This window comes from Pseudonocardia ammonioxydans (genome assembly GCF_900115005.1).
Lineage (GTDB): Bacteria > Actinomycetota > Actinomycetes > Mycobacteriales > Pseudonocardiaceae > Pseudonocardia > Pseudonocardia ammonioxydans.
Genome location: NZ_FOUY01000001.1, coordinates 400,121 through 455,576, shown reverse-complemented (window position 1 = coordinate 455,576; position 55,456 = coordinate 400,121). Strand labels below are relative to the sequence as shown.

The 55,456-nt window shown below is 74.1% G+C and carries 58 protein-coding genes, 1 pseudogene and 1 riboswitch (2 of these 60 cut by a window edge); of the genes and pseudogenes, 31 read left to right on the top strand and 28 right to left on the bottom strand.

All coding sequences use genetic code 11. The features are described 5' to 3' along the window. The 3 genes from BM093_RS02115 to BM093_RS02105 all read right to left on the bottom strand — a co-directional run. Positions 1-793, bottom strand: the 5' portion of a protein-coding gene (locus BM093_RS02115) for an aldo/keto reductase (protein ID WP_093336254.1). 152 nt of this gene lie to the left of the window's left edge; the window shows 793 of its 945 coding nt (coding positions 1-793); it begins with the start codon at positions 791-793; its stop codon lies off the left edge, out of view. 162 nt (positions 794-955) lie between these two features. Then, the gene (locus tag BM093_RS02110; protein ID WP_177238219.1) at positions 956-1,396 is read right to left on the bottom strand and encodes a CBS domain-containing protein; all 441 of its coding nucleotides are present in this window, start codon (positions 1,394-1,396) and stop codon (positions 956-958) included. Positions 1,397-1,501: 105 nt separating this feature from the next. Next, positions 1,502-2,113 (bottom strand): carboxymuconolactone decarboxylase family protein, encoded by a 612-nt coding sequence (locus BM093_RS02105; RefSeq protein ID WP_245773239.1) that lies wholly within the window; start codon positions 2,111-2,113, stop codon positions 1,502-1,504. 25 nt (positions 2,114-2,138) lie between these two features. On the opposite strand from BM093_RS02105, the gene BM093_RS02100 reads away from it, so the two are divergent. The 6 genes from BM093_RS02100 (at position 2,139) to hppD (ending at position 9,063) form a co-directional block, all read left to right on the top strand. Next, the gene (locus tag BM093_RS02100; RefSeq protein WP_245773238.1) at positions 2,139-2,675 is read left to right on the top strand and encodes a MarR family winged helix-turn-helix transcriptional regulator; all 537 of its coding nucleotides are present in this window, start codon (positions 2,139-2,141) and stop codon (positions 2,673-2,675) included. A gap of 250 nt (positions 2,676-2,925) precedes the next feature. Further along, complete coding sequence (locus tag BM093_RS02095) at positions 2,926-3,831, top strand: MBL fold metallo-hydrolase (RefSeq protein ID WP_093336624.1); 906 nt, start codon at positions 2,926-2,928, stop codon at positions 3,829-3,831. Position 3,832: 1 nt separating this feature from the next. After that, the gene (locus tag BM093_RS02090) at positions 3,833-5,431 is read left to right on the top strand and encodes an FAD-dependent monooxygenase (protein WP_245773237.1); all 1,599 of its coding nucleotides are present in this window, start codon (positions 3,833-3,835) and stop codon (positions 5,429-5,431) included. After that, positions 5,406-6,605 (top strand): homogentisate 1,2-dioxygenase, encoded by a 1,200-nt coding sequence (locus BM093_RS02085; RefSeq protein WP_093336245.1) that lies wholly within the window; start codon positions 5,406-5,408, stop codon positions 6,603-6,605. The genes BM093_RS02090 and BM093_RS02085 overlap by 26 nt, the downstream gene beginning before the upstream one ends. 188 nt (positions 6,606-6,793) lie before the next feature. After that, positions 6,794-7,870, top strand: a complete 1,077-nt coding sequence (locus BM093_RS02080; RefSeq protein WP_093336243.1) for a Glu/Leu/Phe/Val dehydrogenase family protein — start codon at positions 6,794-6,796, stop codon at positions 7,868-7,870. Further along, positions 7,867-9,063, top strand: coding sequence for a 4-hydroxyphenylpyruvate dioxygenase (hppD, locus tag BM093_RS02075; RefSeq protein WP_093336241.1), 1,197 nt, complete (start codon positions 7,867-7,869; stop codon positions 9,061-9,063). Before BM093_RS02080 ends, hppD begins: the two co-directional genes overlap by 4 nt. Before the next feature lie 26 nt (positions 9,064-9,089). Here hppD and BM093_RS02070 read toward each other — a convergent pair whose 3' ends face one another. Beyond that, positions 9,090-9,425: a DUF6114 domain-containing protein gene (locus BM093_RS02070; RefSeq protein WP_093336238.1), complete on the bottom strand. Its 336-nt coding sequence runs from the start codon at positions 9,423-9,425 to the stop codon at positions 9,090-9,092. Next, the gene (locus BM093_RS02065) at positions 9,422-9,985 is read right to left on the bottom strand and encodes a DUF6230 family protein (protein WP_143105221.1); all 564 of its coding nucleotides are present in this window, start codon (positions 9,983-9,985) and stop codon (positions 9,422-9,424) included. The genes BM093_RS02070 and BM093_RS02065 overlap by 4 nt, the downstream gene beginning before the upstream one ends. Before the next feature lie 147 nt (positions 9,986-10,132). Between BM093_RS02065 and BM093_RS36500 the strand changes: the two genes are divergently transcribed. Next, entirely contained in the window at positions 10,133-10,915 is a 783-nt protein-coding gene (locus BM093_RS36500; protein WP_093336232.1) for a MerR family transcriptional regulator, read from the top strand. A 24-nt stretch (positions 10,916-10,939) separates the two neighbouring features. Here the strand turns inward: BM093_RS36500 and BM093_RS02055 are convergent, their stop codons facing one another. Then, complete coding sequence (locus BM093_RS02055) at positions 10,940-12,397, bottom strand: amidase (RefSeq protein ID WP_093336229.1); 1,458 nt, start codon at positions 12,395-12,397, stop codon at positions 10,940-10,942. A gap of 34 nt (positions 12,398-12,431) precedes the next feature. Further along, entirely contained in the window at positions 12,432-13,286 is an 855-nt protein-coding gene (locus BM093_RS02050) for a LuxR C-terminal-related transcriptional regulator (protein WP_218162623.1), read from the bottom strand. Between the two features lie 219 nt (positions 13,287-13,505). Here BM093_RS02050 and BM093_RS02045 point away from each other — a divergent pair, with 219 nt between their 5' ends. The 5 genes from BM093_RS02045 to BM093_RS02025 all read left to right on the top strand — a co-directional run bounded on the left by BM093_RS02045 (position 13,506) and on the right by BM093_RS02025 (position 19,608). Continuing rightward, complete coding sequence (locus BM093_RS02045) at positions 13,506-14,864, top strand: MFS transporter (protein ID WP_093336226.1); 1,359 nt, start codon at positions 13,506-13,508, stop codon at positions 14,862-14,864. Further along, complete coding sequence (locus BM093_RS02040; RefSeq protein WP_093336218.1) at positions 14,861-16,558, top strand: AMP-binding protein; 1,698 nt, start codon at positions 14,861-14,863, stop codon at positions 16,556-16,558. The genes BM093_RS02045 and BM093_RS02040 overlap by 4 nt, the downstream gene beginning before the upstream one ends. A gap of 59 nt (positions 16,559-16,617) precedes the next feature. Continuing rightward, positions 16,618-17,559, top strand: a complete 942-nt coding sequence (locus BM093_RS02035) for an AAA family ATPase (protein WP_093336215.1) — start codon at positions 16,618-16,620, stop codon at positions 17,557-17,559. 62 nt (positions 17,560-17,621) lie between these two features. Beyond that, positions 17,622-18,494, top strand: coding sequence for a vWA domain-containing protein (locus tag BM093_RS02030; protein WP_245773236.1), 873 nt, complete (start codon positions 17,622-17,624; stop codon positions 18,492-18,494). Between the two features lie 34 nt (positions 18,495-18,528). Then, entirely contained in the window at positions 18,529-19,608 is a 1,080-nt protein-coding gene (locus tag BM093_RS02025) for an alpha/beta hydrolase (protein ID WP_093336211.1), read from the top strand. Positions 19,609-19,629: 21 nt separating this feature from the next. Here the strand turns inward: BM093_RS02025 and BM093_RS02020 are convergent, their stop codons facing one another. Next, positions 19,630-20,250 carry a DedA family protein gene (locus BM093_RS02020; protein ID WP_093336208.1) on the bottom strand — a complete coding sequence of 207 codons (621 nt, stop codon included), beginning with the start codon at positions 20,248-20,250 and terminating at the stop codon, positions 19,630-19,632. Positions 20,251-20,531: 281 nt separating this feature from the next. Between BM093_RS02020 and BM093_RS35715 the strand changes: the two genes are divergently transcribed. After that, a complete protein-coding gene (locus BM093_RS35715; protein ID WP_177238218.1) occupies positions 20,532-20,672 on the top strand; it encodes a hypothetical protein in 141 nt (46 codons plus the stop codon). 7 nt (positions 20,673-20,679) lie between these two features. On the opposite strand, the gene BM093_RS02015 is transcribed toward BM093_RS35715, so the two are convergent. After that, complete coding sequence (locus BM093_RS02015; RefSeq protein WP_093336205.1) at positions 20,680-21,132, bottom strand: MarR family winged helix-turn-helix transcriptional regulator; 453 nt, start codon at positions 21,130-21,132, stop codon at positions 20,680-20,682. Positions 21,133-21,216: 84 nt separating this feature from the next. On the opposite strand from BM093_RS02015, the gene BM093_RS02010 reads away from it, so the two are divergent. Genes BM093_RS02010 through BM093_RS02000 form a run of 3 tightly spaced genes read left to right on the top strand, consistent with a single transcriptional unit; the run spans position 21,217 to position 23,524 of the window. Beyond that, entirely contained in the window at positions 21,217-22,350 is a 1,134-nt protein-coding gene (locus tag BM093_RS02010; RefSeq protein WP_093336202.1) for an LLM class flavin-dependent oxidoreductase, read from the top strand. Continuing rightward, positions 22,350-22,958: an FMN reductase gene (locus tag BM093_RS02005; protein ID WP_093336199.1), complete on the top strand. Its 609-nt coding sequence runs from the start codon at positions 22,350-22,352 to the stop codon at positions 22,956-22,958. Before BM093_RS02010 ends, BM093_RS02005 begins: the two co-directional genes overlap by 1 nt. Positions 22,959-22,963: 5 nt before the next feature. Further along, complete coding sequence (locus tag BM093_RS02000; RefSeq protein WP_245773235.1) at positions 22,964-23,524, top strand: VOC family protein; 561 nt, start codon at positions 22,964-22,966, stop codon at positions 23,522-23,524. 32 nt (positions 23,525-23,556) lie between these two features. Here the strand turns inward: BM093_RS02000 and BM093_RS01995 are convergent, their stop codons facing one another. From BM093_RS01995 to BM093_RS01985, 3 genes are all read right to left on the bottom strand, one after another. Continuing rightward, positions 23,557-24,171 (bottom strand): VldE C-terminal domain-containing protein, encoded by a 615-nt coding sequence (locus BM093_RS01995; RefSeq protein ID WP_093336196.1) that lies wholly within the window; start codon positions 24,169-24,171, stop codon positions 23,557-23,559. Between the two features lie 386 nt (positions 24,172-24,557). Beyond that, entirely contained in the window at positions 24,558-25,751 is a 1,194-nt protein-coding gene (locus tag BM093_RS01990; RefSeq protein WP_093336193.1) for a hypothetical protein, read from the bottom strand. A 133-nt stretch (positions 25,752-25,884) separates the two neighbouring features. After that, positions 25,885-26,844 carry an NAD-dependent epimerase/dehydratase family protein gene (locus BM093_RS01985; protein ID WP_245773234.1) on the bottom strand — a complete coding sequence of 320 codons (960 nt, stop codon included), beginning with the start codon at positions 26,842-26,844 and terminating at the stop codon, positions 25,885-25,887. A gap of 141 nt (positions 26,845-26,985) precedes the next feature. Between BM093_RS01985 and tatA the strand changes: the two genes are divergently transcribed. Together tatA and BM093_RS01975 are read left to right on the top strand one after the other, a co-directional pair. Beyond that, positions 26,986-27,225 carry a Sec-independent protein translocase subunit TatA gene (tatA, locus tag BM093_RS01980; protein ID WP_218162622.1) on the top strand — a complete coding sequence of 80 codons (240 nt, stop codon included), beginning with the start codon at positions 26,986-26,988 and terminating at the stop codon, positions 27,223-27,225. 7 nt (positions 27,226-27,232) lie between these two features. After that, complete coding sequence (locus tag BM093_RS01975; RefSeq protein WP_093336187.1) at positions 27,233-27,973, top strand: SDR family oxidoreductase; 741 nt, start codon at positions 27,233-27,235, stop codon at positions 27,971-27,973. 18 nt (positions 27,974-27,991) lie between these two features. On the opposite strand, the gene BM093_RS01970 is transcribed toward BM093_RS01975, so the two are convergent. Further along, positions 27,992-28,342, bottom strand: a complete 351-nt coding sequence (locus tag BM093_RS01970; protein WP_093336183.1) for a hypothetical protein — start codon at positions 28,340-28,342, stop codon at positions 27,992-27,994. Positions 28,343-28,668: 326 nt separating this feature from the next. Here BM093_RS01970 and ectA point away from each other — a divergent pair, with 326 nt between their 5' ends. From ectA to thpD, 4 genes are all read left to right on the top strand, one after another. Continuing rightward, on the top strand, positions 28,669-29,292 hold the full coding sequence (gene ectA / locus BM093_RS01965) for a diaminobutyrate acetyltransferase (protein WP_093336179.1): 624 nt from the start codon (positions 28,669-28,671) through the stop codon (positions 29,290-29,292). After that, positions 29,289-30,542, top strand: a complete 1,254-nt coding sequence (gene ectB / locus BM093_RS01960) for a diaminobutyrate--2-oxoglutarate transaminase (RefSeq protein WP_093336176.1) — start codon at positions 29,289-29,291, stop codon at positions 30,540-30,542. Before ectA ends, ectB begins: the two co-directional genes overlap by 4 nt. A 7-nt stretch (positions 30,543-30,549) precedes the next feature. After that, a complete protein-coding gene (locus BM093_RS01955) occupies positions 30,550-30,945 on the top strand; it encodes an ectoine synthase (protein ID WP_093336174.1) in 396 nt (131 codons plus the stop codon). 142 nt (positions 30,946-31,087) lie between these two features. Continuing rightward, entirely contained in the window at positions 31,088-32,014 is a 927-nt protein-coding gene (gene thpD / locus BM093_RS01950) for an ectoine hydroxylase (protein ID WP_093336172.1), read from the top strand. Between the two features lie 123 nt (positions 32,015-32,137). Here the strand turns inward: thpD and BM093_RS01945 are convergent, their stop codons facing one another. Beyond that, the gene (locus BM093_RS01945) at positions 32,138-32,908 is read right to left on the bottom strand and encodes an SGNH/GDSL hydrolase family protein (protein WP_093336169.1); all 771 of its coding nucleotides are present in this window, start codon (positions 32,906-32,908) and stop codon (positions 32,138-32,140) included. Positions 32,909-33,074: 166 nt separating this feature from the next. Between BM093_RS01945 and BM093_RS01940 the strand changes: the two genes are divergently transcribed. Then, positions 33,075-33,743: a DUF3159 domain-containing protein gene (locus BM093_RS01940; RefSeq protein WP_093336167.1), complete on the top strand. Its 669-nt coding sequence runs from the start codon at positions 33,075-33,077 to the stop codon at positions 33,741-33,743. A gap of 438 nt (positions 33,744-34,181) precedes the next feature. Continuing rightward, the gene (locus BM093_RS01935; protein WP_093336164.1) at positions 34,182-35,240 is read left to right on the top strand and encodes a hypothetical protein; all 1,059 of its coding nucleotides are present in this window, start codon (positions 34,182-34,184) and stop codon (positions 35,238-35,240) included. A gap of 61 nt (positions 35,241-35,301) precedes the next feature. On the opposite strand, the gene thiE is transcribed toward BM093_RS01935, so the two are convergent. Further along, positions 35,302-36,021, bottom strand: a complete 720-nt coding sequence (gene thiE, locus BM093_RS01930; RefSeq protein WP_177238217.1) for a thiamine phosphate synthase — start codon at positions 36,019-36,021, stop codon at positions 35,302-35,304. Between the two features lie 23 nt (positions 36,022-36,044). Further along, positions 36,045-36,155: riboswitch (TPP riboswitch) on the top strand. Between thiE and thiO the strand changes: the two genes are divergently transcribed. The 3 genes from thiO to thiG all read left to right on the top strand — a co-directional run bounded on the left by thiO (position 36,153) and on the right by thiG (position 38,334). Then, complete coding sequence (gene thiO / locus BM093_RS01925; RefSeq protein WP_093336158.1) at positions 36,153-37,379, top strand: glycine oxidase ThiO; 1,227 nt, start codon at positions 36,153-36,155, stop codon at positions 37,377-37,379. It overlaps the preceding riboswitch by 3 nt. A gap of 2 nt (positions 37,380-37,381) precedes the next feature. Next, entirely contained in the window at positions 37,382-37,573 is a 192-nt protein-coding gene (gene thiS / locus BM093_RS01920) for a sulfur carrier protein ThiS (RefSeq protein ID WP_342742956.1), read from the top strand. Between the two features lie 2 nt (positions 37,574-37,575). Further along, a complete protein-coding gene (thiG, locus tag BM093_RS01915) occupies positions 37,576-38,334 on the top strand; it encodes a thiazole synthase (protein ID WP_177238216.1) in 759 nt (252 codons plus the stop codon). A 21-nt stretch (positions 38,335-38,355) separates the two neighbouring features. Here thiG and BM093_RS01910 read toward each other — a convergent pair whose 3' ends face one another. Beyond that, positions 38,356-38,880 (bottom strand): gamma carbonic anhydrase family protein, encoded by a 525-nt coding sequence (locus tag BM093_RS01910; RefSeq protein WP_093336149.1) that lies wholly within the window; start codon positions 38,878-38,880, stop codon positions 38,356-38,358. Between the two features lie 21 nt (positions 38,881-38,901). Further along, the gene (locus tag BM093_RS01905) at positions 38,902-39,513 is read right to left on the bottom strand and encodes a hypothetical protein (RefSeq protein WP_177238198.1); all 612 of its coding nucleotides are present in this window, start codon (positions 39,511-39,513) and stop codon (positions 38,902-38,904) included. 178 nt (positions 39,514-39,691) lie between these two features. Between BM093_RS01905 and BM093_RS01900 the strand changes: the two genes are divergently transcribed. Beyond that, entirely contained in the window at positions 39,692-40,525 is an 834-nt protein-coding gene (locus BM093_RS01900; protein ID WP_245773233.1) for an alpha/beta fold hydrolase, read from the top strand. 246 nt (positions 40,526-40,771) lie between these two features. On the opposite strand, the gene BM093_RS34955 is transcribed toward BM093_RS01900, so the two are convergent. The 7 genes from BM093_RS34955 to BM093_RS01860 form a co-directional block, all read right to left on the bottom strand. Next, entirely contained in the window at positions 40,772-42,541 is a 1,770-nt protein-coding gene (locus BM093_RS34955) for an HNH endonuclease signature motif containing protein (RefSeq protein ID WP_143105219.1), read from the bottom strand. A 479-nt stretch (positions 42,542-43,020) separates the two neighbouring features. Beyond that, positions 43,021-43,734: a MadR family response regulator transcription factor gene (locus BM093_RS01885; RefSeq protein WP_425439091.1), complete on the bottom strand. Its 714-nt coding sequence runs from the start codon at positions 43,732-43,734 to the stop codon at positions 43,021-43,023. Then, entirely contained in the window at positions 43,731-45,143 is a 1,413-nt protein-coding gene (locus tag BM093_RS01880; RefSeq protein WP_093336133.1) for a MadS family sensor histidine kinase, read from the bottom strand. The genes BM093_RS01885 and BM093_RS01880 overlap by 4 nt, the downstream gene beginning before the upstream one ends. A 10-nt stretch (positions 45,144-45,153) precedes the next feature. Then, entirely contained in the window at positions 45,154-46,446 is a 1,293-nt protein-coding gene (locus BM093_RS01875) for an iron-containing alcohol dehydrogenase (protein ID WP_425439090.1), read from the bottom strand. 177 nt (positions 46,447-46,623) lie between these two features. After that, complete coding sequence (locus BM093_RS01870) at positions 46,624-47,739, bottom strand: XdhC family protein (RefSeq protein ID WP_093336130.1); 1,116 nt, start codon at positions 47,737-47,739, stop codon at positions 46,624-46,626. Beyond that, complete coding sequence (locus tag BM093_RS01865) at positions 47,732-48,868, bottom strand: vWA domain-containing protein (RefSeq protein ID WP_093336127.1); 1,137 nt, start codon at positions 48,866-48,868, stop codon at positions 47,732-47,734. Before BM093_RS01865 ends, BM093_RS01870 begins: the two co-directional genes overlap by 8 nt. Positions 48,869-48,900: 32 nt before the next feature. Further along, positions 48,901-49,830, bottom strand: a complete 930-nt coding sequence (locus BM093_RS01860; RefSeq protein ID WP_218162620.1) for an AAA family ATPase — start codon at positions 49,828-49,830, stop codon at positions 48,901-48,903. Positions 49,831-50,369: 539 nt separating this feature from the next. On the opposite strand from BM093_RS01860, the gene BM093_RS01855 reads away from it, so the two are divergent. Then, positions 50,370-50,930: a LysM peptidoglycan-binding domain-containing protein gene (locus BM093_RS01855; RefSeq protein ID WP_093336124.1), complete on the top strand. Its 561-nt coding sequence runs from the start codon at positions 50,370-50,372 to the stop codon at positions 50,928-50,930. 140 nt (positions 50,931-51,070) lie between these two features. Here BM093_RS01855 and BM093_RS37800 read toward each other — a convergent pair. Beyond that, a pseudogene (locus BM093_RS37800) lies at positions 51,071-52,008 on the bottom strand (molybdenum cofactor biosynthesis protein MoaE). Beyond that, the gene (gene moaC / locus BM093_RS01840) at positions 52,005-52,502 is read right to left on the bottom strand and encodes a cyclic pyranopterin monophosphate synthase MoaC (protein WP_093336600.1); all 498 of its coding nucleotides are present in this window, start codon (positions 52,500-52,502) and stop codon (positions 52,005-52,007) included. The pseudogene BM093_RS37800 and the gene moaC overlap by 4 nt, the downstream one beginning before the upstream one ends. 440 nt (positions 52,503-52,942) lie before the next feature. Between moaC and BM093_RS01835 the strand changes: the two genes are divergently transcribed. Then, on the top strand, positions 52,943-53,545 hold the full coding sequence (locus BM093_RS01835) for a LysM peptidoglycan-binding domain-containing protein (protein WP_177238215.1): 603 nt from the start codon (positions 52,943-52,945) through the stop codon (positions 53,543-53,545). A gap of 71 nt (positions 53,546-53,616) precedes the next feature. Here BM093_RS01835 and BM093_RS01830 read toward each other — a convergent pair whose 3' ends face one another. Together BM093_RS01830 and BM093_RS01825 are read right to left on the bottom strand one after the other, a co-directional pair. Beyond that, complete coding sequence (locus BM093_RS01830) at positions 53,617-54,219, bottom strand: nucleotidyltransferase family protein (protein ID WP_093336114.1); 603 nt, start codon at positions 54,217-54,219, stop codon at positions 53,617-53,619. Positions 54,220-54,221: 2 nt separating this feature from the next. Further along, the gene (locus tag BM093_RS01825; RefSeq protein WP_093336111.1) at positions 54,222-54,404 is read right to left on the bottom strand and encodes a hypothetical protein; all 183 of its coding nucleotides are present in this window, start codon (positions 54,402-54,404) and stop codon (positions 54,222-54,224) included. Between the two features lie 105 nt (positions 54,405-54,509). Between BM093_RS01825 and BM093_RS01820 the strand changes: the two genes are divergently transcribed. Next, on the top strand, positions 54,510-55,456 hold the 5' portion of the coding sequence (locus tag BM093_RS01820) for a helicase-associated domain-containing protein (protein ID WP_245773232.1). It continues 1,402 nt past the right edge of the window; 947 of the gene's 2,349 nt are visible here — the first part of the coding sequence; its start codon is at positions 54,510-54,512; its stop codon lies off the right edge, out of view.

The window sequence follows — 55,456 nt, the reverse complement described above, 5'->3', positions numbered from 1 at the left end:
ACTTCGGCACCGCGACCGTGCCCTGCTGCAGGTGCCAGCGCAGGACCACGCGGGCCGGGGTGACCCCGTGCCGCTGTGCGATCGCGTGCAGCACCGGTTCGTCGAGCACGGCCCCGCGGCCGAGCGGGCTCCACGCGCCGGTGGCGATGCCGAGCGCGGCGTGCACGTCGCGCAGCTCGCGCTGCTGGTGGTGCGGGTGCAGCTCGACCTGGTTCAGTGCAGGCACGGTGCCGCCGAGCCCGCGCAGCCGCCGCAGGTGCGACGGGCGGAAGTTCGACACCCCGACCGCGCGGGTCAGCCCGTCGGCGAGCAGCTGCTCCATCGCCTCCCAGGTCCGCAGGCAGGGCTCCAGGTCGTCGTTCGGCCAGTGCACGAGCAGCAGGTCGACGTGGTCGAGCCCGAGCCGGTCCAGGCTCTCCTGCGCGGACCGGAGCGCGTCGCCGCGGTCCCGGCCGACGTTCCACACCTTGGTCGTGACGAACACCTCGGCGCGGGCCAGGCCGGACCCGGCGAGTGCCGCGCCGACCTCGGTCTCGTTGTCGTAGACGGCGGCGGTGTCGATGCTGCGGTAGCCCCGGGCGAGGGCCTCGGTGACCGCGGCGCGGGTGTCCCGCGAGCCGGAGACGCCGAAACCGAGGCGGGGCACGGTGACGTCCCCGTGCCGGGTGCCGTTGCGCAGGGCCAGCACGCCGTCGGGGTGCTGGGCGTCGTCGGGGTGCCGGGCGTCGTCGGGATGCAGGGTGTCGTCGGGACGCAGCGTGTCGGAGGAGTGGAGCGTGTCGCCGGGGTGCATCGGCGGGTCCTCCCGTCGTCGGGACCGGGCCGGCGACTCCGGCGTCGCGTGCGGCTGTGGATCGGAGGTGCTGCCCCGTTCAGCGTCCGCACCCGGTCCGGGGATTCCGCGGGTGGGTGGGCTCACGACACAGCGGGTGGGCCCACGGCACAGCGGGTGGGTTCACGGCCGGGCGGCGGCACGCTCGTCGATCCGGGCCTGGATCCCGGCGTCCGAGCAGAATCCGCGCCCGGAGCGCTTCAGGCACAGCAGGCCGACCAGCCGGCCGGCGTCGTCGGCGACGGCGACCCGGCGCCGCCCGGCGGCGGCCATCGCGTCCCAGGTGGCGCGCAGGTCGTCGGCGGGGGCGACGACCCGGTCGCCCAGCGCCCCGGCGGGGGCGGCCGGGGCCCGCTCGTCGCACCCGGCCAGGTCAGCACGCTCGACGACCGCGACGAGCACGCCCTTGTCGACCACCAGCAGGGCGTGCACCTTCGGGTTGCCGAAGAAGGCCCGGGCGTCGGCGACGGTCGTCGCCGGCCCGCAGGTCTTGGGGAAGGTGTGCATCGCACCGGCGACCGAGCGGTCCACGGCGGTGTCCGTCTGGTTGATGACCGTGTCCATCGCCGCCTCCTTCCACGCACCGGGCTGCCGCTCCAGCATCCGCGACGATCGGGGAACGGGCAACGCCGTGCGGGCGCGGGCGGCTGCGCGGCCTGCGCAGGCTGCTCAGCCCGGGCGGAAGACGGCCAGCGCGGTCGCGAGCATCCCGTAGTAGCCGGTCAGCCAGACCAGCGCGGCGAGGGTGTCCCGGCCGAGCGCGGCCAGCGCGGCGGCGTACCGGTCGTCGTCGAGGTCGTGGCCGCTCAGCAGGGCCCGGACGGTGTCGAGGGCGACCCGTTCGGCGTCGTCGAGCCCGTCGGGGACCGCGCCGTCGAGCAGTGCCTGCAGCTGCGGGCCGGACAGGCCGCACTCGCGGGCCAGGTCCTCGTGCGCCGTCCACTCGAACGCGCTGCGGTGGTGCGCGGCGACGGCGAGCACCGCCAGCTCGCGCAGCCGGGGCGGGAGGTCGTCGTCGACGCGCAGGGCCGCCCCGACCTGCTGCACGGCGTCCCCGATCCGCGGCGAGAACAGCATCACGCCGAACGGGCCGAGGAGGCGGTCGCCGTCGTCGACCAGCGGGACCCGGGCCTGGGCCTTCCGCGGGCCGGTGGCGATGCGGGCGTGCAGGGCGGCGCGCTCGTCGTCCAGCCCGGCCGGGTCGAGCGGGACGGTCCGTGGTGGTCCGGACGGCTGCGGGCGGCCGCGCAGCGCCGGCGCGGTCGGGTCGTCGGTCGTCACACCGGCGGAGCCTACGATCGGCGGTGTGTCCACGAGCCCCGATCCCGTGCCGGAGGGGTTCCTGTCGTTCACCGAGGTCGCCCTCGACCGGGCCGGGGAGCGCCTGCCCGGTATCGACCGCTCCGCGATGGCGATGGTGCTGTTGCTGCACCGGGTCGCGTCGGCGATCGTCTACGACCTGGAGTCGACCGTGCACCGCCCGGCCGGCTGGAGCTGGTCGGCGTTCCGGATGCTGTTCACGCTGTGGATCTGCGGCCCGCAGGAGGCGGGCCGGTGCGCGGAGCTGGCCGGGATGAGCCGGGCCGCCGTGTCCAGCTTGGCCAAGACGCTCGAGGCGGCCGGGCTGGTGCAGCGCACCGACGACCCGCGGGACCGGCGCACCGTGGTGCTGAGCCTGACCGCGGACGGGTCGGACCGGCTGGCGGAGACGTTCGGCACGCACAACCGGCGGGAGCGGGACTGGGCGGGCCTGCTCACCGCCGAGGAGGTGGCGACGCTCAACGGGATCCTGGGCAAGCTCGCCGGGGCGGCGCAGGAGCAGGACTGGGTCCGGCGGCGCTGAGCGGAGCTTGCGGAGCGAACATCGACGCCGCCTTCTTCCGGCCCCTGGCGTTCATCGGGTCCGCGTCGTACCGTCCGACTGGTCAAAGGTTTGATCGTCAGGTGTGGTCGTCAGGTGTGGTCGTCTCCGTGGGGAGCCGTCCCCACCGGACGTCCGACCGACCATCTCCGACAGCGTCGTCCGGGAGGGCCCCGTGACCAAGCCGTTCGCCTCGTCCGCCGACACCGTGGCGAAGGAACAGACCCTGGAGATGCTCGCCGACGGCGTCTACGCGCTGACGGCCGAGGGCGACCCGAACATCGGCGCGATCGAGGGCGAGGACTTCCTGGTCTGCTTCGAGGCGCTCGCCACCCCGATCGCCGCCGAGCGGTGGCTGGCGCGGTTGCGCGAGTACACCGACAAGCCGATCCGCTACCTGGTGCTGTCGCACTACCACGCCGTCCGGGTGCTGGGGGCCAGCGCGTTCGGCGCGGAGACGATCGTCGCGCACGAGTCCACCGCGGCCCTGATCGCGGAGCGCGGCCTGCAGGACTGGGCGAGCGAGTTCGCCCGGATGCCCCGCCTGGCCGAGTCCGCCGACTCCGTCCCCGGGCTGACCTGGCCGACCCTGACCTTCGCCGACCGGCTCACCATCGAGCTCGGCGGCGACCGCGGCGAGCTCGTCCTCGCCCACCACGGCCGCGGGCATACCGAGGGCGACATCACGGCCTGGCTGCCCCGCCACCGCATCCTGTTCGCCGGTGACCTGGTCGAGGCGCAGGCCGCGCTCTACACCGGCGACGCGTTCCACCGCGAGTGGGCCACCGACACCCTCGACGCGGTGTCGCAGCTGCGGGCGGAGCAGCTCGTCGGCGGGCGCGGCGCGGTCAGCCGCGGCCGGGCCGGGGTCGAGGCCGCGATCGCCCAGACCCGCACCTTCCTGCAGGTCATGCTCGCCGAGGTCGGTGCGGTGCAGCAGCGCGGCGGCACGCTCGCGGAGGCGTTCGCGGCCACGCACGCCGCCCTGGTCGACGACTACGGGCACTGGCCGATCTTCGAGCACTGCCTGCCGTTCGACGTCTCCCGGCTCTGGGACGAGCTGTCCGGGATCGACCGGCCGGTGATCTGGACGGCCGAACGCGACCAGGAGGTCTGGGCCCAGCTGCAGGGAGCCTGACGTGTGGCCGCACGATCCCGTCGTCGTGATCGGTGCGGGCCCGGTCGGCCAGACGACGGCGTTGCTGCTGGCCCGCTGGGGTGTCCCGTCGGTCGTGCTGGACCGGCGCCCCGAGCGCGACGCCGTGGGGTCGAAGGCGATCTGCCAGCACCGCGACGTGCTCGACGTGTGGGAGGCGGTCGGCGCGGGCCGGCGCATCGCGGAGGAGGGCGTCACCTGGACGACGGCACGGACCTACCACCGCGGGGCGGAGCTGTTCGCGCACACGCTGCCTGCCGCCGGACCCTCGCCGTTCCCGCCGTTCGTCAACATCTCGCAGTGCCGCACCGAGCAGGTGCTCGACGAGTGCATCGCCGCGCAGCCACTGGTCGACCTGCGGTGGGGGCACGAGGTGACCGCGCTGGCTCGGGACGATCAGGGGGTCACCGTCCGGGCGGGCGGCGAGGAGCTGCGTGGCTCGTTCGCCGTGGTCTGCACCGGTGCCCGCAGCGACGTGCTGCGCCGGCTGCTCGGGGTCACCTTCGCCGGGCACAGCTTCGACGACCGCTTCCTGATCTGCGACGTCCGCGCCGATCTCCCGCACTGGGCGACCGAGCGCCGCTTCCACTTCGACCCGGAGTGGAACCCGGGCCGCCAGGTGCTCGTGCACCCCTGCCCGGACTCGACGTTCCGGATCGACTGGCAGGTCCCGTCCGGCTACGACCTCGACGCCGAGACCGCCTCGGGCGCGCTCGACACCCGGATCCGGCGCGTCATCGGCGACGTGCCGTACGAGCTCGTGTGGTCCTCGGTCTACCGCTTCCACTCGCGCGTGGCGGACCGGATGCGGTGCGGGCGGGTGCTGCTGGCCGGGGACGCCGCGCACCTGGTCGCCCCGTTCGGGGCGCGCGGGCTGAACTCCGGCGTCGCCGACGCCGAGAACGCCGCCTGGAAGATCGCCTGGGTCGGGTACGGGCGTGCGCCCGAGTCGTTGCTGGAGAGCTACCACGACGAGCGGCACGCCGCCGCGGTGGAGAACCTCGAGGTCACGACGGCGACGATGAACTTCCTCGTCCCGCCCGACGAGGCCAGGGCCCGCCACCGGGCCGCGGTGCTGGAGCGGGCCGCGACCGACCCCGACGCCCGGGCACTGGTCGACTCCGGGCGGCTGAGCGAGCCGTTCTGGTACGTCGACTCGCCGCTGACCACCCCCGACCCGGAGCGCCCGTTCGCCGGGCGCCCGCCGCGGGGGCAGGCGCCCGCACCCGGACCGGGCGTGCTCGTCCCGGACGGCCCGGTCACCCTGCCCGACGGCACCCGCACCCGGGTCCGCGCCCTCGCCCGGGACGGGTTCCTGCTGCTGGCCGGCGCCGAGGCCGACCTCGACCCGGTGCGGGCCGTCGCCGCCGAGTGGCGCTGCGCGCTCGTGAGTGGTTACCGGGGCCCTGAGCGCGATAACCACTCACGAGCCATGTGGCTCCTCCGGCCGGACGCCCACGTCGCCGCCGTCCTGGCGCGACCGACGCGTGAGAGCCTCGCGAACGCACTGGCCCGCGCCACCGCGCAGGCCGTCCCACCCAGGAGGAGAACCGGAGATGGCGTACTACCGGCGCACCGGTGACGTCCCGCCGAAGCGGCACACCCAGCACCGCCGTCCGGACGGGGCGCTCTACTACGAGGAGCTGATGGGTGAGGAGGGGTTCTCCTCGGACTCGTCGCTGCTCTATCACCGCGGGGTGCCGTCGGCGATCGTGGACGCCTCGCCGTGGGAGCTGCCCGACCAGTCGTTGACCGAGAACCGGCCGTTGGTGCCGCGGCACCTGCGCCTGCACGCGCTGGGTGCGGCGGACTGGAAGGCCGTGGATCCGGTGACCGGTAGGCGGCTGGTGCTGGGCAACGCCGACGTGCGGATCTCCTACGTGGTGGCGGGGGAGTCGAGTCCGCTGTACCGCAACGCGGTCGGGGACGAGGTCGTCTACGTCGAGTCCGGGGCGGCGACGGTGGAGACGGTGTTCGGGGTGCTGGCCGCGCGGCAGGGCGACTACGTGGTGCTGCCGCGCTCGACCACCCACCGGTGGGTGCCGGCCGGGTCGGAGCCGTTGCGGGCGTATGCGATCGAGGCGTCCTCGCACGTCGCCCCGCCCGGGCGTTACCTGTCGCGGTACGGGCAGCTGCTCGAGCACGCCCCGTACTGCGAGCGCGACCTGCACGGGCCGGACGAGCCGCTGCTGGTCGAGGGGACCGACGTCGAGCTGCTGGTCCGTCACCGCGGTGGCGAGCACGGGGTGACCGGCACGCGTTACGTCGTGCCGACGCACCCGTTCGACGTGGTCGGCTGGGACGGCTGCCTGTACCCGTACACGTTCAACGTGGCCGACTTCGAGCCGGTCACCGGCCGGGTGCACCAGCCGCCGCCGGTGCACCAGGTCTTCGCCGGGGAGGGGTTCGTGATCTGCAACTTCGTCCCGCGCAAGGTCGACTACCACCCGCTGGCGGTGCCGGTTCCCTACTACCACTCCAATGTGGACTCGGACGAGGTGATGTTCTACTGCGGCGGGGACTACGAGGCCCGCAAGGGGTCCGGGATCGGGCAGGGGTCGATCAGCCTGCACCCGGGCGGGCACTCGCACGGCCCGCAGCCGGGTGCGGTGGAGCGGGCGCTGGGTGCCGAGTTCTTCGACGAGCTCGCGGTCATGGTCGACACCTTCCGCCCGCTGGCGCTCGGCGAGGGCGGCCTGGCCGCCGAGGACCCCGGGTACGCCTGGACCTGGTCCGGCCGGGGTCCCACGGGGTGACCGCGCTCTCCTGGACAATGTGACCGGATGGACCGGGTCGATCCCGGGCCGGTCTGGGCGCGTGGGCCAGTTCGTGCTGGGCCGGTTGCGCAGGTGAGTCCTGCAGGAGTGTCCTCGTTGTGCATCAGCGGTTCGTCGATCGGCGACGTGCGCAGTGGCACGACGAGAGGCACGACGAGAGGCACGGTATGGCTCTGCCCGAGTGGGACGGTGAACTGACCTCGGTCCGGCACGACCCGGACACCGGGGCGTGGTTCGTGATCGGGGTGCACTCGACGCGGCTCGGGCCCGCGTCCGGCGGCACCCGCGCGATGGTCTACGACGGTGTGGCCGACGCCGTCGCCGACGCCCGCCGCCTGGCCGGGGCGATGACGTCGAAGATGGCCGCGGCCGGCCTGCCCATGGGCGGCGGCAAGTCGGTGATCGCGCTGCCCGCCCCGCGTGCGGAGCTGGACGACGCCACCTGGCACCGGATCCTGCACCGGCACGCCGCGAACCTGAACCTGCTCGGCGGCAACTACACCACCGGCCCGGACGTGGGCACCTCCGCCGCCGACATGGACGTGCTCGCGACCCTGACCCCGCACGTCTTCGGACGTTCCGCCGCGGCGGGCGGGCCCGGCTCGAGCGCCCCGATGACCGCGCTCGGGGTGTTCGCCGCGATCGAGGTCGGCGTCGCCGAGGCGGGTCTCGACGGCGTGGAGGGCCTGCGCGTGCTCGTGCAGGGCCTGGGCGCGGTCGGTGCCGACGTCGCCCGGCTCGCCGCGCGGGCCGGCGGGAAGCTCATCGTCACCGACGTCGACCCGGCCCGCTGCACCGCCGCCGCGGACGAGCTCGGCGCCGAGGTGATCGACACCGGCGACGTGCTCTCCCGCGCGTGCGACGTGCTCGTCCCGTGCGCCACCGGCGGCCTGCTGTCCCCGGCAACGGCCGCGACGGTGCCCTGCACGGTGATCGCCGGGGCGGCGAACAACCTGCTCACCGACGACGCGGCGGCCGAGGTCCTGCGCCGCCGTGGGATCACCTACGCACCGGACTTCGTGGCCAACGCCGGTGGCGCCATCCACCTGGTCGGCCGCGAGGTGCTCGGCTGGGACGCCGCCGAGGTCACCGCCCGCACCCGCGCCGTCGGCGACACCCTCGCCGGGATCTTCGCCGACGCCCGCGCGCACGACATCAGCACCGTCGCGGCCGCCGGACGGGCCGCCGCCCGCACCCTGGCCGACGGCCCCCGCCCGACGAGCACAGCAGGAGCGCAGCGATGAACATCCTCACCGATTCCGAGCGGCTCGCCGAGCTCGATGCCGAGCAGCTGCACCGCCTGGTCGGGCTCGTCGAGCACGACGACGCCCGCGACCCGTTCCCGGTCACCGGCTGGGACGCGGTGGTGTGGGCCGTCGGCAACGCCACCCAGGCCGCGCTGGTGTTCCAGGCCGTGTACGGCATGGAGCTGATCGCCTACTCCGGCCCGGAGACCGGCAACCGCGACCACCAGGCCTACGTGCTGCGCTCGGGCGCGGTCCGGTTCGAGCTGCGCGGCGCGGTCGACCCGGACAGCCCGGTCGCCGACCACCACCGCGCGCACGGCGACGGCGTCGTCGACATCGCCCTCGAGGTACCCGACGTCGACCGCTGCATTGCGCACGCCCGCGCCCAGGGCGCCACCGTGCTCGTGGAGCCGCACGACGAGTCCGACGAGCACGGCACGCTGCGGTCCGCGGCGATCGCCACCTACGGCGAGACCCGGCACACCCTGGTCGACCGGTCCCGCTACACCGGCCCGTACCGGCCCGGCTACGTCGCCCGCAGCTCGACGGTCGTGCGGCCCGAGGCGGCGCCCGTGCGGCTGTTCCAGGCGCTCGACCACGTCGTCGGCAACGTCGAGCTGGGCCGGATGGACGAGTGGGTGGACTTCTACCACCGGATCATGGGCTTCTCGAACATGGCCGAGTTCGTCGGCGACGACATCGCCACCGAGTACTCGGCGCTGATGAGCAAGGTCGTGGCCTCCGGCAACCACCGGGTGAAGTTCCCGCTCAACGAGCCGTCCCCGGGCCGGCGCAAGTCGCAGATCGACGAGTTCCTCGAGTTCCACCGCGGCCCCGGTGCCCAGCACCTGGCGCTGGCCACCGGCGACATCCTCACCACGGTCGACGTGCTGCGCGCCCGCGGCGTGCAGTTCCTCGAGACCCCGGCGGCGTACTACGAGGACCCGGAGCTGCGGGCCCGCATCGGCGAGGTCCGGGTACCGGTCTCCGAGCTGCAGTCGCGCGGGATCCTGGTCGACCGCGACGAGGACGGCTACCTGCTGCAGATCTTCACCAAGCCGCTCGGGGACCGGCCGACGGTGTTCTTCGAGTTCATCGAGCGGCACGGGTCGCTGGGCTTCGGCAAGGGCAACTTCAAGGCCCTGTTCGAGGCCATCGAGCGCGAGCAGGAGCGCCGCGGCAACGTCTGACCGGCCGCCACTCAGCACCCTGCCACTCAGATCGGTGTCCAGGCCAGCGCGAGCGCTCCGCCGACCAACCCCAGCAGCATCCCGATCAGCATCCCGCCGAGGTTCGGGGTGAGGAACGAGGCGAGCGCGAGCAGGATGCCCGCGGTGCCGCAGACCGTGCGCTGGTCGGGTGCCAGCGCGAGCACGATCCCGGCGCCGATCATGAGTGCGCCGATCAGCAGCCCGGTCGCGCCACCGGCGCCGGGGGCGGTGACGACGGTGAGGCTGCTCGACGGGAGCAGCAGCATCGCGACCCCGGAGGCCGCCAGGCAGCCGGCCGCGCCCAGGGGGCGGCCGGTGCGGGTCCGGTCCGGCGCGGTCATGCGAAGCACTCCGGCACGTCGTCACCGATCGTCAGGTCGAGCCCGGACAGGGCGAGGTCGGCCACGCTCGCCCAGCGGACGGTGGCACTGAGGTCGAGCTGGAGCCCCTCGGCCAGCAGCGGCAGCTCGCCGGGCGCGGCCACGTCGACCGGAATCCCGTCGGGGCCGGTCTCCTGGCGGTTCACCAGGAGCCGCTGTCCCGCGGCGCCGAGGCCGTCGACGCTGTCGATCGCGAACTGCACGTCCCCGGCGCGGATCTGCTCCCCGTCCGGTGGGGTGTCCAGCCGGAGCACCCAGGTGCCGACCGGGGTCGGAACGGCCCCGGAGGCACACAGCCCGCGTACCCGGACATCGCCCAGCCCGACGACGACCACCGGGCGCCGGGCCCCGTCGGCGTCCTGGACGAACTGCGGGAAGACGCCGGTCGCCACCGCGCCGAACTCGGCGGCGGTGACCTTGACGTGCTGCCGGCCGTCGGTGGCCAGCGCGACCGGGACCAGGCCCGTGGCGGCGGCACCCACCATGCCCGCGGCCGCGAGGAGGACTGCCAGGAGGATCACGCCGAAGCGGCCCCAGCGTGTCCGGCCGCAGTGTGTCCGGCCCCAGCGTGTCCGGCCGCCGGCGGCCGCGCGGTGGCGGCCCGGACGGTGCAGCGAGTCCATACCATCTCTAACTGTGCCAGTCGTCGATGGTAACGTTTCATAGCGATGAGACACGATCGTGTTCCCCTGCGCGAGAGCCCCGGCCCGGCGGAGCGGTACAGGGTCGACGAGCTCGCGGCGCGGGCGGGCATGACGGTCCGCAACGTGCGTGCCTACCAGGAACGCGGCCTGCTCCCGCCGCCCCGGCGGGAGGGCCGGGTGGCGGTCTACGACCACGCACATCTCGCCCGGCTGCGCATCATCGGCCGGCTGCTCGAGCGTGGGTACAGCGTCGCCAACATCGCCGAGCTGCTGGCGGAGTGGGAGAACGGCCGCGATCTCGCCTCGGTCCTGGGGCTCGAGTCCGCGGTGAGCAGGCTGTGGCCGGAGCGGGTGCCCGAGACGACGACCCCGGCCGAGCTGGGGCGCCTGTTCGGTGACGACCGGGTCGGCGAGCTGGTCGACGACCTCACCGGGGCGGGACTCGTGGCCGGGACCGGGACCCGCCTGAGCACGCCGAACCCCGACATCCTCACCGCGATCGCCACGCTCGTCCGGGCCGGGGTGCCGCGCGACGCAGCCCTCGAGCTGGTCGGACGCGCGACCACGGTGCTCGACGGGCTGGCCGAGTCCCTGCTCACCCTGATCGGCACCCACGTGGTCGACACCGGTGCCACGAGCCGGCCGGGCCTGCCCGACGACGACGCGGTCACGCGGATCGCCACCGCCGCGCACGGGCTGGCACCCGTCGTCGGTACGGGGCTGGCCGAGCTGTTCGCCGCGATGCTCGAGCGCCACAGCATCGCGGCGTTCGGCGAGCGGGCCCGCCCACCGGCGCCTCCCTCCTAGCGAGCGCCCACCCGCCCGGGCGGCCTACCCCGTTCCCGCAGTGTCCCCGTCGGTGATCCGCCGCCACGGCCGGTCGGCCTCCAGCGCGAACGCCAGCTCCAGCAGGGTCCGCTCGTCCCCGACCGGGGTCGACAGGTGCACCCCGACCGGCAGCCCGTTGCCGGCGGCCCCGGCGGGCAGGGTGATCGCCGGGGAACCGGCGACGTTGCACAGCGGGGTGAAGGCGACGTAGTCGAGCAGCCGGGCCCGCAGCTCGTCGAACGGCACCCGCGGGCTCAGCCACCCGATCTCCGGCGGGGTGTGCGCCAGCACCGGGGAGAGCAGCACGTCGTGCCGGGTGAACAGCTCGGCGTAGGTCTGGGCGACCCGGCGCAGCCGGTGCAGGAACACCGGGGTGCGGGCCAGTGCCCGCCGGTAGTGGTCGGCGAGGCCGTGGGTGAGCGCGTCGAGCCGGGCCGGGTCGAACGTGCGGCCGTGCAGCCACCGGCCGCCGGTGACCACGGAGAACGCCAGCAAGCCCCAGTAGTCGAGGAAGTCGTCGACGAACCGGGCGTCCACACCGGACGACGCCGGGGACACGTCGTGGCCCTGCTTGCCCAGCAGCTCGGCCACGTCGACGACGGCGGCCCGGGTGTCGGCGTCGACGGCCGCGCCGGTCGGGGAGTCCAGCACCAGGCCGACCCGCAGCCGGCGCCGGGCCGGGCCCTCGACGAGCCCGACCGGTGGGAGCGCGGGGTTGCGCCGCCCGCGGTCCGCGGCGGCCAGGAACGTGGCGGTGTCGCGCACCGAGCGGGTGACGACACCGTCGGTGACCAGGTCGATCGGCATCCGGGCCCCGGTGGCGTTCGGCGCCGTCCGGCCGCGGGACGGCTTGAGCCCGACCAGCCCGCAGGCCGCGGCCGGGATCCGGATGGAACCGCCGCCGTCGTTCGCGTGCGCGATCGGCACCACCCCGGCCGCGACCAGGGCCGCCGCCCCGCCGGAGGACGCCCCGGCGGAGAAGCGCGGGTCCCACGGGTTGCGGGTCGGCTCGGCGTCGGCGAACTCGGTGGAGGCGTTGAGGCCGTACTCGGGCATCCGGCTCGTCCCGACGACGTCGAGTCCGGTGCCGAGCAGCTGCCGGGTCACCTCGGCGTGGTCGCGGGCCGGGGCCGGTGTGTAGGCGGTCGTCCCGTTGGTGGTCGGCCAGCCACGGACCTCGGTGTTGTCCTTGACCAGGGTCGGGACGCCGGCGAACGGCCCGGCGGGGTCGCCGCCGACCGGCTCGTCGGTCCGGTCCAGCACGAGCCCGCGCAGCTGCGGATCCACCCGCGCCGCCCTCGCGGCCACCGCGGACCGGACCTCGGCGGCGGACACCTCGCCGCGCCGGATCCGGTCGGCCAGCCCGACGGCGTCATCCGCACCCAGGGCGTCCGCCCCCAGGGCGGCCCCCGGGTCGTCCGCACCCGGGGCCCGGTCGAAGGCGTGTACCCGGCGGCTCATACCCCCGGATCATGCACTCCGGCGGGAAGCGGGATCAGAGCAGGCCCGCCGCCGTCGCCGCGAGGACGGCCTTGGTGCGGTTGTGCACGCCGAGCTTGCGCATCGCGCTGCGCAGGTAGGTCTTGACCGTGTCCAGCGCCAGCCCCATGTCGGCGGCGATCTCGGCGTTGCTGGCGCCCACCGCGACCAGTCGCAGCGCCTCGGCTTCGCGCGGGGCCAGCAGCGTCCCGGCCGGGGCCTGCGGTGGCGTGCGCGGCCCGGCCAGCGCGCGGTGGATCCGGTCGAGCTGCTCGCGGAGCGAGGGGTCGGTCGCGGAACGGGCGAGCGCCGCGAGCTCGTCGAGCGCGCCCTCGCGGCCCGCGCCGTCCCGCCCGGCCGCCGGTGGCTCGATCAGCGCGCCCGCCTCCCGGGCCACCTGGGTCGCGACCGCGCCGGTGCGGCGCACCGCGACGTCGCCGATCGGCCGGTCCTCGCGGACCGCGCCGTAGACCATCCCGCGCACGGCGCCGCCCACCATGATCGGGTAGGCGAGGATGGAGGTCAGCTTCTCCTGCCCGACGACGAACTGGTCGTAGTCGTGGGTGATGCCGCTGGTGGAGGCGTAGTCGTTCACCCGGCACGGCCGCTTCCGCACCATCGCCGCGCCGCCCAGGCCCCGCCCGGCGTGCACGTCGAGCTCGCGCAGCGAGTCGCCGAGGGTCCCGATCAGCTTGCTGATCGTCAGCTTCTGCCCGATCGTGCTGTCGCGGGTCACGCCACCGAAGACCACCGGGAGGCCGGTCGCCCGACGCAGGTCACCGAGCCGGCGGGACAGGATGGTGTCGAGCGCCTGCTGCACGGCATCGTCCGCGGCCGCATCTGCGTGCCACGGCGTGTCGCCCTCGACCACGCGTCCTCCTCGGTGCGCGAGTGCGTCGGCACTCGCTTCTGCGAGGTGGGTTGTCGCACGTGGCCGGGACCCCGTCAAGCCGGGACCGGACGAACCCCCCACTTCGGTGGGTACCGCCTACTTCGGTGGGTAGCGCCGGTGCTCGTCGCTCGACGACCCTCCCGTCCACCTTCCGCGCCCCACCGGCGACGGAACCCGCTCGACGAGGAGCACCTGACGATGACCACATCCCCACCGCCCGGGCAGTCGCCCCCCGTGCCGCTGCGCCGGGTCGCCGCCGCCAGCTGCGCCGGCACGACGATCGAGTTCTACGACTTCTTCATCTACGGCACCGCGGCCGCCCTGGTGTTCCCGACGGTGTTCTTCCCGGCGCTGGGGGAGACCGCGGGTGTCGTGGCCTCGTTCGCGACGTTCGCGGTGGCGTTCTTCGCCCGGCCGGTCGGCGCGGTCATCTTCGGGCACTACGGCGACCGGATCGGCCGCAAGCGCACGCTGATCTCGACGCTGCTGCTGATGGGCATCGCGACCGTGCTGATCGGGTTACTGCCCGGCGCGGAGACGATCGGTGTCGCGGCGCCGCTGATCCTGGTGTTCCTGCGGTTCTGCCAGGGCTTCGCGGTCGGTGGCGAGTGGGCGGGCGCCACGCTGCTCACCGCCGAGTACGCCCCCAAGGAGAAGCGCGGCCTCTACGGCGTCTTCCCCCAGCTCGGCCCGGCGATCGCGTTCGCACTGTCGTCGGCCACGTTCCTGATCACCGGCTGGATCATGGGCGACACCGACGAGGCGTTCCTGAGCTACGGCTGGCGGATCCCGTTCATCCTGTCGATCGTGCTGGTCGGTGTCGGCCTCTGGGTGCGGCTCTCGATCGAGGAGACCCCCGCGTTCAAGCAGGTCCAGGCCCGGGCGCAGGCCGAGGCCGCCGACCCGGCCCGCTCGGCGCGGGTGCCGTTCCTGGAGGCCGTGCGCGCCCAGCCGCGCGAGGTCCTGCTCTCCGCCGGCGCGCTGACCATGCTCTTCGCGTTCTTCTACATGGGCACCGCGTACCTGACCTCCTACGGCACCGATCCCGACGGTGCGGCGCTGTCCCGCCCGACGGTCCTGGGCCTCGGCATCCTCTCCGCGGTGATCTTCGGCGCGGCGATCGTGGTGTCCGGGGTCCTGTCCGACCGCTACGGGCGGCGCACCGTCATCCGGGTCTCCTGCATCGCCGGGATCGTCTGGGCGCTGATCCTGTTCCCGCTGCTCGACACCGGCAGCCCGCTGGCCTTCGGCGTCGGCCTCTCGGTCACCATGGTGATCTTCGCGATCTCCTACGGGCCGGCCGGCTCGTACCTGCCCGAGCTGTTCGCGGCCCGGCACCGCTACACCGGCGCCGGGCTGGGCTACAACCTGGCCGGGGTGCTGGGCGGCGCGGTCCCGCCGCTGCTCGCCCCCGGGCTGGCCGCGGCCTTCGGCTCGATCGCGATCGGCGTGATGCTCTCGCTCATCGCCGTCCTCTCGCTGGTCTCGGTGTCGCTGCTGCGCGAGACCCGCAACCAGGCCCTGGAACACGAGACCGCACCGGAGGTGCCCGCATGAGTTCGGTCCACGAGATCTACCGCGACGCCCGGGACCGGCTCGTCGCGCTGCACGGCGACCACGACAAGGCCGTCGCCGACTTCGAGTGGCCGGTGCTGCACGGCGCGTTCCAGTGGGCGCACGACTGGTTCGACGTGATCGCCGACGGCGAGTCGCGCACGGCGCTGCACATCGTCGAGGAGGACGGCGGCGAGGGGTCCTGGACCTTCGACGAGCTGCGCCGCCGCTCCAACCGGGTCGCCCGGTGGCTGGCCTCGCACGGGGTGCGGCGCGGGGACGCCGTGCTGGTCATGCTGGGCAACCGGGTCGAGCTGTGGGAGTCCGTGCTCGCCGTGATGAAGCTCGGCGCGGTGATCATGCCGACGACCACGGCGCTCGGCGCGGTCGACCTACCCGATCGGCTGGAGCGGGGCGGGGCCCGGTTCGTGATCGCCGACGTGTCGTGCGCGGAGAAGTTCGACGGGCTGCTCGACGGGGTCACGGCCGTCTCGGTCGGTGGCCGGCACGAGGGCTGGCTGGACTGGCACGACGCCGACGCGGTCGACGACGCCCCGGTCGAGCACCCGGGCACCACCGCCGACGACCGGTTGCTGCTCTACTTCACCTCCGGCACGACCAGCCGGCCGAAGCTGGTCGAGCACACCCAGGCGTCGTACCCGGTCGGGCACCTGTCCACGATGTACTGGCTGGGGCTCGTGCCGGGCGACGTGCACCTCAACATCAGTTCCCCGGGCTGGGCCAAGCACGCCTGGAGCTGCTTCTTCGCACCGTGGATCGCCGGTGCGACGATCTTCGTCTACAACTACGCCCGGTTCGACGCCGGTGCGCTGCTCGGCCAGATCCGCGGCAAGGCCGTCACCACGTTCTGCGCCCCGCCGACGGTGTGGCGGATGCTGATCAAGGCGGACCTGTCCGGCGGCCCGGGCTCGCTGCGCGAGGTGATCGCGGCGGGCGAGCCGCTGAACCCGGAGATCATCGAGCAGGTGCAGCGGCAGTGGGGCCTGACCCTGCGCGACGGCTTCGGGCAGACCGAGACGACCGCGCAGGTCGGCAACACCCCCGGCTCCGTGGTCAAGCCCGGCTCGATGGGCCGCCCGCTGCCGGGCGTGCCGGTGGTGCTGGTCGACGAGACCACCGGTGCGGTGTCGGAGACCGAGGGCGAGATCTGCATCGACCTGTCCCGCCGTCCGGTCGCCCTGATGACCGGTTACCTCGACACGCCGGAGAAGACCGCCGAGGCGATGGCGGGCGGCTTCTACCACACCGGCGACACCGCGACCCGCGACGCCGACGGCTACCTGTTCTACGTCGGCCGCACCGACGACGTGTTCAAGGCTTCGGACTACAAGGTCTCGCCGTTCGAGCTCGAGAGCGTGCTCGTGGAGCACCCGGCGGTGCTCGAGGCGGCGGTCGTCCCGCAGCCGGACCCGGTGCGCCTGGCGGTGCCGAAGGCCTACGTCGCGCTCGCGCCCGGCCACGAGCCCGACCGGGACACCGCGCTGGCGATCCTCCGGCACGCCCGCGAGAACCTCGCCCCCTACCTGCGGGTGCGGCGCCTCGAGTTCGCGGAGCTGCCGAAGACGATCTCCGGGAAGATCCGCCGGGTGGAGCTGCGGGCCCGCGAGCGCGACGACGCCGCGGCCGCCGCCGCGACCGAGTGGCGCGACGACGCGTTCCCCGAGCTGCGGGGGTGATCCGGGGTACCGTCGCGGCAGCTGCGCGAGATCAGCTGCAGAACTCACGGAGGTGATGGATGGGTGTCGACGTCGCCACCCCCGCCGCTGCCACGGCGGTCCCGGTCGTCGGTCGTACCCGGGAGGTCGAGCTGCTGGTCGCGGCGCTCGACGCCGGGGCGCACGTCGTGCTGGAGGGGCCGCCGGGGACGGGCAAGACGACGCTGCTGCGCGCCGTCGCCGACGAGGCGCGGCTGCCGTTCGTCTTCGTCGAGGGCAACGCCGAGCTGACCCCGGCCCGGCTGGTCGGCCACTTCGACCCGGCCCAGGTCCTCGAGCGCGGCTACAGCCCGGAGACCTTCGTCGACGGGGCGCTGGCCGAGGCACTGCGCAGCGGCGCCCTGCTCTACGTCGAGGAGATCAACCGGATCCCGGAGGAGACCCTCAACGTCCTCATCACCGTGATGAGCGAGGGCGAGCTGCACGTGCCGCGGCTCGGCCGGATCGTCGCCGCCCCGGGGTTCCGGCTGGTGGCGGCGATGAACCCGTTCGACGCCGTCGGCACCGCCCGGATCTCCTCGGCCGTCTACGACCGGGTCTGCCGGATCGCGATGGGCTACCAGAGCGCGGGCGACGAGAACGCGGTCGTCACGCTGCGCGGGCCCGAGGTCGACGAGCAGTGGCGGGCCAAGGTCGTGGCGCTGGTGCGCCGCACCCGCGAGCACCCGGACGTGCACGTCGGCTCCTCGGTGCGGGGCGCGATCGACATGGTCCGGATCACCGCGGCGCTGGCCGGGCGCCGCGGCCGGGACGTCACCGACTGGCGCAGCGGGCTCGACTCCGCGCTGGTCGCGCTGTCCGGGCGGATCCGGCTGGTGGAGTCCGGCACCCGCACCGCCGAGGACGTGGTGCGCGAGCTCTACCGGGCGGAGTTCGGCGAGGAACCCTCTGCCGACGACGACTCCGACGGTGCCGACAGCCCTGACGGCTCCCCGGGAGGTGGTGCGCCGGGGGGAGCATGAGCCCGCCACCGGCGGGCGGCACACGGCCGCGCCGGCAACGGATGCGGCCGGAGGACCGCACCGTGGCCCGCAGCTCCCTGGCGGGACACGAGGGGTTCTCCGAGATCTCGCCGGAGGTCGGCGTGCTCGACGTCGACGCGTTCGACGCCGCGCTCGCCGGCCGGCCCGACGAGACGCTGGAGCTGCTGGTCCAGATGAGCCGGGCGACCGACGCGAAGCTGCGCGCCGCCGCGCAGCGCCTCGCCGGCCGGGTCGTGCTCGACATCGGGCGCAGCGGCCGGGTCACCCGGCGCGGCATCGGACGGCTGCAGACCGTCCCGGCCGACCGCGGCGGCGACCTCGATCTCGACGCCTCGCTCGGCGCGGTCGCCGAGGCCCGCGCGGCCCGGCGGCCGGTCGGGCTCGACGAGCTCACCGCCCGCACCTGGGCCCGGCCCGCCCTGGCCCTGTGCCTGGTCGTCGACGCATCCGGCTCGATGGGCGGGGACCGGCTGGCGACGGCGGCGCTGACCGCGGCGGCCTGCGCGTTCCGGGCACCGGGCGACCACGCGGTGCTGTCGTTCGCGGCGCAGACCCAGGTCCTGCGGGACATGGGCTCCGCCCAGCCGGCGTCGGCCGTGGTCGACCGGGTCCTGGGCCTGCGCGGCCACGGGGTCACCGCGCTGGCCGGGGCGCTGCGCACGGCCGCGGCCCAGCTGGAACGGACCCGGGCCGAGCGCCGCGTCGTCGTGCTGCTCTCGGACTGCCGCGCCACCGACGACCAGGACCCGGTCCCGGTGGCCCGGCGGATCCCGGAGCTGATCGTGCTGGCCCCGGCCGCCGACGACGAGCAGGCCGCCGACCTGGCCGCCCGCAGCGGCGCGCGGTGGGCGCCGATCGCGGGGCCCTCCGACGCGCCCGGCACCCTGCTGTCCCTGCTCGGCGCGGGTCCCTGAGCGCGGCTGGTCCATCCGCCGTCTTCCCCCGCGAATGTCAGTTCCCACCCGTACGCCGTCCGCCCCGGGGCGCCTCGGCGACCCCGCGACGACGCTCGAGACCGACCCGCGGGCCGACCCGCGGATGCTCGCCGTCCTGCGGGGACTCGGCCTGACCGGTCATCCGGACCCCGCACCTCTGGGGCCGGACGCGGACCGGGCGGCGCTGCTCGGTTTCGTCGACGCGGTCGAGGAGGGCTTCGAGGGCCTGTTCGCCGGGCTCGCCGCGGCGTGGACGCCGGTACCCGGCGTCACCCGCGAGCTGCTGACCCTCCAGGGCGGCGGCGGCCCGATCACCCTGCACGTGCACCGTCCGGACGGTGTGGACGGTCCGCTCCCGTGCCTGTACCAGGTGCACGGCGGCGGGATGGTGATGCTCTCGGCCGCGGGACCGCTCTACGGGCACTGGCGCGACGAGCTGGCGGCGGCCGGCGCCGTCGTCGTCGGGGTGGAGTACCGCAACGGCGGCGGGCGGCTCGGCGCACACCCGTTCCCGGCGGGGCTGGACGACTGCGTCACCGGCCTGCGCTGGGTCGCCGACCACCGCGACGAGCTCGGGGCGACCCACGTCGTGGTGACCGGTGACTCCGGCGGCGCCAACCTCGCCCTCGCGCTGGCGCTGCGGGCCCGCCGCGACGGCTGGGCCGACGCCGTCGCGGGCGTCTACGCGCAGTGCCCGTACATCCTCGGTGACTGGACCGAGCCGCCTGCCGAGCTCGGCTCGCTGGTCGAGTGCGACGGCTACTGGCTCGACCGGGCGCTGTTCCCGCTGCTCGCGGCGGTCTACGACCCGGTGGGAGGGCACGCCGGTGACCCGACCTGTTGGCCGTTCCGGGCCGGGCCGGAGCACCTGGCGGGCCTGCCGCCACACATCATCTCGTGCAACGAGCTGGACCCGCTCCGTGACGAGGGCCTCGCGTACCACCGGATGCTGCTGGCCGCGGGCGTCCCCTCGGTCGGGCGGATCAACCCCGGCCTGTGCCACGTCGGCGAGCTGATGTTCCGGGAGGCGATGCCCGACGTGTACGCGGCCGCGGTCCGCGACGTCGTCGGGTTCGCCCGGTCGGTGGCGTAGCGGCCGGGTGGGGCGCCGTGCTCAGCGGACGTGGGCGCGGCGCTTCGACCCGGTCGCCCGGACGATGGCCAGGCGCCCGACGACGAGCGCGACCCCGACCGCGAGGCCCCCGACGAGCAGCAGCCACGGCCGGGACTCGAGATCGGCGGCGAGCCGGTCCCCGGCCGCGTACCCGATCCCGACCAGCACGGCCGAGCGCACCGCCGTCGTGGGGATGATCCAGGCGAGGAATCGCCGGTAGCCGACGTTCGCGAGGCCGGCGGCCAGGTAGGCCGGGATCGCCCCGATGTCCACGAGCTTCGCACCGATGATGATCCGCGGCAGGTGCGTGTGGACCTCGTGGGTGAGCGCCTCGCGGCGGGCGTCGGTCAGCCCGAGCCGGGCCAGCAGGCGGGCCAGGCCCGGCCGGTCGCCGTGCCGCCCGAGCGCGTAGAGCAGGGTGTCCCCGACGACGTCGGCGACGAGCGCGGCCAGCCACACCCCCCACCACGGCAGCTGCCCGGCCCCGGCCAGCGCGGCCGCGGTGACCGTGACGATCGGGCCCTCCAGGAACGCCCCGACCGCAATCACCAAGAGCGACCGGATCGGCGCGGCCGGGATCGCGGCCAGCAGCGCGGCCACGGTGTCCGACAGTCCGATCACTCGCGTCTCCGATCAGGTGTTTCCCCGGAATGGTGCCTGGTCCACCGTGGCCGTCGTGACGCCACCCCCGTGCGTCGCCCCCCGTGCGGCTACGGACTCGCCGTCACCTGCTGTGACGTTTCGCGGTATCGAGAGGTTCCCGCGGGCATCGCCGGGCGGAGCGCCGTCGTTCCGGCCGTCCGGTATGTCCGCCGGTGCCCCATCGTGGCACCGGTACCGCGACCGGGCATCCCGATACCGCGGGCCCCACCCGACGAGGTGATCCGGGGCATCCTGGTGCGGTGATCTGGGTCCAGCTGCTCCTCGCCGCGCTCATGCTGGCCGGCGGCGTCGCCCTCCTGACGGTCGGTGCGCTCCTGACCGGCGGGGTCGTCGCCGTGCTGGGCGGGGTGTGGGTCGGGGCCTGCGTGCGCCGGCTGTGAACCGGCCTCAGGGACGGTCGACCCGGGTCAGGACGGCCTCGGCGATCCGGCCCAGCGCCGCGAGGTCGTCGGCGGGCAGCGCGTCGAACACCAGCTCGCGCACGGTCTCGACGTGCCCCGGGGCGGCGGCGTCGATCGCGGCCCGGCCGTCGGCCGTCAGCACCACGTAGTTGCCCCGGCCGTCGTCGTCGCACTCCTCGCGGCCGATCAGCCCGCGCTTCTGCATCCGGGCCAGGTGGTGCGAGAGCCGGCTCTTCTCCCAGTCCAGCGACGTGGCCAGCTCGAGCACCCGGGCCCGCTCGTCCGGGCGGTCGGTCAGCGCGACGAGCACGTCGAAGTCGGCCAGCGAGAGTCCGGACTCGGCCTGCAGCCGCCGGTGCAGCTCGGCGTGCAGCCGGGACTGCATCCGCAGGTAGCTCCGCCAGGTCGTCTGCTCGCGTTCGTCCAGCCATCGGGTCACGGACCCAGTGTAGCGGAATAGTTGACGCATCACCTATGTTGGAGCAGGATGTAGATGACAGTTCAACAACCACGGGAGGTAGCCGTGCAGTTCGGAGTCTTCACGGTCAGCGACGTCACGACCGATCCGACGACCGGCCGCACACCCACCGAGGCGCAGCGGATCAAGGACGCGGTCGCCATCGCGCGCAAGGCCGAGGAGGTCGGCCTGGACGTCTTCGCGATCGGCGAGCACCACAACCCGCCGTTCTTCTCGTCGTCGCCGACGACCACGCTCGGCTACATCGCCGGTGTCACCGAGACGCTGCAGCTGTCCACGTCGACCACGCTGATCACCACCAACGACCCGGTGAAGATCGCCGAGGACTTCGCGATGCTGCAGCACCTCGCCGACGGCCGCGTCGACCTGATGCTCGGCCGCGGCAACACCGGCCCGGTGTACCCGTGGTTCGGCCAGGATCTGCGCAACGGGATCCCGCTGGCCATCGAGAACTACGCGCTGCTGCGGAAGCTCTGGGACACCGAGGTCGTCGACTGGGAGGGGCGGTTCCGCACCCCGCTGCAGGGCTTCACCTCGACCCCGCGCCCGCTCGACGGCGTCGCGCCGTTCGTCTGGCACGGGTCGATCCGCAGCCCGGAGATCGCGGAGCAGGCCGCATACTACGGCGACGGCTTCTTCCACAACCACATCTTCTGGCCGGCGACGCACACGAAGCGGATGGTCGAGTTCTACCGCAAGCGCTGGGAGCACCACGGCCACGGACCGGCGGAGCGCGCGATCGTCGGGCTCGGCGGGCAGGTGTTCATGCGGCCCAACTCGCAGGATGCGGTGCGCGAGTTCCGGCCGTACTTCGACAACGCCCCGGTCTACGGGCACGGGCCGTCGCTGGAGGACTTCAGCCGGGAGACGCCGCTGACGGTGGGCAGCCCGCAGCAGGTCATCGAGCGGACCCTCGGGTTCCGGGAGTACGTCGGTGACTACCAGCGCCAGCTGTTCCTGATCGACCACGCGGGCCTGCCGCTGAAGACGGTGCTGGAGCAGCTCGACATCCTCGGTGAGGAGGTCGTGCCGGTCCTCCGCAAGGAGTTCGCCGCGCTGCGCCCGGCCGGGGTGCCGGACGCCCCGACCCACGCGTCCCGCGTCGCGGCCCGCTCCACCGGGCAGCAGCACACCGACCAGCAGCACACCGGAGAGCACACGGAGAGGGAGGTCGCCTGATGACCCGCAGGATCGTCGTGCTCAGCGCCGGGGTGTCGACGCCGTCGTCGACCCGGCTGCTGGCCGACCGGCTGGCCGCGGCCACCGGGGACGCCCTGGTGCGCCGGGGTGAGCAGAGCGAGGTCGAGGTCCTCGAGCTGCGCGACCACGCCCGCGACCTCGCCGACCACCTGGTGACCGGCTTCCCGAACGAGGCGCTGCGCCCCGTGCTGGAGTCGGTCGCCGGTGCCGACGCCGTGATCGCGGTGACGCCGATCTTCTCGGCGTCCTACAGCGGTCTGTTCAAGACGTTCGTCGACGTGCTCGACCGGGACGCCCTCACCGGCGTCCCGGTCCTCGTCGCCGCCACCGGCGGCACGGGGCGGCACTCGCTCGCGCTGGAGCACGCGATGCGTCCGCTGTTCGCCTACCTGCGCGCCGCCGTCGTCCCGACGGCGGTGTTCGCGGCCCCGGAGGACTGGGGAGCCTCCGAGGCGGCCGGCTCGCTGCAGTCGCGCGTCGAGCGCGCCGCGGACGAGCTGGCCGGGGCCGTGGCCGCCCGCCCGCTCCGCGTCCGCGCCGACGAGTTCGCCGACGTGCCCGACTTCACCGCACTGCTGAAGGGATGACGACCATGAGCACCACCGACGCCACCGGCGCCACCGACACCGCCGCTACCGACCCCGCTGCCACCGACACTGCGGCCACCGACACTGCCGCCCTCGATGCCGAGCGCGACCGTATCCGGGACGCGCACCTGAAGCCGCTGGGCGAGCGCCCGGCCTCGACCGCGCGGGGCCTGCACCACACCGCGCTCGTGTCGAGCGACGTCGAGCGGACCGTGCGCTTCTACCAGGACGTTCTCGGCTTCCCGCTCACCGAGCTGATCGAGAACCGGGACTACCCGGGGTCGTCGCACTTCTTCTTCGACATCGGGAACGGGAACCTGCTCGCGTTCTTCGACTTCCCGGGGCTCGACGTGGGCCCCTACGCCGAGGTCCTCGGTGGCCTGCACCACATGGCGATCAGCGTCGAGCAGTCCCGGTGGGACGAGCTCGTGGCCCGGCTGACCGAGGCCGGTGTCGAGCACGAGGTGCACTCGGGCGTCTCGGTGTACTTCCGGGACCCGGACGGCGCCCGGATCGAGCTGATCGCCGACCCGCTGGGGGAGATGTACGGCAACAAGGTGCTGTGAGTGGAAATCGTGGTTCCGGCCACGAATTCCACTCACGGGCGGAGGCTGATGTGCACGTGGTCGAAGTGTCCGCCGGTGGCGTCGTCGGCGTCGTAGACCCCGCCGCCGGTGTACGGCCGGCCCCAGCCGTCCCGGCCGGTGCCGGTGTCACCGGTGCCGCGGTACCAGATCCGGCCCTGCCAGATCACGTACCGCACCCGTAGCTCGGCGGCGTTGTCCCGGGCCCAGTTCGCGAGCGCCCAGCCGTCGTCGAGGTCCGCGCCCACCGGGAACGCGCCGTAGGCGGCCGGGAAGAAGTCGCAGGCCCGCCCGGCCGGGTGGTCGCTCGACGGGTTCCACGCGTGCTCGGACCAGCACGTGACCGCGCGGATCCCGCTGTCCGGGCCGGGCTCGCCGAACCGGTCGGTCGCCGCGTCCAGCAGACGCGCCGCGGACGGGGTGAGGCAGCCGGTCGGGGGCGGGCCGGGGTCGAGGGCGGTCGCGGTCGTGGGGTCGGGCTCGGAGCAGGCCTCGGGCGGCGGGGGATCGACGATCTCCCACAGGTCCTCGGTGGTGAACCCGCGGCTCGCGGCGAACCACACCAGGCCGCCGCCGAGCAGCGCGAGCACGAGCAGCACGCCCAGCAGCGGGGCGACGCGGGTCCGCACGTGTGGATCGTCCGTTCCGTCGGGGTTCGCCCCAGCGTACGGCGACGGGGTCCGGGCGCGCCGAGGGTCATGACCTGTGACCGCCGCGTCGTCGTACCCGGGAGCCGCGATGACCGCCGCTGTGACCACCGGCCTGCTCCGCCGGCCCGGCGCGCACCTCACCTTCGATGTCCGGACGCCGGCTCCCCGGTCGCCGAGTCCCCGGTCGCGTTGTGCGTCGCCGACCTCGCTGCCCTGGTCGAGCACGTGCTGAGCGCGCACCGCGTGAGGCTCCTCGGCTCCAGCGGGGGCGCCGTGTTCGTACTCGGGCCGGCCCAGCAGCGTCCGGACCCGGTGGCCATCACCCCGCCGGTGTCGAGGCGCGGATGCGGGCCGTGCTCGACCGGTCAGCCGCCGAACAGGGACGGTCCGCCGAACAACGGTGAGGTGCTCAGCGCCTCGCGCAGCTCGAACCAGGCGACGACCCCGTACACCACCCCGGCCAGGAAGACGAGGCAGGACAGCGACACCAGCACGTAGGTGATCACCCGCAGGACGGTGACCGCGGTCGGGTCCTTCGCCACGGTCGGAAGCGGTGCCGCGGTGTGACCCTGCCTGCCCCCGTGCTGCCGGCCCTGCTGTTGCGGGCCCTGCTGTTGCGGGCCCTCGTGCTGCCGGCCGTCGGCCTGCTGCCGGCCCGGACCCTGCCGTCCGCCACCCGGCTGCTCGCCACCCGGCTGCTCGCCACCCGGCTGCTCGCCACCCGGCTGCTCGCCGGTCGGCTGCCCACCGGTCGGCTGCACTGTCGGTACTGCCTCGCCGTGTCGCGCGTCGCCGCGTGCCGGAGCCGCTCCGGTGGTCCCGGTCGCAGCAGCGGCACCGGCACCGGCAGCGGCAGCGGCGCCGGTGGTCCCGGCGGCGCCGCCACCCTCCCCGGGACCCGGCGCCGCCGGGGCCGGGGCCGGGGCACCGAACCGCGCCGCTGCGGCCTCGGCGACCGTCGCCGGACGGCGCCCGCTCTCGGGGGCACCCCGCGGCGCGGGGACCTCGGCGGTCGCGGGTTCGGTGGTGCGGTCGCCTCCGGCGGTGTGGTCGGCTCCGGCGGGCCCGGTGGTGCGCGGGGCCTCGACGGCCCGTGCGGGTTCGGGGGCCGGGGCGGCACGGGCGTACTCCACCGGCCCGGTCGCGTCGGCGGTGTCGTGGTCCGGGCGCCGGTCGGCGGCAGGACTCGCCTGCCCCGCGGAGTCGTGGCCCGTGCCGGACGGGGCCGTCGCGGACCCGGGATAGGCCGGCCCGCCGTCGATCGCGGTGCCACCACGGGAGGCGGGGTCGCCGTACTCGCCGTAGGCCGGTCGGGCCGGGGTGTCGCCGGCGTCCCCCGCGCCGTAGCCGGCCGCGTCGTCGATCACCGGCTGCGGGCCGGTGCCGCCGTAGAGGTCCTCGTACCCACCACCGGACGACGGCGTCGGACGCTCCACCGGCCGGGACGCCCGCAGGTCCGGATACCCCCCGCCGCCCTGGTAGGAGTTGTCGGGGAAGTCGTCGTCCGCCCGGCCGTGCCGCGGTCGCGGGGACGGGCGGGACTGCTGCGGGCCGGTCATTGCGGACCTCCGGGCTCGGTGCGGCGGTGTCGCGGGTGTGTCGACATCCACGGTGCTGTGACACCCATACCGCCGTCCGTACCCGTTGCGTTAGCCCCTGTGCACCACAGTCACCTGGTTCGGTGAGGTGAACTCACCGGGTGTACACGCCGGTCGGCTCCGCGTGATAACCCTTCGACCCGATGGCGTCGGCGAGCGGGCTGCGCGGGGAGAGCCCGGCACGGACCCGCGCGGCGACGGCCTCGGCGTCCCACCGCGGCGTCCAGCCCAGTTCGGCGACGGCGCGGGCCGACGAGTACACGCGGTCCACCGCCGGCACCGCCCAGCCGCGTTCGTGCAGCAGCGCAGCCACAGCCGGCGCGCGCCGGGCGAGCACGGCGGGCACGTCCCGCCCGAGGTCGGACAGATCGCCGGGGGTGAACGGAGAGGGGGCGCTCACGACATAGCGGGCGAAGCCGAGTTCCGGGGCGCGCCGTGCCGCGGCGAGGTGGGCGCTCACCACGTCGGCGACGTCCACCCGGCGATGGCAGTACTCCACGACCTTGAGCGCCGTGTCGTCGAACCGGGCCCGGACCTCGTCGCGGTCGTCGGCCTCCGGGAAGAACCGCGCCACGCGCAGGACCACGACCGGCAGGCCCGGGTCGAGCGCGGCCAGCTCGCACAGCTCCTCGGCCGCGGTCTTGGTGGCCCCGTAGACGTTGCGCACCCGCGGGACGACCGTCTCGTCGATCCAGGTAGCAGGCCCGTCGCGGTGCGGGGTGAGCGCCCGCCCGAACGCGCTCGTCGACGAGGTGAACACGACCCCGCGCACCCCGGCGGCCGCGGACTCCTCGAGCACCGCGAGGGTGCCGGAGACGTTGGTGTCGACGAAGTCCTGCCGGGTGTGCGAACCGACGTGCGGCTTGTGCAGCGTGGCGGTGTGCAGGACGTGCGTGACCCCCGCCAGCGCGGCCGTGAGCGCGGCCCGGTCGGTCAGCGGGGCGACGACGTCGGTCCAGGGCGAGGGCGCCCGGTCGAGCCCGGAGACCGGGACACCGGCGTCGCGCAGCGTGCGCACCAGTGCCTCGCCGAGGTGCCCGGAGCTGCCCGTCACGAGGAAACGTTCCACGTCCGCCGATCCCAGCAGCCCGCACCGGTCCGGACAACCGGGTTCACCGGCGCATCCGGAGCGGCGGCGACTCGTTGACCACGACGGATGCCCGGCCGGGTGTCGTCCACGAGCGAGGAGGCGCCGATGGGTGCTCTCAGCCCCACTCACTGGTTGATCGTGCTGGCGGTGCTGGTACTGCTGTTCGGCGCGAAGAAGCTGCCGGAGATGGCCCGGTCGGTCGGCCGGTCCAGCCGGATCCTGAAGAGCGAGATGCGCGTCCTGCGGGACGACGACCGCCCGGCCGGGATCGAGGCGGACGCCGCCCGGACGGGCGACGCGACGGCCGGGGCCACTGCGCCCCCGGCCGGCGAGCACCGCGGCTGAGGCCGGCATGACGGTGCTCGTCACCGGTGCCGCCCGGGGCGTTGGCGCCGCCACCGTGCGGCTGCTGGCCGCCCGCGGCCACGACGTGGTGATCGGGCACCGAGCCTCCCCGGAGGACGCGGCGGCCGTCGTCGCGGACTGCCGCGCGGCGGGTGTGCACGCCCGCGCCGTCGCGGCGGACCTCACCCGCGCCGACGGCGTCGAGCGGCTCTTCGACGAGGCGGGCGCCATGCCGGCCCCGCTGTCCGGGGTGGTCCTCAACGCCGGTGGCGCACCCTCCCGGCAGCGCCTGGAGGGCATGAGCGATGAGCGGATCGACGCCGTCCTCGCCCTCAACCTGCGGGCCGCGCTGCTCGGCTCCCGGGAGGCGGTGCACCGGCTGTCCCCGCGCTACGGCGGCACCGGCGGCGTGGTGGTGCACGTGACCTCCCGGGCCGCCGTGCTCGGCTCACCCGAGGAGTGGAACGACTACGCGGCGGCCAAGGCCGGCGTCGAGGCGCTGGTGGTCGGGCTGGCCAAGGAGGTCGCCGCCGACGGCATCCGGGTCGTCGGGGTGCGGCCGGGGCTGCTCGACACCGACTTCCACGCCCGCGCCGGTGAGCCGGGCCGGGTGGAGCGGATGGCGTCCTCGATCCCGATGGGCCGGGCCGGACGGCCCGAGGAGGTGGCCACGGCGATCGCCTGGCTGCTCTCCGACGAGGCCGGCTACGTGACCGGCACCGTGCTCGACGTCAGCGGCGGCCGCTGAGAAGCTCGCGGAACGACGTCAGGACGCGAACCGCACGGCGCGGACCCGCCCGCTCCACGTCCGCCGGCGGGCGGACCGACGCGTCAGGCCGGAGGTCTCCGCGCACAGCAGGCAGCGGTCCCCGGGCGGGGAGGCCAGCGACGCCGGCAGCACGACGTGACCGCACACGGCGGTGCACTGCCCGCTCCCTGCGGTCAGCGAGTCCGCGAGCACCGCGGGCGGGACGACGTGGCTGTGCCCGTCCTGGGCACACGTGACGGTGACCCCGGGCTCGCTGACCCCGGGCTCGCCGGCCCCCGGCTCGCCGGCCCCCGGCTCGGGCAGGCTCGAGGACGGCACCTGGCGCGTGCTGGCGGGTGGCACCGACACGATGAACTCCTCCGGGCGTGGTTCGGCGGAGGCTCTATCGTGGCTCTCGAATCCGTGCAGATGCAAGTGCATCCGCACGAACGGCCGAATGTGCGCGCGCCTCGTGGCGGAGCGTGGCGAGCGCCACGCATCTCGGTCGGAGCCCCGGCGTGAGACCGCCCGGGCCGGTCGCGGCCCCCGGCGAAATCGCCGCCCTCGCTGCGAGGACGCCCGATCCGTCCGCCTCGGGAGCGCTGTGGTCGCCGTCACATCAGAGTGGGTGGTCGATCCGCCGTGCGGCTGTCAGCGGCTGCACCACGCAGCCGCTCCGGTTAATCTCGACCTCCATGACCGCTCCCGAGCAGGCAGAGCCTCGGGCGTCAGCACCGTCACCGGGAGCCGACCGCTCCGGTGACGCGACCGCCGACGCCGCCCCTTCCGACGACGTCTCCTACGAGATCGTCGCGCCGGTACCGGCGGACGGAGCGGACATGTGGCGACTCGCCGTCGAGTCGCAGACGCTGGATGCGAACTCCCGCTACGCCTACGTGCTGTGGGGCCGCGACTTCGCGGACACGTCCGTGATCGCCCGCCGGGACGACGGCCTGGCCGTCGGTTACGTCACCGGCTACCTGCGCCCGCAGGCCCCGCACACCCTGCTCATCTGGCAGGTGTGCGTCGACCCGATCGCGCGCGGGGCCGGTCTCGCCGGGCGGATGCTGGACGCGGCCTGGGACCGCGCGGTCGCGACGGCGGGAGTGGACCGGATGGAGACGACCATCACCCCGGACAACGAGTCGTCCATCCGGCTGTTCAGCTCCTTCGCCAGACGACACCACACGTCGATCGAGCGCGAGGACCTCTTCGGTCCCGAGCTGCTCGGCGACGGCCACGAGCCGGAGCACCTGTACTGCATCGGCCCGATCACACGCTCCGCCGGCGTGCACAACACAGAGGGTGGAAAGAAATGACCGTTTTCGAGGATCTCGAGTCACAGGTCCGGAGCTACTGCCGAAACTGGCCGGTCGTCTTCGACACGGCCAAGGGGAGCCGGCTGACCGACGTCGACGGCAACTCCTACCTCGACTTCTTCGGCGGCGCGGGTGCGCTCAACTACGGGCACAACCCGGACGAGCTGAAGAAACCGCTGATCGACTACCTGACCCGCGACGGCGTCAGCCACGGCCTGGACATGTACACCCGGGCCAAGGGCGAGTTCCTGGACACCTTCCAGGAGATCATCCTCGGCCCGCGCGGCCTGGACTACAAGGTCCAGTTCCCCGGTCCGACGGGTGCCAACGCCGTCGAGTCCGCGCTCAAGCTGGCCCGCAAGATCACGGGCAAGGAAGCGCTGATTAACTTCACCAACGCGTTCCACGGCATGACGCTGGGTGCGCTGTCGGTGACCGGCAACTCGATGAAGCGCGGTGGCGCGGGCATCCCGCTGGTCCACTCGACGCCGATGCCGTTCGACAACTACTTCGACGGCAAGATGCCCGACTTCCTCTGGTTCGAGAAGGTCCTCGACGACGCCGGGTCCAGCCTGAACGAGCCGGCCGCGGTCATCGTCGAGACCGTCCAGGGCGAGGGCGGCCTGAACCCGGCCCGGATCGAGTGGCTGCAGGGCCTCGAGGACCTGTGCCGCCGCAAGGGCCTGCTGCTGATCGTCGACGACGTCCAGATGGGCTGCGGCCGCACCGGCCCGTTCTTCTCGTTCGAGGTCGCCGGCATCAAGCCGGACATCGTCACGATCTCCAAGTCGATCTCCGGCTACGGCCTCCCGATGGCCCTGGTGCTGATGAAGCCCGAGCACGACCAGTGGGGCCCGGGTGAGCACAACGGCACCTTCCGCGGCAACAACCCGGCGTTCGTCACGGCGACCCACACGCTGCGGACCTGGTGGACCGACGACACCCTCGAGAAGGACACCGTCCGCAAGGGCGAGAAGATCGAAGAGGGTTTCAACCGGATCATCGCGGACAACCGGGGTACGGAGATGTTCGCCAAGGGCCGTGGCCTGGCGCGTGGCATCCAGTTCGAGGACGAGGGGCTGGCCGAGAAGGTCGCCGGAAAGGCCTTCGAGCAGCGGCTGCTGCTGGAGACGGCCGGACCGAACGACGAGGTCCTCAAGCTGCTGCCGCCGCTGACCACCTCGGACGACGAGATCGACGAGGGCCTTGCGATCATCGGCGAGTCCGTACGAACCGTTACCGGGAGCTGATAACCCCATGATCGTCCGTACTCTCGACGAGATCACCGGCACCGAGCGCGACGTCGAGCCCGAGAACAAGCAGTGGCGCAGCAAGCGCATCGTGCTGGGCAACGACAAGGTCGGGTTCTCGGTCCACGAGACCGTGCTCCAGCCGGGCACGATCAACGACTTCTGGTACGCGAACCACATCGAGGCCGTCTTCATCACCGAGGGTGAGGGCGAGCTCTACGACAAGGACAACGACGTCACGTACCAGCTCAAGCCGGGTTCGATCTACGTGTTGAACGGCAACGAGAAGCACCAGCTGCGTCCGGAGACGCTGATGAAGACCGTCTGCGTGTTCAACCCGCCGGTGACCGGCCGCGAGGTGCACGACGAGAACGGCGTCTACCCGCTGATCGTCGAGGACTAGGCCGACGGCGGCCGCCGGGCCACCGGCGTAGCCCAGTCATCGCGAGGGACGTTTCCGCTGTGTGACAGCGGGAACGTCCCTCGTGGTCTAGATGCAGGCCGATCCCGTGGAAAGGAACGTAAGACCGCAAGGAGGAACGCCCGTGACTGCTGTCGCCGGGACCACCGACCTCGACCAGTTCGTCCGTACCGGGGACCGTTACCCCACCCGCGTGTCGAACACCCCCGCATTCATCGACCGTGCCGAGCCCACCGTCTGGGGTGACCGCTCGAGCACCGGGATGTGCGGCGCCCAGGAACTCGACGCGCACGAGCGCGACGGCTTCGTCCAGGTTCCGCGTCTGCTCACCCCGGACGAGGTAGCCGGGTATCAGGCCGAGCTCGACCGGCTCGCGAACGACCCGGCCGTCCGGGCCGACCAGCGCTGCGTGATCGAGAAGTCCTCCGAGGAGGTCCGCTCGATCTTCGAGGTCCACCGGATCTCGGAGGCGATCGGCCGGCTGGTCCGCGACGAGCGGATGCTGTCCCGCGCGCGCCAGATCCTCGGCTCCGACGTCTACGTCCACCAGAGCCGGATCAACTACAAGCCCGGTCTCGGGGGTGGCGGCTTCTACTGGCACTCCGACTTCGAGACCTGGCACGCCGAGGACGGCATGCCCGGCCCGCGCGCGGTCAGCTGCTCGATCTCGCTGACCGACAACCACCCGTTCAACGGATGTCTGATGATCATGCCGGGTTCGCACCGGACATTCGTCTCCTGCGTGGGCGAGACCCCCGAGGACAACCACCTGTCCTCGCTGAAGGAACAGGAGATCGGCACCCCGGACCCGGACTCGATCTCCAAGCTCGCCGAGCGGCACGGCATCGCGATGATGACCGGTGACGCCGGCGGGGCGACCTTCTTCGACTCCAACTGCATGCACGGTTCCGGGGACAACATCACCCCGTACCCGCGTTCGAACATCTTCCTGGTGTTCAACAGCGTCGAGAACACCTGCGTGGAGCCGTTCTCCGCGCCGAAGCCGCGACCGGCACACGTCGGCTCCCGTGACTTCACGCCGGTGCGATGACCCCGGAGCGCAGGTGACGCGCTAACCACTACAAGATCGTCAGCTGACAGCGGCGCCCGTCCGGTCCTCCGGGCGGGCGCCGCCGCCGTTCCGGGCCCGCTCGGTGTCGGGACGCGTTCGGCGTCAGGCTCCGCGCAGCGGGGACAACGTCGGGCGCTTGGGCAGGTAGCCGTCGCCGGTGTGCGCCCCGCGCAGCCGCTTGCGGACGTAGGGCATCACGTGGTGGGTGACCCAGCGCAGGTCGTCCAGCTGCCGGGCCCGCCACGGGGCCGGCCCGCCGTCCGGTTCCGGCCACGGCGCCCGCCAGTCCCCGGCCGGCTCGCCGAGCGCCTCCAGAACCCGCCAGGCCACCCGTTCGTGCGCGTGCGGCACCAGGTGCAGCCGGTCGGGGCCCCACGCCCGTGGGTCGGCGAGCGCGCTCATCGCCCACAGGTCGACCACCCGGCAGTTGTGCCGTTCGGCGGACGCCCGCATGAGCTCGTTGTAGCAGGCGATCCTGCCGCGCAGGCGCCGGATGAACGGGTGCATCCGGCGCAGGTCGAAGCCGGTGAAGATCAGCACCTCGGCCCCGGTCGCGGCCAGCCGGGCCAGCGCGGCGTCGAACCGGGCGGCCAGGTCGTCGGTGTCGCACGTCCAGCCGATGATGTCGTTGCCGCCGGCACAGAACGTGATCAGGTCCGGTCGCATCGCCTCGGCGACCGGGACCTGCTCGGCGACGATCTGGTCGAGGACCTTCCCGCGGACGGCGAGGTTGGCGTACCCGAAGCCCGGGTACCGTGCGGCCAGCGTCTCGGCGACCCGGTCCGCCCACCCGCGGGGCCGGCCGTCGTCGGCGATGTCGTCGAGTCCTTCGGTGAAGCTGTCGCCGAGTGCGACGTAGCTGTGGTGCTGCATGTGCACCGCCCCCCTTCGGCCGGGTCGCCGGGTCGGTCCGCTCGGAACGCCCACCTGGTGTTCACCGCGCGGACGTCCTGCGTTACCCCCATGATCGGCCGCTCCGGCCGTGCGCGCCAACTCGATTCGTCGACCTGCGCCGCCTGGATAGGGCACCCTCAGCAGGGTGACCCGCGATCCCGCCCCCCGCGCCACGCCCCGACCGGACCCGAAGCTCTCCGAACTGCTCGGTGGGCGCGCGGGTGCCGTCGACGCGACGGTGCCCGTCGTCGCGTTCGTGCTGGCCTGGGTGCTCGCGGGCTGGGCGGGATCGGCGTACCCGATCAACTGGGGGGCCGGGGCGGCGATCGTGTCCGGCGCCGCGGTGGCGGTCTGGCGGCTCGCCCGGGGGCGCAAGCCGCGGGCGGTGCTGTTCGGCCTGGCCGGGGTGATCGTCGCCGCGGCGATCGCGCTGATCACCGGCCGGGCGTCGGACTTCTTCCTGGTCCAGATCGTGTCCAACGTCGGCAGCGCCCTGGCCTGGGCGATCTCGGTCGTCGTGCGGTGGCCGCTGCTCGGTGCGATCGTCGGCGGGCTGCTGGGTCAGCGGACCCGGTGGCGGCGGGACCCGGACCTGCTCCGTGGCTACCAGCGCGCCTCGTGGGCGTGGGTCTGCCAGTACGCGATCCGGCTGTCGGTGTTCCTCCCGCTGTGGGCGGCGAACGAGGTCGTGCTGCTCGGTCTCGCGCGGACCGTGCTGAGCCCGCTACTGGTCGGGCTGAGCGTGCTCGTGTCGTGGCCGTTGCTGCGCACGGCGCTGCCGGACGATCACCCGGGCATTCGTCACCCCCGGTGACGGGGCCGGTCCCCGGTGCGACTAGAATCGTGACCCGAACGTGATCTTCGCTCACCTGCGTGAGGGTCACCACATCGGGTGATCGTCCGGTGCGTTCCACGGGCGCCCGGACGTTCCCGTAGAGAGCCGCCTCCCCGATGATCACTGCTAGGAGCCATGCCACACCAGCGCCCTCCGGAGCCCGGCCGCGGTGACGTCGACCGAGGCGCGCCCGGATCTCCCCGCCCCGTCCCCCCGAACACCACCGGGCGGCCGGTCTCGGCCGCGGACGCACCGAACGTCCCGAGGCAACGCCGTGCCGCACCGTCCCGCCCGCCGCACGGCGGCCCCGGCGTCCCACCGGACCGGACACCGGGCGGTCAGCGCCCGACCCGCGTGGTCCCCGGTCCGGGCGTCCCCCCGGGGACCCCGCCGGGCGGGCAGCCGCCCACGCGGGCGATGCCGGGCGGTCCCACCGAGCTGCGCCCGGCCGCCGGGCCGGGTCGCCCCAACGGTCCCCTCGGCGGAGGGCCGAACGGCGGGGGCCCGAACGGGGGCGATGCCGCAGCGGGCTCGGCGAAGGGCTCGGACGGCTCCGCGAAGGAGACCAGCACGCTGAAGGAGAGCCTCAGTCCGACGGACATCGCGGCCGGCGCCGGCGCGTCGGTCGTCAGCGCGATCCTCGGCTCGTTCCTGGGCGCGATCGGGACCGTGCTCGGTGCGGCCCTCGGGTCGGTCATCTACGCGCTGGTCAGCGCGTTCCTGACGCGCGGGCTCGAGCAGGGCCGGGACAAGGCGCTCGAGCTCAAGGACAAGGCCGCCGCCCGCAAGGGCAAGGGGGTCGCCGCCGGGACCGCCGCCGCGGCCCGGGAGTCCTCGGGCCGGGAGTCGTCGGGCCGGGAGTCGTCGGGCCGGGGCGTCGCGGGCCCGACCGGTGAGGAGACCGTGCGGCTCGACCCGTCGCGGGCCGGGCGGCCGGCGGCGGCGCACGCCGGAGGCCGGGCCACGTCGTGGTTCGGCGGGCTGCGGCGGGTCCGGCCCACCCGCAGGACGATCGTCGTCTCCGCGGTGGCCGGTGTGCTCACCTTCGGCGTGGCGATGTTCCTGATCACCGGGATCGAGGTCGTCAAGGGATCGTCGCTGGCCGGCCACAGCTCCGGCACCTCGATCGGGAACGTCGTCCGCGGCGGCCCGCCGCCGGCACCGGCCGACGACGGTGACGAGGGCACCGGCACCGACTCGTCGTCGACCTCGGAGAGCTCCACCTCGACCGGCGAGTCGGAGAGCAGCGCCCCCGAGTCCTCCTCGGGGACGAGCACCGAGGAGTCGGAGTCGTCGCGGGACGGCTCGGGTTCCGGCTCGGAGCCCGGCTCCGGCGACAGCGGCAACCCGCTGGGGGACACCCTCAACCGGGTCGTGCCGACCCAGGACCCGGGCTCCGGCTCCGGTTCCGACTCCGGGCAGCAGGGGCGGTCCCAGCAGGACGGCGGGGACCCGGGTTCGGGTTCGGGCAACTGACGCTCCGACCGGAGACGACGCGTCCGGCGCCGGTGGGCATCGCCCACCGGCGCCGTCGTCGTCAGGGGGTCTGCGGCGTCTCCGGGCCGGCCGCCGGCCGCGTCCCCAGCCGGGCCTTCAGCCGGGCCGCGGCGGCCTGCGGGTCGTCCGCCTCCGTGATCGCCCGGACGACGACGATCCGGCTCGCCCCCGTCTCGAGCACCTCGTCGAGCCGCTGCTCGTCGATCCCGCCGATCGCGAACCACGGCCGCTCGGGTGCCCGCCCGGCGACGGTGCGGACCAGGTCCAGGCCCGGCGCGGGACGGCCCGGTTTCGTCGGCGTCGGCCAGCACGGCCCGACGCAGAAGTAGTCGACGCCGTCCTCGGTCGCCGCGGCCAGGGTCTCCTCGGGGCTGTGCGAGGACCGGCCGACGACCACGTCGTCACCGACGACGCGGCGCGCCCACTCCACGGGCAGGTCGTCCTGGCCGAGGTGGAGCACGTCGGCACCGGCGGCCAGCGCGACGTCGGCCCGGTCGTTCACGGCGAGCAGCGCACCGTGGCGGCGGCAGGCGTCGGCGAGCACCTCCAGCGCGGCCAGCTCGGCCCTGGCCTCCAGCGGGCCGTCGGGGCCGCCCTTGTCCCGCAGCTGGACGATCTCGACCCCACCGGCGAGGGCGGCGTCGGCGAACGCGGCCAGGTCACCCCGCCCCGTGCGGGCGTCGGTGCACAGGTAGAGCTGCGCCTGCTGCAGGCGGGCGATCCGGGCAGAACGGGTATCGGTCTCGGACACGGGGCGCACGCTACGGCGTAGCCTGGGGGACACGTGAGACCCACGGGAGCCCGGCGAGCGGGCTGAGAGGGGACCTGACCGCGGTCCCGACCGTCGAACCTGATCCGGGTCATGCCGGCGCAGGGAGCGAGGTGAGATCCATGGCCGTATGTCAGCAGGGCCGCCTGGCCGTCGCCGGCGCGGGCGCGATCGGGTTGGCCGCCGCCCGCGCGGCCGCACGGGCGGGCTGGCGGGTCACCGTGTTCGACCCGGCCCCCGGCCGGGGCGCGTCGTGGGTGGCCGGCGGGATGCTGGCCCCGGTGACCGAGGCCTGGCCCGGCGAGGAGGACCTGCTCGCGCTCGGGCTGGACTCGGTGGCGCGGTGGCCGGAGTTCGCGGCGGAGCTGTCCGCCGAGGCCGGTGCCGACGCCGGGTTGCACACCGCGGGCACGGTGGTCGCCGCGACCGGCACCGGCGACCGCGACGAGCTGACCGCCCTCGCCGATCATCTGGAGTCGCTGGACCGCCCGGTGCAGCGGCTGACCGGGCGCGAGCTGCGCCGGCTCGAACCGGCGATCGGGCCGGACGTCCGCGGCGGGCTGTCGGTCCCGGCCGACCCGTCGGTGGACAACCGCAGGCTGCTGGAGGCGCTGCGGACCGCGTGCACACGGGCCGGGGTGGACGTCGACGACCGTGCGGTCGACCGGGTCCGCGACGACGGGCGCCGGGTGCACGGCGTCCGGCTGGCCGACGGAACCGAGATCGAGGCCGACGTCGTGCTGGTCGCCGCGGGAGCGCACTCGTCGGCGCTGCACCCGGCCCTGGACGGGCTGGTCCGCCCGGTCAAGGGCGAGATCCTGCGGCTCAGCCGGCGCCGCGGTGCGCTGCCCGCACCGGTTCGCACGGTCCGGGCGCTGGTCGACGGGCGCCCGGTGTACGCCGTCCCGCGGGTGCTGCCCGGGCACGGCGACCTGGTGATCGGCGCGACGACCTCGGAGAACGGCTTCGACACCGACGTCACGGTCGGCGGCGTCCGCGACCTGCTCCGGGACGCGGAACGGGTCCTGCCCGGGATCGCCGAGTACGCGCTCACCGAGTCGGCCGCCGGTCTGCGCCCGGGCAGCCGGGACAACCTGCCGCTGATCGGCCGTACCGGTCCGGAGGGGCTGATCGCCGCGACCGGGCACGGGCGCAACGGCATGCTGCTCGTCCCGGTGACGGCGGCGACCGTGACCGCGTTGCTGCGCGACGAGGCCGTCCCCGAGGCGGCCCGCGCCGCCGATCCGGGCCGTTTCGACAGCCACACCCACACCCACACCGATACCGAGCGGAGTTCGGGCGGCGCGGGCACCGACATGCTCGCGGCCGGGAGGAGCCGAGATTGCTGATCATGTTGAACGGCGAGCATCACGAGATCGACGACGGGACGGACCTGGCCCGGGTGCTCACCGACGCCGGCCTGCCCGAGCGCGGCATCGCCGTCGCGGTCGACGGCGAGGTCGTGCCCCGCGCGTCCTGGGCGCAGTACGTGCCGGCCGAGGGTGCGCGGCTCGAAGTGCTGACCGCCGTGCAGGGAGGATGACGATGGACAAGCTGGCTTTCGGCGACCACCTGTTCGACTCCCGGCTGGTGATGGGCACCGGTGGCGCCGCGAACCTGGAGATCCTGGAACGGGCGCTGGTCGCCTCCGGGACCGAGCTGACCACGGTCGCGCTGCGCCGGGTCGACGTCGAGGGCGGGACCGGGCTGCTGGACCTGCTGCGCAGGCTCGGGATCCGGGTGCTGCCCAACACCGCGGGCTGCCGTACCGCCGCCGAGGCCGTGCTGACCGCCCGGATGGCCCGGGAGGCGCTCGAGACCGACCTGGTGAAGCTCGAGGTCGTCGCCGACGAGCGCACCCTGCTGCCCGACCCGGTCGAGCTCCTCGACGCGGCCGAGCAACTCGTCGACGACGGGTTCACCGTGCTGCCCTACACCAACGACGACCCGGTGCTGGCCCGCAAGCTGGAGCAGGCCGGGTGCGCCGCGGTGATGCCGTTGGGTTCGCCGATCGGTACCGGTCTGGGGATCCGCAACCCGCACAACATCGAGATGATCACGGCGGAGGCGGGTGTGCCGGTCGTTCTGGACGCGGGTATCGGCACGGCGTCGGAGGCCGCGCTGGCGATGGAGCTGGGGTGTGATGCCGTCCTGCTCGCCACCGCGGTCACCCGGGCTGCGGATCCGGAGCGGATGGCGCGGGCGATGCGCCGTGGGGTCGAGGCGGGTTGGGACGCCCGGCACGCCGGCCGGATCCCGCGCCGGTACTGGGCGCAGGCGAGCTCGCCAGACCGGGAGGGGTGAGGCCGGGCGCGCGGACGCCGGTCAGTCCGCGGGCGTGACACCGGCCGCGTGCCGACGGGCGAGCTGCTGGTAGAAGTCCGGGTTGGTCCGGACCCACCAGCGCGCCTGCTCGGTGAGCCCGCCCCGCTCCTTCGCAGCGGACCCCAGCATCAGCCGGTCCGCGGGCAGCTCGACGTTCGGGGCGACGGTGGAGCCGGCCGCGACCATCGCCCCCTCGCCGATCACCGCGCCGTCCTGGACCGTGCTGCCGTTGCCGATCACCGCGCGCGGGCCGATCACGCAGCCGTGCACGACGCACAGGTGCCCGATCGTCGCGCCCGCGCCGATCTCGGTGACCGGGTCGTCGCCGCCGTGCAGGACCGAGCCGTCCTGCACGTTCGCACCGGCCCGGACCACGATCGGGCCGAGGTCGGCGCGGAGCACGGCGTTGTACCAGATCGAGGCGCCCGCCTCGACGTGCACGTCGCCGACCAGCGTCGCGGTCGGCGCGACGAAGGCGTCCGGGTGCACGGTCGGGGCGAGGCCCTCCAGAGCGAACAGCGGCATGCGGTGCAGCCTCGCATCCGGTCACGGACCCGGTGGGACCGAGGACCGCAGGCCGAGGTCGGCGAGCTCGAGTGCGGCGAGTCGCCGGACGACGTCGGCGTCGCCGGAACGCCAGGCCGCGGCCGGGTCCGGGGCGATCCGGGTCAGCCGGCGGACCGGCACCCGGGTGAGGGCCCGTACGGCGAGCAGGTCCGGCGCGGCCGCCCGGGCTGCCACCGCCGAGCCGGCACGACGGGCGTACCGCAGCCGGAGCGGCAGCCAGCCCAGCAGCACCGGCAGCAGCACCACCAGCGGGATCACGACCAGCGCACCCGTCGCGAGCGCCCCGACGGTCTCGCCGTACTGCCGTCCGGCCGCGGCCAGGTCCGCGCCGGCCCCGGTCGCCGGGTCCAGCGCCCGGGCCAGGTCGGCGCCCACGAACGGGATCGAGGACACCGTGCCGGAGATGCCCGTGAACGTGTCCGAGACCCGGCCACCCGCGGCGACCAGCGACTCGCCCGGTGCGCGCAGCGCCGTCAGGCCGTCGTGCGCCGCGATGCCGGCGACCACCGCCAGTACCGTCCACAGCAGGGCGACCACGTCGGCGACGACCTGGCGGGCCAACCGTTCCGGGTGTTCCGCGTACCAGCGCATCGGCCCTGTGTACCGGCTTCGTACGCCCACCCGGTGTGCCGCCCTGCGCAACGGCCCGTCCGCCGGCTCCGGAAACCCGCTCGCCGAGCGGGGTGGCGCGTGCTGGGGTGATCCTCGTGAACCGATCGCCTTCCTCCCTGCCGGAGAGCGGTGGGCTGCCGTCGGGGGCGGTGGCGCCGTGAGTATCTACACCAGCGAGCACGGCGGCCGCCTCGTCCGGGAGCGCTACGAGCAGCAGCTGGCCGCGTGGCCGGTCCCGGCGCAGCGGCACACGCTCGACACCTCGTTCGGCCGGACGTTCGTCCTGAGCTGTGGGGACGACACGGCGCCCCCGGTGGTCCTCCTGCACGGCTCCGGAGCCAACACCTCCGTCTGGCTGGACGGCATCGACCTGCTCGCCGCCGGACACCGCGTCGTCCTGCTCGATCTGCTGGGCGAGCCCGGGCTCAGTGACCCGGTCCGCCTGGACCTGACCACCGGCGACACGGCGGACTGGCTGGGGGAGTGTCTCGACTCGCTCGGGGTCGGGCCGGCCGCGTTCGCCGGGCTCTCGCTCGGCGCGTGGACCGCGGTGGACTTCGCGGCGCGGCGGCCGGAGCGGGTGGAACGGCTCGCGCTGTTGTGCCCGGCCGGGATCGGTCGGCAGACGATCGGGAAGGTGGCACCCGCCTTCCTGCTGAACCTCCTGGGGGCGCGGGGCCGCCGGCGTTCCGCGGAGATCGTCACCGGGCTCGACGCGCGGGAGCCCCCCGAGGTCTTCGCGGAGATCAGCCGGACGTTCGAGCACTTCCGGCCGCGGACCGAGCGCTTCCCGGTGTTCGACGACGAGACGCTCCGCAGTCTCACGATGCCGGTGCTGGCCGTGCTGGGCAGACGGGACCGGGTGTTCGACCCGGTGGAGACCGAACGCAGGCTGCACGCGCTGGTCCGGGACGTCCGGGTCCACGTCGTGCCCACCGCCGGGCACGCGCTGCTGGGTCAGATGCCGCGGATCGCCGACTTCCTGCGGTGAGCCGGGCGGGGCCGGTCCCCGCCGGGCCGTCCGGCTCATGTCCGGTGTCGAGCCCCGGGCGGTCCCAGGTGTTCTGCGGGACCGGGCGGTGCCGCGGCGCGTTCCGCGGAACCGTGCTGCCCGGGCGATGCTGCACCACCACCGCGATGCCGACCCCGGCCGGGTCGACGTCGCGTGCTGTGCCGCGTTCCGCGGAACGCGTCGGCGGCGTCGACAGCGCCGACATGACCGGTGTCGTGTCCCGGTTCAGGCGGCCACCGGTGTGGCCCGCGGCGGAATCAGGGCGTCGAGGATCGGTTCGGGGTCGAGCCGGTCGCCGTACCAGTCCGGGGTGAGGGTGTTCTGGTCGATCTCGAGTCCGGCCCGGGTGTGGAACTCGACCAGTACATCGGGGTGGCCGCCGAGCGGTTCGCCGGTGGCGGGGACCGGGGTCCCGTCGGGGCGGAGCACGTCCCAGCCACCTCCGGGACGGTGCCGGATCCGGTAGCGGTGGTCGTGGACGATCCGATGGTGGTAGCTGCACAGCAGGAGCAGGTTGTCGACATCGGTGCGGCCACCGCGCAACCAGTGCCGGATGTGGTGGGCGTGGAGGTGGCGGGTGTGGCGGCAGCCGGGGAACTGGCAGCGGCCGCCGTCGCGGACGGTCAGCGCGGCGATCTGGGCGGGACTGGCCAGGCGCCGGGAGCGTCCGAGGTAGAGCCGGTTGCCGGCGCGGTCCTCGAGGAGGGCCTGGGCACGGGCGTCGCAGGCGAGACGTTCCGCGGTCGGGGCCGGGATCTCGGGCCCGTCGACGATCCGGGCGGTGCCTGCGGTGGCGTCGAGATGCACGATGACGTGGGTGTCACCGCGGGCCACGGTGGGGCCGCCGGTCTCCTCGGGGCCGGAGGCGTCGTCGCCGTACCGGGCCAGGGCCACGAGGGCGTCACAGCGGCGGGTGCCGATCCGGTCGACGGACGGGCCCGGCTCCTGCTCGAGGATGCGCTCGTGGAGGTCGGCGGAGCGGGCGGCGTGCCGGTCCCGGGTCGGAGCGGGCGGCGGCGCGAGGCGGGCCTCGATCGCGGCGATCAGGACGGCTCCGTCCTCGGGGGTGAGGCGACCGTGCAGGACCAGCGAGCCGTCGGCGTCGTGGTACCAGCGCAGCGTGCGGCGGACCGCGATGTCGGCGGGTGGTGTGTGGTGGCGGCGTACGGCTCGGACCACGGTTTCGACATGGCTCGCGGTTCCGGAGAGTGCGAGGTCGAGCAGCACCTGTTCGGCGGTGTCGGGGTCGGCCACGGTCGGCGCGCCGGAGCGGGCGGTACCGCTGGGGGAGGCGGTGGTGGTGCCGGCGGGGGCGGGACGGGGTACGGCGGGGTTGTCGGGGTCCTGCTCAGGGTCGGTGTCCGGCCCGGTGCTGTCCGGCCCGGGGCTGCCCGGCCTGGCACCGGCCGGGCCGGTGGAGCCCGGCTCGGTGTTGCCCGGCCGGGTGGGGCCCGGCTGCGCGCTGGTGTCGGCATCACCGAGGCCGGCGCCCTCGGTGATGTCGGTGTCGGAGGGCAGGCTCGTGTCCGTGTCCGTGTCCGTGTCCGTGTCCGTGCCGGTGTCTGTGCCGGTGTCTGTGCCGGTGCCGGTGACGTCGGGTGACGTGGCGGTGGCGCCGAGGTCGGCGGTGGCGGCGATGCGGGCCAGGAGCGCGTCGTCGGACCCGGCGACGCGGGTGATCGCCCGGACCTTCGAGTACGAGATCGTGCCGGCGGCGAATGCGGCGGTGATCCGGGGCAGGTGGGTCAGGGCGTGGGCGACGCGCAGGTGTTCGCTCGCGGTGCGCACGCTCATGCCGGCCCGCCAGCTCAGCCAGTGGGCGCAGGACCGGATGCCGACGCCGGCCCAGCCGCCGCGATCGTCGAACTCGGCGAGCAGCTGCAGGAAGCGGCACTCGGCGGCGGCGATGTGGCCGGCCAGGCCGAGCAGCTCCGTTTCCAGGTCGTGCAGGTTCATGGTGGGTAGCGGTGTGGGTGAATCGGCGACGATCGGCATCGCGACACCTCCGATGGTGATCGAACTTGTGTTCGACTTCGAGCATGGCACGGGGGCCCGACAGATTCCGGGGGCGAGGGCGGCCGGGACCCGGAACGAGGAGATGCGGCTGCCGGGCCATGGTCGCCGGATCGGCCGCGTGCCGGCCACCACCTGCCCCGTTCGCGAGCTTCGGGTACGGCGGGCCACACTCGGCGCGACCGCCTGAACACGGCGGGGTGGGACGACCGGCCCCACATGCGAGGCGCGGTCGCGTTCCGCGGGACGCGGCTGCAGGGGTGCCGGTGGAGCGCCGGCATCGTGCCGACCGGTTCACGCGGCGTGCTGCTGCAGGGTGTGACGGTGGTGGCCCGGCGGGGACCTGAGGAGGGCAGATCGTCCGATGTCGTCGTCGGCTGTGGCGTTCCGCGGAACGCACGACACGGAAGGCAGAACGGCGGCGAGGTGGCGAGGTGGCGAGGTGACGAACGACCGACCGGCTACAGCAGGCCCAGCTTGGTCGCGGCATAGACCGCCTCGGCCCGCCGCGACACCATCAGCTTGCGCATGAGGTTCCCGACGTGGAACTTGACGGTCGTCTCCGAGATGAACAGCTCCGCCCCGATCGCCCGGTTGGACAGACCGCGGGCGAGCAGCCGCAGCACGTCCAGCTCGCGGTCGGTCAGCCGCTCCCGGTCCGGCATCCCACCGGACAGCGAACGGACCATCGCCGAGGCCGAACGGGCGTCGAACGCGCTCTCCCCGCGGGAGACCGCCCGGATCGCCCGGACCAGCTCGGTGGTGTCGACGTCCTTCACCACGTAACCGCGGGCCCCGGCCTGCACCGACTCGACGACCAGCCGGTCCTCGGCGAACGTCGTCAGCACCAGCACACCGATACCGGGGTGGTCGGCGCACAGCCTGCGGCACACGTCCAGGCCGTCGGTCTGCGGTCCGGACGCCAGCTTCAGGTCGAGCAGCACGACCTGCGGCCGGCCGGCCGCGACCGCGGCGAACGCCTCGGGCGCGCTGCCGGCCTCCCCGACGACGCGCAGGTCGTCCTCCCGTTCCAGCACCGCCCGCAGGCCCTGCCGCATGATCGAGTGGTCGTCGACCAGCACGATCCGGATCGGGCGGGTCACCGGACGCTCCGCGCGGACGGTCCCGCCGCCCCCGGGCCCCGGGATGCCGCCGCCCTGCAGGGATCCGCTCACGAGGTCTCCTCCTCCGGCGTCCCGAGCGGGACGTCCACCTGCACCTGCAACCCGCCGATGCGCGAGCGCCGGAACCGCAGCGTCCCGCCCATCTCCCGTGCGCGGGCGTCCATGTTCACCAGACCGCGGTGCTCGCCGGAGGGCCCCCGTGCCGAGGCGGCCCGCAGGGTCCGGCGGATCTCGTCGGGGGAGGCCCCGCCGTCGTCGGACACCGACAGGCGGATCCGGCCGGGCCGGTAGGCCAGCCGCACCACCGCCCGCGACGCCGAGGCGTGCATTGCGGAATTGAACAGCGCCTCGCCGGCGATCCGGACCAGCGACTGCTCGTGCTCGGGCGCGAGCCGGACCGGGGTGCCGCCGATCGTGACCTCGACCCGCAGCTCGTCCGGCATGTGCACGGTGGACAACCGGCGCAGCATCGACGGCAGGTCCTTGTCGCCGTGGTCGTCGTCGTTGAGCGCGTAGATCGCCGAACGCAGCTGCTCCACCGCGCGCCGGGTGAGATCCTTCGCGGTGTCCAGGTGCTCGGCCACGTTCTCGGCCGCGCCGGCGGCGATGTCCCCGCTGCCCGCCCACCCCGCGATCTCGGAACGGCACAGCTCGATGTGCATCCCGGCGGAGAGCGCGTACTGGGTGACGCTGTCGTGCAGCTCCCGGGCGATGCGGTGCCGCTCGTTGTCGAGCACCTCGCGTTGCCGTGCCGCACCGAGCTCCTGCTGCGTGGCCATCAGCTCGTTGTTGCGGGAGCGCAGGTCCGCGGCCTGGGCGGCGCTGCGGGCGTGCAGCCGTTCGGCGCGGTCGAGCAACGCGCAGTTCTGCAGGGCCGACGCCGTCTGACCGGCCAGGATCCGCAGCACCGAGTGGTCGGTGTCGTCGATCTCGCGGTCCGGCGGGGTCCAGGCCACGAAACCGCCCACCGTGCGGCCGTCGAGCCGGATCGGGACGTGCAGGTGACGCCGCTCCTGTTCGGGGGCGTGCCCACCCTCGCCGTCACCGGCCGCGAGCAGCGCGACGTGGCGCCGTACGCGCTCCGGGACCAGGCACAGGTCCGGCCACTCGACGCCGTCCGGGCCGAGGACGACGTGCCGCGGCGCGGCGTCGGGCAGCTCGCCCTCGATCAGGCCGAGGATGACCCAGTCCGCGGACAGGTGGTCGGCGACGGCGTCGGCGACCGCCCGGACCAGCGCCTCGGAGCCCTCCGTCGTGCGGACGAGGGCCGCCGAGATGCGCTCCAGCGCGAGGAAAACCCGCTTGAGCCGCTCGGCGTTGACCCGGTACTCGGGGTAGAACGACGGCTTGCCCGACCGCAGGCCGGTGAGCTGGTCGAGGTCGGGACGGCCACGGGCCCCGCCTGCGGGCGCGGCCGGTGTGGGTGTGCGGCGGTTCGGGAACCGGGCGGCAGCGGTCATCGAGCGTGCCTCACAGTGCCGCCCGGAACAGGTTCTCGATCTGCTCCACCCCTGCGGTGCGCGGGTTGGTGGTCAGACAGGCGTCGCCGAGCGTGAGGCGGGCGAGCCGCGGGACGTCGGCGTCCCGTACGCCGAGCGCGCCCAGCCCGGTCGGCACGCCGACCTCGTCGGCCAGCTTGCGGACCTCGGTCGCGACCATGTCGACGGCCTCGTCACCGGGCATGCCGGCGCGGGCGGCCAGGCCCATCGCCTGGGCGATCGGCACGAACCGGGTCGGGTCGTCCGCACCGTTGAACCGGATGACGTGCGGCAGCAGCACCCCGTTGATCAGTCCGTGCGGCAGGTCGAGCATGCCGCCGACCTGGTGGCTCATGGCGTGCGTGGCGCCCAGGATCGCGTTGGTGAATGCCAGCCCGGCCTCCAGTGCGGCCTGGGCCATCGCGGCGCGCGGCCCGTCGTCGGTGCGGCGGATCATGGTGGTCGGCAGGTTGGTGTGGACGAGTGCGACCGCGTGCAACGCGTGGGTGTCGGTCAGCGGGCCGTGCGCGAGCGACACGTAGGCCTCGATGCCGTGGGTCAGCGCGTCGAGCCCGGTGGCGGCGTTCAGCCAGTCCGGCATGGTCACCAGCAGCCGGGGGTCGATCACCGAGACGTCCGGGACCAGCGCCCGGCCCATGATCGTGATCTTGGTGAGCCGGGCCGTGTCGGTGATGATGCAGAACTGCGAGACGTCGGCACCGGTCCCCGAGGTCGACGGCACCATGACCAGCGGCGGGATCGGGTTGGAGATCCGGTCGATCCCCTCGTAGTCGCCGATCGCGCCGCCGTTCGCGGCCAGCAGTGCGACACCCTTCGCGGCGTCGATCACCGAGCCGCCGCCGACGCCGATCACGACGTCGCACCCGGAGTTCTCGTAGCGCTCGAACCCGGCCTGGATCTCGTGGTCCTTCGGGTTCGGGGTGATCTCGTTCCACAGCTGCGGGCGCAGGCCGCCCGCGCGCAGGTGCTGCAGGAGCTCGGCGGGCCAGCCGGCCTCGGTCACGCCCGGATCGGTGACGACGAACGGACGCTCGGCACCCAGGCGCAGCGCGGCGTGGGCGGTCTCGGGTAGCGAGTCCGGCCCGAAGACGATCTCGGGAGCGTGGAACTTGGACAACCGGGGCCGTTGCTCGCGCGGGCACTCCGGGGAGCGCACCGTGTAGCCGGTGCTGTCGGTGCTCTCGTTGCCCGGACGCGCCGCGCCTGCGTCGAGAACCAGGACGGTGTCCCGGTGAACGGCTCCGGACGATTCGGTGCGGACCACGCTGCCCACCTCCCGCTCCGTGGTGGTCGGTACCCGCCGATGGTCGGATCCGGTTCGGTCACGAGCGCGTCCGCCACGATACAGCGCAGACCGCCCTCGCGTGCCAGTCGTGGCGCCGGTGCCGCACCGGTGCTCCCCTGGTCGGGGCCGGTGCGGCAGCCCGGCAAGACAGGCGGGTCACGGCGCGTGGATGGGTCCCTCCCGGTCCGCCAGCGGCGTACCCGGCCCACCCCAGTGCTGGGCGATCATCTCCGCGGCGATCGAGACGGCCGTCTCCTCCGGGGTCCGGGCACCGAGGTCAAGCCCGATCGGCGAGGACATCCGGGCGATCTCGGCGTCGGTGAGGCCCTTCTCCCGCAGCCGGGCGATCCGGTCGTCGTGCGTGCGGCGCGAGCCCATGGCCCCGATGTAGCCGATCTCCGGCAGCCGCAGGGCCACCTCGAGCAGCGGGACGTCGAACTTGGGGTCGTGGGTGAGCACGCACAGCGCGGTCCGCTGGTCGAGCCGGCCGGCGTCGGCCTCGGCTTGCAGGTAGCGGTGCGGCCACTCGACGACGACCTCGTTCGCCCCGGGGAACCGGCTCGCCGTCGCGAACACCGGACGGGCGTCGCAGACCGTCACCCGGAAGCCGAGGAACGAGCCCATCCTGGCCACCGCGGCCGCGAAGTCGATCGCCCCGAACACGATCATGCGAGGCGGCGGGGCGAACGACTCGACGAACACCTGCAGCCCCTCGCCGCGGCGCTCGCCGTTGACGCCGTAGGTGAGGGTGCCGTTGCGGCCCGCGTCGAGCAGCCCGCGGACGTCGTCGCGCACGGCGTCGTCGATCCGGTCCGACCCGGTGCCGCCCTCGGTCCGGTCCGGCCAGACCAGCAGGCGCTTCCCGAGCCGCTCGCCCGGCCCGGCGACCACGGTGGCGACCGCGACCGGGTCCTCGTCGCGGATCGCCTGTGCGACCCGGCCGAGCTGCTCGTAGGACTCCGGGGTCACCTTCTCCACGAAGATGTCGAGGATCCCGCCGCAGGTCAGCCCGACGGCGAACGCGTCGTCGTCGGACACCCCGTAGCGCTGCAGCACCGGGCGGTCGTCGGCCAGCACCTGCTGGCCGAGCTCGTAGACCGCGCCCTCGACGCAGCCGCCGGAGACCGACCCGACCGCCTCACCGCCCTGCCCGACGAGCATCGACGCCCCGGGCTGACGCGGGGCCGAGCGGAAGGTGCCGACCACGGTCGCCAGCGCCGCCGCCTCGCCGTTCTTCCACCAGCCTTCCAGCTGGTCGATGACGTCACGCATTTCTGACCACCTCGAGAAGCCTCTCCAGCGTGTCCAGGCTGTGCCCGGCCAGTAGATCGTCCAAGTGCGGAAGGGCCGCGACTATTCCCCCCTGGACCGGGGCGTAGCCGTCCTTGCCCGCGTGCGGGTTCACCCACACCAGCCGGTGGGCCAGCCGGGACAGCTGCTCCACCTGGGTGCCGAGCAGCTCGGTGCCGCCGCGTTCCCAGCCGTCGGAGAACACGACGACGACGGCGCGGCGGGCGGCCCCGCGACGGCCCCACCGGTCGACGAAGGCCTGCAGGACCTCGCCGAGCCGGGTGCCGCCCGACCAGTCCGGGATCGCCTTGCCCGCGGCGCCGAGGGCGCGTTCGGGGTCGCGCTGGCGCAGCTCGCGGGTGATCCGGGTGAGCCGGGTGCCCAGGGTGAAGGCCTCGACCGTGCGGGGCGCGCGCCGCACGAACACGTGCGCGAAGCGCATCAGCGCGTCGGCGTACGGCTCCATCGAGCCGGAGACGTCGATCAGCAGGACGACCTTGCGGGGCCGGCGCGAGGTGTCCCGGCGCTTGATCGAGAAGATCTCGCCCTGGTTGCGCAGCGCCGTCCGCAGGGTGCGCTCCGGGTCGGCCTCCCCGTGCCGGTGGCGGCGCCTGCGGCGCGAGGCCCGCGTCGGGGGTTCGGGCTTGAGCAGCGTCATCAGCCGGCGCAGGTGCTCGCGCTCGGCCGGGGTCAGCTCGCCGAGGTCACGGCTGCGCAGGATCTCGGTCCCGGTGGCCGCGGCCTTGATCTGCGGGCCCTCGTCGTCGGCGTCGTCCTCGCCGGAGCCCTCGCGGCCGGGGACCAGCGCGGCCAGCTTCGGCGGGGCCGGGGGCCGCTCGTCGCGGTTGGTCGCGCGCCGGCCCTCGGGCGGTTCGAACCAGGCGGGGAAGGCGAGGTCGTAGCGGACGATGTCGTCCGGGTCCGCGCACAGCGTCAGCCGCCCCGCCCAGTACACCTGCTCCCGGTCGGTGACGTCGAGGGTGTCGACGGCTTCGAGGAACGCGGCGATCCGGTCGTTGGTCACCGGCACCCCGGCCGTGCGCAGCACCTCGGTGAACCCGACCAGGCCGGTGAGCAGCGTGTCGGTCCGGGGGTCTTCGGTACTGGTCACAGTGGTCGTCCTGGGATCCGTCCGGTCGTCGCCTACGACGCCAGCAGCGTGTCGAGCTGCTTGTGCACGCGGTCGGCGTCCTCCCGGTACTTCAGGACGGCACCGAGGGTGCGCGCGGCGGACTCGGTGTCCAGGTGCCGGGCACCGATGAGGGTGAGCGCGCGCGCCCAGTCCAGGGTCTCCGCGACCCCCGGCGGCTTGATCAGGTCGGCGTGGCGCAGCTTCTGCACCGCGCGCGCGACGGACGCGGCCAGGCGCTCCGGGACGTCGGGCAGCCTGCTGTGCAGGATCTCGATCTCCCGCTCGATCGTCGGGTGCTCGAGCCACAGGTAGAGGCAGCGGCGCTTCAGCGCGTCGTGCACCTCGCGGGTGCGGTTGGAGGTGAGCACGACGACCGGCGGCGTCGTCGCACGGACCTCGCCGATCTCGGGGATGGTCACGGCGTGCTCGGTGAGCACCTCCAGGAGGAACGCCTCGAACTCGTCGTCGGCGCGGTCGATCTCGTCGATCAGCAGCACCGAGGGGCTGGTCCGCAGCGCGCGCAGGATCGGGCGGGCGAGCAGGAAGCGCTCGTCGTAGAGGGAGGCCTCGACCGAGTCGGCGTCGAGCCCGGACCCCTCGACCCCGGCGGCGGCCTCGAGCGCGCGCAGGTGCAGCAGCTGGCGCGGGAAGTCCCAGTCGTAGAGCGCCTGCCCGGCGTCGATGCCGTCGTGGCACTGCAGGCGGATCAGCGGGGCGCCGAGCGTCTCGGCGAGCGCCTGCGCGAGCGCCGTCTTGCCGGTGCCCGGCTCGCCCTCGCAGAACAGCGGGCGGTTCATCTGCATCGCCAGGAAGGTGGCGGTGGCGAGGCCGTCGTCGGCCAGGTAGCCGGTCGTGCGCAGTGCCTTCGCCAGGTCGGCGGGGCTTCCAGTGGCCGGGAGGGCTGGCAGCGATCCCGCGCCGGCGGGTGCGGAGTCGTTCACCGAACCAGCATGCAGGACGAGCAGTCGTCCGGGCCACTGCGGCGGCCCCCCGTCCGGTGAGGTCACACGCCTCCCGGTCGGTCCCCGCGGGAGCGGGCGGGCCCCTGGACGGGCCGATGTGCTTCCGATCCAGAAATGTTCATATCCGTGTGATGGGCCCGTGATGTGACGTCCTTGACCAGCGCTTTTAAGGGTGAACTGATAATTACAGGCATGTAACAGTGATGTCGACCACCCATTCCATGTTTGACGGATTCAATTCGCGCCTTCACCTTTTTCGTCGGCCGGTCCGACCGGAGCGGCCAGCTGAATGAGCCAACATCCGGGCCCGCCGCGCCGAACGACCCCCGTCCCGCGGCAGCCCGGTCCGTCGAGGAAATCGGAACGGGACGGGGACGAGAGAGACCACTCCGCGGGCGTCATGGACGTCGCTCCCCGGTCCCGATCGACGCTCCGCGGCGAACGGCGGGCACACCTGTGTCCGGGGGACCACTGCGCGGACGTGAGACCGATCGGGACGGCGCGGTGGGAGCGAAGCAATGACTCAGGGACGCAAGGGCCGAAGTCTCCTGCGCGTGGCCGCGGCGGGCATCGTCGCGGTCGGCGCGACGGCAGCGATCGCCGGCCCCGCAAGCGCCGCCCCGGACGGTGTCTGGGACCAGCTCGCGCAGTGCGAGAGCGGCGGGGACTGGTCGATCAACACCGGTAACGGCTACCACGGCGGGCTGCAGTTCTCGCCGTCCACCTGGCGTGCCTTCGGCGGCAGCGGCTCCGCGGCCAACGCGAGCCGTTCCGAGCAGATCGCGGTGGCCGAGCGCGTGCTCGCCGCGCAGGGCTGGGGCGCCTGGCCGTCCTGCTCCAAGAAGCTGGGCATCACCGGCCACTCGGCCGACACCGGCAAGCGGGTCAAGGCGTCCGCCCCGGCGACGCAGTCGGCCCCGAAGAAGGCCTCGTCCGGCGGCGGCTACACCGTCAAGTCCGGCGACACCCTGGGCAAGATCGCCTCGGCGAACGGCACCTCGGTCGGGAAGCTGGCCTCCCTCAACGGCCTGGCCAACCCGAACGTGCTGAGCGTCGGCCAGAGCCTGAAGCTGGGCTAGGCCACTCACGCTCCATCCGGACCGCCATCCGGGTGTGCGGCACGGGGTGCGTGGTGTTCCCAGCACCCGCCCCCGGCGGACGACGGCCCGGGTCCTCCCTCTTCGTGGAGCGACCCGGGCCGTTCCGTCTCCTGCGGGGCTCAGGTCGAGTTGATCCACTCGTCGGTGCCGTCGGCGAAGCGCTGGTGCTTCCACACCGGCAGCAACCGCTTCACCTCGTCGACCAGCTCGGCGCAGGCGGCGAACGCCTGCCCGCGGTGCTCGGCGGCGACCGCGCAGGCCAGTGCGACCTCACCGATCTCGAGCGGACCGACCCGGTGACTCACCGCGAGCGCGCGGACGCCGGAGGTGTTCGCGGCGACCTGCTCGGCGACCTCGGCGACGATCCTGCCTGCGGTCGGGTGCGCGCTGTACTCCAGGCCGTGCACCGACCGGCCGCCGTCGTGGTCGCGGACCACTCCGGCGAAGGTCACGACGGCGCCGGCCGCGGCGTGCTCGACGAGGCGGGCGTGCTCGTCGACGTCGAGGGGCTCCTCGCCGACCGCGGCCCGCAGGACCAGGGCGTTCGCAGCAGCTGTCATGAGTGGTCGCCTCCGCGGAGCTGGTCGACGGCGTGGTCGAGCACGTGCTCGAGGACGCCGAGGCCGTCGGACACCCCGCCCGGCGATCCGGGCAGGTTCACGATCAGGGTCCGGCCGGCCACCCCGGCAAGGCCCCGGGACAGCACGGCCGTCGGCACCTGCGCCTCCCCGGCCCGCCGGATCGCGTCGGCCAGCCCCGGGACCTCGTGGTCGAGGACCGCGCGGGTCACCTCGGGGGTCGCGTCGGTGGGGGAGATCCCCGTCCCGCCGGTGGTGACGACGACGTCGACGCCGTCCGCGACGGCGTCCCGCAGCGCCCGGCCGACCGGCTCGCCGTCGCCGACGACGACCGGGTCGGGCGTGGTGTAGCCGCGCTCGCGCAGCCAGCCGGTGATGATCGGTCCGCCACGGTCGGCGTAGACGCCGGCGGCGGCGCGGTTGGACGCGGTGACGACCCGGGCGCTGCGTGGGCGGCCGGTGCCGGGCGCGGTGCTCACGGCCGGTCCCCGGGGCGCGTCCAGTGCCCGGTCTTCCCGCCGTCCTTGCTCTCCACCCGCACGGCGTCGAGCACGGCGGCCGGGTCGACGGCCTTGATCATGTCGTGCAGGGTGAGGCCCGCGACGGTGACCGCGGTCAGCGCCTCCATCTCCACGCCCGTGCGGTCGGTGGTCCGCACCTCGGCCCGGATCGTGACGTGGCCGGTGTCGCCCTCGGTGCCCGGGGCGAGGTCGACGGTGACGCCGCTGATCGCGATCGGGTGGCACAGCGGGACCAGGTCGGGGGTGCGCTTGGCCCCCATGATCCCGGCGATCCGGGCCGTCGCCAGCGCGTCGCCCTTGGGCAGCCCGTCGGACTCCAGCAGGCGCACCACCTCGGCGGTGGTGTGCAGGACGCCGGTCGCCACGGCGGCCCGGCGGCCGGGCTGCTTCTCCGAGACGTCCACCATGCGGGCGGCCCCGCTCTCGTCGACGTGGCTGAGCTCGGTACTCACACCCACGAGCCTATACGGCCGGGTCGACCCCGCCGGGTGGGTCCGGGGAGGGGCGCAGGGTCACCGGTTGCTGTGATCTGTATCACGTTCATGAAATCACACACGCTGTTTCCACGAACGTATTCGCTTCGTGATCGGGGCTAATGACCTGCACGAACGGTTTACTCGATCTTGATGTGCGCGATCCGGGTGACGCGGCGTCGTGTCGGCGTGGACTTCCGCACCGGCCCGGGGTGTCCTATCTTCGTCCGCGGCCCGGCCGACTCCCCCATTGCGGACGGGCTCCGGTGACGCAGCGCTCCCTGTCCGGCGCTCACCGGCCCCCGAGGTAACTGTGGGACAGGGCCGACCGCAACGGCGATCGGTGGTCACTCCCCGGCCACCGGACGCGCGCCCACTCCCCGGGTGCAGGTCGGGACGCGCCACGCGGGAGACCACCCATGGCCCGATACCGCGGCAAGCACCGCAAACCCAGCACGACCGGGCGCACGATCGCCCGGACCGCCGTCGCCGGCGCCATGCTCGGCGCGCCGATGCTGACGATCGTCCCGGCCGCGAACGCCGCCAGCGACTCCACCTGGGACGAGCTGGCCCAGTGCGAGAGCACCGGCAACTGGGCGGCCAACACCGGCAACGGCTACTACGGCGGGCTGCAGTTCAGCCCGAGCACCTGGAAGGCGTTCGGCGGCGGCGAGTACGCCTCCTCCGCGCACCAGGCGAGCCGGTCCGAGCAGATCGCGGTCGCCGAGAACGTGCTGGCCCAGCAGGGCTGGGGCGCCTGGCCGTCCTGCTCGAAGAAGACCGGCGCCTCCGGCTCGTCCACCCCGCGCACGCCCGAGCGCGACACCGGCAGCCAGGCCCCCGAGCGCGTGCGGCTGAGCGCCCCGGCGTCGTCCGCCTCGACCTACACGGTCAAGTCCGGCGACACCCTGGGCAAGATCGCCTCCGCGCACGGCGCCGGCCACTGGAAGAACCTGCTCGCCAAGAACCCGGGCCTCGGCGCCGGGCAGATGATCCACCCCGGGCAGGTCATCAACGTCTGACCCGGTCGTACGGGCTCCCGCACGCGTGTGCCCCGGTCCCTCCCGCGGAGGGGCCGGGGCACACGTGCGGTTCAGGCCCCCGCGAGCCTGCGCAGCTGGGCGGGGGTGTCGACGTCGTCGGGCACGGCGACGTCCCCGCACTCGACGAGCTCGACGTCCGACCGGCCGGCGAGGTACCCGCGGGCGCCGGCGTCACCGGTGGAGCTGCCCGAGACGCCGGACCAGTGGTCCCGCCCGATCAGCACCGGATGGCCGGGGGCGCCGTCGTAGGCGGCCCGCCGCAGCGACGAGTGCCGGGCACCGTCGGCGACCCGGGCGATGGCCTCCGGGCCGACGCCCGGCAGGTCCACCAGGTGCACCAGGGCCGCCCCCGTCCCGGGCAGGTGGGCCAGCGCGCCCAGGCCACGGCGCAGGGACGCACCCATGCCCTCGTCCCAGTCCTCGGCGACGACCACGCCGACGTCGCTGCCGCTGGTGCCCAGCCCGGCGCTGCGCAGCACGTCGGTCACGTCGTCGGCGCGGGCGCCGACGACCACCGTGACGGGCCCGCAGCCGCCGGCCTGGAGTGCCTTCACCGCCCGCACGGCGAGCGGCTCGCCGTGCAGCTGCACCAGCGCCTTGGGGGTACCCATCCGGCGCCCGGCGCCGCCGGCGAGGAGCAGACCGGCGACCACGGTCAGCGGTTGATCTCGGTGACCGGGTGCTCGTACGGCACGCTGTCGACCGGGAACTCGGTGTCCCCGAAGGGCGACATGCTGCCCTGCACGGTGCCCGTGAGCTCGGTGACCGCGTGCTCGCCGTCCGGCAGATGCGGCCAGGTGGGGTCGATCCGGTCGGAATTGGCGGGCTTGGAAGCCATCGAATCTCCTCCAGGGTGACGTCCGGGGTGTCCTGGTGTCCATTATCGCCGACGTCCGGTGGTCCTGTCCGCCCCGGTACGGATCCGCCGACTACCCTGGTCGCGGTGCAGACGTCCCTGGTCGAGTGGCTGCGCGAGCAGGACGACGGGTTCCTCGCCGCGCTGCTCCGTACACGCCCGGACCTCGCCGTCCCCCCGCCCGCGGATCTCACGGTGCTGGCCACCCGGGCCTCCATCCGCGCGTCCGTCCAGCGGGCCTGCGAGGAGCTCGGCACGCTCGCGCTGACCGTGCTGGAGGCACTGGTGCTGGCGGGTGCGGACCGTGCGCCGGTGGACGGCACGGTCGACGACGACGGCCCGCGCTGGTGGCTCGGACCGGACGTCGACGCCGCGACCTTCGCCGAGGGCCTCGCCCCGCTGCGCGCCCGCGCGCTGGCCTGGGGCCCGGACGAGGCGATCGCGGCGATCCCGGCGGCCGTGGAGGCCGTGGGGCCGTGGCCGGGCGGTCTGGGCGGCCCGGCGTCCGGCATCGCGGCGACCCGGGACCTCGACACCTTGCTGGCCGGCGTCACCGACGGCGAGCGCCGGGTGCTCGACGTCCTCGCCCAGGGCCCGCCCATCGGACGCTCGAGCAACGGCGGCGGCAGCTCCGGCCCGGTGGCCTCGCTGGTCGCGAAGGGGCTGCTGCTGCGCCGTGACCCGCAGACCGTCGAGCTGCCCCGGCAGGTCGGGATCGCGCTGCGCGGGGACCGCCCGATGGGCCGGCTCGACATCACGCGCCCGGACGTCCCGATGCGCGAGCGCGACCAGGCCGGGGTGGACGGCACCGGCGCGGGCGCGGCCCTGGAGTTCCTGCGCCGGGTCGACCTCGTGCTGGAGTTCCTGGGCACCGAGACCCCCGGCGTGCTCCGCACCGGCGGGTTCGGGGTGCGGGAGCTGAGGCGTGTGGCGAAGGCGGCCGGGGTCGACGAGGCCACCGCCGCGCTGATCCTGGAGGTGCTGCACGCCGCGGACCTGGTCGGCCAGGACGACTCGATGACGCCGGAGTGGAT

Excerpts from the sequence above, each read along its gene's own strand:
- BM093_RS01855 (WP_093336124.1), top strand. The coding sequence starts at position 50,370 with ATGACTCAGGGACGCAAGGGCCGAAGTCTCCTGCGCGTGGCCGCGGCG.
- BM093_RS02000 (WP_245773235.1), top strand. The coding sequence starts at position 22,964 with ATGAGCACCACCGACGCCACCGGCGCCACCGACACCGCCGCTACCGAC.
- BM093_RS01910 (WP_093336149.1), bottom strand. The coding sequence starts at position 38,880 with ATGCCGCTGTTCGCTCTGGAGGGCCTCGCCCCGACCGTGCACCCGGAC.
- BM093_RS01825 (WP_093336111.1), bottom strand. The coding sequence starts at position 54,404 with ATGGCTTCCAAGCCCGCCAATTCCGACCGGATCGACCCCACCTGGCCG.
- BM093_RS02095 (WP_093336624.1), top strand. The coding sequence starts at position 2,926 with ATGCTCGCCGACGGCGTCTACGCGCTGACGGCCGAGGGCGACCCGAAC.
- BM093_RS01835 (WP_177238215.1), top strand. The coding sequence starts at position 52,943 with ATGGCCCGATACCGCGGCAAGCACCGCAAACCCAGCACGACCGGGCGC.
- BM093_RS01935 (WP_093336164.1), top strand. The coding sequence starts at position 34,182 with ATGCCGGGCGGTCCCACCGAGCTGCGCCCGGCCGCCGGGCCGGGTCGC.
- ectB (WP_093336176.1), top strand. The coding sequence starts at position 29,289 with ATGACCGTTTTCGAGGATCTCGAGTCACAGGTCCGGAGCTACTGCCGA.
- thiS (WP_342742956.1), top strand. The coding sequence starts at position 37,382 with ATGTTGAACGGCGAGCATCACGAGATCGACGACGGGACGGACCTGGCC.
- ectA (WP_093336179.1), top strand. The coding sequence starts at position 28,669 with ATGACCGCTCCCGAGCAGGCAGAGCCTCGGGCGTCAGCACCGTCACCG.
- BM093_RS02085 (WP_093336245.1), top strand. The coding sequence starts at position 5,406 with ATGGCGTACTACCGGCGCACCGGTGACGTCCCGCCGAAGCGGCACACC.
- BM093_RS02035 (WP_093336215.1), top strand. The coding sequence starts at position 16,618 with ATGGGTGTCGACGTCGCCACCCCCGCCGCTGCCACGGCGGTCCCGGTC.
- BM093_RS01880 (WP_093336133.1), bottom strand. The coding sequence starts at position 45,143 with ATGACCGCTGCCGCCCGGTTCCCGAACCGCCGCACACCCACACCGGCC.
- BM093_RS01975 (WP_093336187.1), top strand. The coding sequence starts at position 27,233 with ATGACGGTGCTCGTCACCGGTGCCGCCCGGGGCGTTGGCGCCGCCACC.
- BM093_RS02005 (WP_093336199.1), top strand. The coding sequence starts at position 22,350 with ATGACCCGCAGGATCGTCGTGCTCAGCGCCGGGGTGTCGACGCCGTCG.
- BM093_RS02025 (WP_093336211.1), top strand. The coding sequence starts at position 18,529 with ATGTCAGTTCCCACCCGTACGCCGTCCGCCCCGGGGCGCCTCGGCGAC.
- BM093_RS02045 (WP_093336226.1), top strand. The coding sequence starts at position 13,506 with ATGACCACATCCCCACCGCCCGGGCAGTCGCCCCCCGTGCCGCTGCGC.
- BM093_RS02055 (WP_093336229.1), bottom strand. The coding sequence starts at position 12,397 with ATGAGCCGCCGGGTACACGCCTTCGACCGGGCCCCGGGTGCGGACGAC.
- BM093_RS01990 (WP_093336193.1), bottom strand. The coding sequence starts at position 25,751 with ATGACCGGCCCGCAGCAGTCCCGCCCGTCCCCGCGACCGCGGCACGGC.
- BM093_RS02070 (WP_093336238.1), bottom strand. The coding sequence starts at position 9,425 with ATGACCGCGCCGGACCGGACCCGCACCGGCCGCCCCCTGGGCGCGGCC.
- BM093_RS34955 (WP_143105219.1), bottom strand. The coding sequence starts at position 42,541 with ATGCCGATCGTCGCCGATTCACCCACACCGCTACCCACCATGAACCTG.
- thiO (WP_093336158.1), top strand. The coding sequence starts at position 36,153 with ATGGCCGTATGTCAGCAGGGCCGCCTGGCCGTCGCCGGCGCGGGCGCG.
- BM093_RS02040 (WP_093336218.1), top strand. The coding sequence starts at position 14,861 with ATGAGTTCGGTCCACGAGATCTACCGCGACGCCCGGGACCGGCTCGTC.
- thiG (WP_177238216.1), top strand. The coding sequence starts at position 37,576 with ATGGACAAGCTGGCTTTCGGCGACCACCTGTTCGACTCCCGGCTGGTG.
- BM093_RS02110 (WP_177238219.1), bottom strand. The coding sequence starts at position 1,396 with ATGGACACGGTCATCAACCAGACGGACACCGCCGTGGACCGCTCGGTC.
- BM093_RS02080 (WP_093336243.1), top strand. The coding sequence starts at position 6,794 with ATGGCTCTGCCCGAGTGGGACGGTGAACTGACCTCGGTCCGGCACGAC.
- BM093_RS36500 (WP_093336232.1), top strand. The coding sequence starts at position 10,133 with ATGAGACACGATCGTGTTCCCCTGCGCGAGAGCCCCGGCCCGGCGGAG.
- tatA (WP_218162622.1), top strand. The coding sequence starts at position 26,986 with ATGGGTGCTCTCAGCCCCACTCACTGGTTGATCGTGCTGGCGGTGCTG.
- BM093_RS01955 (WP_093336174.1), top strand. The coding sequence starts at position 30,550 with ATGATCGTCCGTACTCTCGACGAGATCACCGGCACCGAGCGCGACGTC.
- hppD (WP_093336241.1), top strand. The coding sequence starts at position 7,867 with ATGAACATCCTCACCGATTCCGAGCGGCTCGCCGAGCTCGATGCCGAG.
- BM093_RS01870 (WP_093336130.1), bottom strand. The coding sequence starts at position 47,739 with ATGCGTGACGTCATCGACCAGCTGGAAGGCTGGTGGAAGAACGGCGAG.
- BM093_RS01945 (WP_093336169.1), bottom strand. The coding sequence starts at position 32,908 with ATGCAGCACCACAGCTACGTCGCACTCGGCGACAGCTTCACCGAAGGA.
- BM093_RS01905 (WP_177238198.1), bottom strand. The coding sequence starts at position 39,513 with ATGCGCTGGTACGCGGAACACCCGGAACGGTTGGCCCGCCAGGTCGTC.